This window comes from Arthrobacter sp. 2RAF6, from assembly GCF_052115205.1.
GTDB lineage: Bacteria > Actinomycetota > Actinomycetes > Actinomycetales > Micrococcaceae > Arthrobacter.
Genome location: NZ_JBFRGF010000011.1, coordinates 1 through 57,671 on the forward strand (window position 1 = coordinate 1; position 57,671 = coordinate 57,671).

Consider the following 57,671-nt stretch of genomic DNA (forward strand, 5'->3'; position numbering starts at 1 on the left):
CGGGGCGGACCCACCAGCACCGCCAACGGGACGTTGCTCTGCAGCCATCACCACCACCTGATCCACAAGGAAGACTGGCACATCCAGGTCCGCAACCAGATCCCCTGGTTCATCCCGCCACCCCACACCGACCCACACCGGAAACCCCGCAGAAACCACTACTTCCAGATATGACCCCGAAATGGGCCGTGTCCTGCACCCACTGATCCTCCACAGGCGCTCTGCGGCGGCCCTGTCCACATAGCGCCGTTCCGGGCTGCTGCCGCAGGCTCGGACGTTCTAGGCTCGTGGATATGCCACGCAGGAACCGAGCCTCCCCCGCGGACGATGCTGCGAGTGCTGCTCGGCTCCGATTCGCTGTTCGTCTTGCACCACAGACGGACCACGAGGCTGTCGCGCAGCCGAGCCACGACAACAAATCGGAACCTTTGCTTCCATTGCAGACCTTGATGATATCCGGCTCGGGTGTGGCCGATTCGGGGGAGCCGTCAGGCACCGAAGACTTGTCCGAAGAGGCAGGATCTCCATCGCGGCTACGGTGGCGCACACCATGGCGCGTAGCCCTGTTGTTGGCTTTGCCTTGTTTGTTGCTGGTGGTTTGGTTCTTCTGGCAGTCCTGGTCCGGGCAGCCGACGATTGAGCCGCTCGTCCGAAGTTCACATGCGGGAGGAACTCCAGAAGCGGGTACGAGAAGTAGAACAGGCGGTGTCAACGAGGCTCCGGAACCTCACGATGGAGCCCAGCTACTTACAATCCACGTTGCCGGTGCGGTGAAGAATCCCGGGATTGTCAGAGTGCCCTCCGGTGCGCGGGTATTTGATGCGATCTCCGCTGCTGGTGGTGCGGATGCAGGAGCCCAGCTGGACAGCCTCAACCTTGCCGCCTTGGTGGAGGACTCGGCGAAGATCCACGTTCCGCGGATGGGGGAGGCGGCTCCGTCACAGCTTGTGGGGCCAGTTGGCAGTACTCCGACAGCCGGTAGCACAGGAGCCGGGACTTCTGCCGGCGGCAAAGTCAATCTCAACACCGCAACCGTTGAAGAACTCGATACCTTGCCGAAGGTCGGCCCCATCCTGGCCAAGCGCATCGTCGAATGGCGGCAGCAACACGGCCCGTTCGCTTCCGTGGAGGACCTCGATGCAGTGGATGGTGTTGGCCCCAAGATGATGGAGTCCCTTCTGCCATTGGTGACGGTTTAAGGTGCGTGGAGTCAAGGTGGGCCCGGGCCGCGTAGACCTTCGATTGGTCCCGTCTGCTATCCTCACGTGGGCTGTTTCCGTTGCGGCCGCCTATCTACCTGCGCTGTGGACGGGAGTTGTGTGCGTGGCTTTGGTCGTCGCCGCGTGTCTTCTTTTCACAGTTCGGGCCGTGGCCCCTCGAAGCCTGAGGACGTTTCCCGCTACCTTGGCAGTCGCTTGCTTGTTCGGAGCGTCCGTGGCCGCCCACGCCGCAGCGGAAGCCGTTCCGCGCCAGGACGGTCCGGTTGCCGACGCTGCCGCGGCGCGCGACTCGGTTGTCATCCACGTGTTGATCGTGGGTGATCCTCGCGAACTAGGCACGGACTCACGTGGATCGGGACGGTGGGCCGTACCCGCCGAAGTAATCGATATTGCGTCCGACGGCATGCTCACCCGTTCCCGCACGCGAATTCTGCTGACCGGAGGCGAAGGCTGGGACCAGGTAGTCACGGGACAGGAGGTAAGAACCGCCGGAAAGCTAAAGCAGGCAAAACCGGGACAAATCGAGGCCGGTGTTCTTGCGGCCGCGACCCCTCCCATGCGGCCGGACTCACGGCACAAGCCGGACACACAGAACAAGCCGGAGGCACACGGCAACATTTCCCAAGGTCCAGCGCAGCTGAAAATACAATTCGCCTCGGCCGCCGAGTGGTTGAGGGGCGACGCCGCCGGACTCCTGCCTGGAATGGTCACGGGCGACACCACCGGCGTGGACGAAAGCCTGGAAGAGGCGATGAAGACCACCAGCACCACCCACCTCACTGCGGTCAGCGGCGCAAATTGCAGCCTTATTCTTGGGGGTCTGGTGCTCCTCGCCAGGAGCTTCAGGCTTGCCAGGGGAGTCGCGGCAATCATGGCCCTTGGTGGCTTGGCGGCCTTTGTCATGATGGTGGGGCCGGACGCGAGCGTCCTGAGGGCGGCGGTCATGGGTGCTATCGGCCTCACCGCGCTGAGTGGCGGCCGGCGGGGGCGGAGCCTGGGTTTTCTCTGCCTGGCCGTGACTGGCCTGCTCATCCTGGATCCTTCACTTGGTATAAGCATCGGATTTCTCTTGTCGGTCCTCGCCACCCTGGGAATTGTCCTGTTGGCGCGGCCCATCGCTTCCTGGGCGCCAGCGTGGGTCCCGTCGTCGCTGGCTTCCGCCGTTGCCGTCCCCTTGGCCGCGCAGCTTCTGTGCAGCCCGGTGATCGTGGCCTTGCAGCCGCAGTTCTCCAGCTACGCACTGCTGACTAATATCGCAGTTGCTCCGTTTGTCGCACCCGTGACGATCCTGGGAACCATTGCAGTTCCCCTCGTTCCGCTGCTTCCTTGGCTTTCGCTTGTTCCCATCGCCGCTGCCGGGGCCAGCGCGGAAACGGTGGCGGGAATCGCCAGGTTCTTCGCAGGACTTCCGGGAGCGGCAATGCCGTGGCCGGAAGGTCCCACGGGAATCGCGACCATGGTCCTATGGTCCGTTGTCACCATCCTGATGGTGTGGCTGATCCTGCATCCAACGTGGGCGGGCTCGGCCGTACTGTCGTTGCACCGCCGGCTGGTGCTCCTCATGGCCGCCGGAGAGTCGGCCATCCGCCGCCGCTGGACCGCGGGCCGTCCGGGGGCCCGGTAGTCGGGAAAGTACCGATTGACCGATTCTGTTTATGGGCGGCGATTCCAGGCGCGAAGGGGTGCACGGCTGAAGCCTGCTCGTTCCGGGATCTGCGTGACGATTTCGCGGTTCTCGGCTGGGAGGTCATCGGTTGTTCTGTGCAGAACACGGCCTACCAATCCGAGGCAGCATCTCGCCTACATCTGCCCTACCCCATAGTGAGCGATCAGGACTTCGCGCTCCGAGGGACTCTCGGTTTGAGCACCTTCGAATTCGAGGGAGACGAGCTCTACCGTCGGATCACGTTGTTGGTTGATGGCGGGATCGTAGTTGCCGTCATCGAGCCGGGCCAAGACCCGGGCAGCCACGTCGAGGACGTCCTCAAAGTGGTTCGACAGATTGGGAGCGGTGCGTGACGCGAATTCTCGTTGTCGGAGGGACCCCGGCCTCGGCAGCAAGGGTCATAGAACGGGGATTCGAGCTGTTCGTGGTCGCACGAGCACAAGGACGCCGGTCCGCTGAAGACTTCGATCTCCCTGGAGATGACGAATCCACCGTCCTCGAACGCGTACGCAATGCTCATGAGCAGTCCGCGTGGCCCACGTCGGGGAGGCCTCGATGCCGCTCATCGCACTGGCGCGGGTGGAGATCTTCTCGGCGAAGATCTTTTCGCGCGGGATGCCGTGCGCGGCGAGGGCATCGAGCTGGGACTGGAGTTCCTGGGTCAGGTGGGAGCAGAGGGCGTTAGCTTTGCGGTTTGGCCGTGTCTCGCAGGGGCGTTTGTTTGCCTTTTGTACCGCCTTTATTCGTTGCTCCGGCTTGTGCCTCATGTCAGGTTTGTCCCGTGTTCCTGCATTCCTTCAGTTCCGTTGGATGGGAAGGCTGGGGGCTTTCCAACAGACCGCTGATCCGGGATGCCATGCCCGTCCTCATCGACGATGATTTCTGCATCGAAGATGCTGATGGCCCGCGGCCGACGGGGGCGATGCACCGCTGGCTTCGAGAGTTCCCGGTCAGCGGGCGCCGCCGCCGAAGTCATGGCTTACCTGCGCACAGGCCCTCAAGGCCTGGACGGAGTTCCTTGATGACCGCGGTGTTCCGGGACTGGGCGTTCAGCTCGTGGCGTGCGGACTAGAAAGTGAAATATACGCGACTATAGCTTGGCAACGAGTGTCCAAGGCCCATTTTACCGGCCCGGAATGTCTTGGTCGTCTGGGAACGAAACGACAGGAAGGTAGCGGTTCCGGCCCACTCGTCTAATCAACCCGGGCCGAACGAACTCTTCAAGGAGGTCCAAGAGTTCTGCGCGGCTGAGATTCGCGGATACATTTTCGGTATAGGCATTCCAGAGTTTGATTGATCCAGGCATGTCTCTGAGATCCGCGGCGGTCTCCGGGGCGAGTTTGTCGTGCAAGGACAACAGGTGTGCCACGTCGTGTCGGTTGAGACCAGGAGTGCGCCCGGTGTTATTCCGGTGGTTGAGTTTGATGAAGACGTCCTCAAGAGTCGGTTCTGTCCGATTTTCCGGGTACCGACAGCCGGCGCATACCCAGGGGTTCCGGGCCGAGCGCCGGTCAGCCGGCAGTTTGAAGAGCCGATCGCCTGGAACCGTTTGTGAACCGCAGATCGGGCAGACTCCGGAGTATTTCGCGACGATACCGACCCGCTCGATGAAAGGGCTGCGTTCCTTTGAGCCTTGCGCGGCCGGGGGAAGTGTTCCCGCCGACCGGAGGGCGGCGATCTTTTCTTGTGTCTGCTGGTAGCGATCCTCGTTACCAGGGTGTGGGACGGGCAACCACGCAATGCCCTTCTGGTAGGCGAGGCGTGAGGCAATGTCTTCGGCGGACTTGATGAAGTAGCGCTTCCTTTGTTTCCCGGGTTCTGTGATGTGGAACAAGGCTTTGTGATTCTCTTGGTCATACTCCCAGGTCCATTCCAGGGACCCTTGCGCTGCCAGTTCATCGAGGAAATCTCCCAAGTGCATTTGGCGGTGGATGTGATAGGGCTTCTTTAAGGCCATAGGAGTGCTTTCTGTTCAGAGGACCGGGCACAGATCCGGGAGTGCTCGGCAGGAAGTCGGCGTTGGTCAAGATGAAATCTACGGCCACCGTTGGGTCTTCCGTCGTAGCCGGCCTGCGGTGAGCTCAACGAGAGACGAACCCGAGGGAAGTGCCGGGAGACCTCGCCGAACCCTGGGCGTCAGCGTAGTTTGAATACCCGGATCGTGCCGACCGCGAGTGCCAAGATCACGGCGGCTATGCCGAGGCTGGTCGCCACTATGGGGATGGTGTCGGCGATGGTGAGTCCTCCGGACTCCGCGATTGCAGTGGAGCCGAGGTTGAGCGCGCGTGTGTTGATTGCCTGCGGGAGCATGTAGCCGAGTGGGCGAAGTGCGGTGGAGGTGACGGCGGCGACTCCGATGACGCAGCCCAGCAGACACAGTGCGATCGGGGCAGCGAAAGACTTCACGAGCATGGACAGCAGGGACTGAGCCGCGATGAGGGGAAGCGCTGCGACGATTGCGATAACACCGACCAGCGCGAACTGCCATGGGAAAGCGCCGTCGAGGTGAAGCACGAACAGCCCTGAGACTGCTGTGCCGCTGACGAGAACAACCTGCATCACGGCGACAGGCACGAGGATCACGGTGAGTTTGGCCAGCACGAGTCGGAGGGGCCGAGCGGTGGTAGTGAGCAGGAGGTTCCAATTCGTACCGCGGTGTTCGATGCGCCAGACTGTGGCTGCAAGCAAGCTGACTCCCATCGAATAGAACAGCAGTCCGTAGAACAGGACGACCTGGGAGGTGAACGAAGCCCAGCCGGCATCTAGGGCCTCCGTGTTGTTGGCGAGATTGATGGTTCCGGTGACAACGGCGAGCAGGGGCAGGACGAGGGCGATGATCCAGGTGCTGGATCGCCTGAGCTTGATCAGTTCTGCGTGGAACACGTGTATTACCTTTCGGCGCAGTCGAGGCGTCGTGTGGCCAGAATAAAGGCGGCCCCGACGAGGACGAGGAACCCGAGGATCCAGCCGTAGGGTGCGGTCACGTAGCTCACCCCACCGTCCGACTGGCCGGCATGGGAAATAACGGCGTAGTAGCCCCAGGGGATCAACCTGCTGGCGGCCGAGGGGATGAGAAGTGAGAATACAGCCAGGAACGCACCGAGCATGCCGACGCCGACACTGATCAGTTGGTTCTCCACACTCGCGGCGAGCCAGATGTGTAGCGCACAGAAGGCAGCGTCGACCAGGAACAGCAGCGTGGTGTAGGCCATCCAGGGGCCTGGGTCGAGCGGGACGGTGATGCCTGCGAGCATGCCGGCGCCCAGGACTAGCAGCGTCTGCAGCCCGATCGCAGGCATCAGCAGCAGGGCCAGTGCTGCGAGTTTCGCCCTGCAGAGCGCGCCTGGCGAGTGTCCGGCGGCGGCGGCGAGAGTCCAGCCTGCACCTGAGTGCTCGATGTCGGTCTGTCTGCTGGCGAGTACCGAGGCGAGGATCGGAGAGGTCATTGCCGCCATCATGGTGTAGCTGAGCAGCAGCGCCGCCCAAGGACGTCCTGCTGCATCACTAAGCGTCTCGCGCGTGCCATCTGAGAACAGGGAAGCCGAGCTGAGGGAGGCCACGGCCGCGACGAGCACGAGCAGGAGCGGGATCGTACGGAGCCTGCGCATCTTCCGGAATTCCAGAAGCACGAAGCAGGTCACAACAGGCCCCCGCGGCCGGTGAGGTCCATGAACACGTCTTCCAGGCTCTGCTGGACGCGGCGGACCCCGTGGATGGGCACATCCGCTCTCGCCAGGCGTTTGACCAGATGGGCTGTCTGCTCCTTTTCGATCCCGCCGAGCCGGATGCCCTCGGGCACTGGTATTGCGCCGTCGACGAGGCCGATCGCGGCGACGGGATCGGTGGTTTCGATGATCAGGTCGGGGATGGACTCGTTGAACAGCTGCTCGCGAGTGCCCTGGAAGATCATCCTGCCGTTGGCGAGGATGCCCAGTACCGTGGCCATCTTGTCGATTTCGTCGAGCAGGTGGCTGGAGACCATCACGGTAATGCCCTGGCCCGCAAGGTCGATGAGCAGAGTGCGGATCTCCTCGATGCCGGCCGGGTCCAGTCCGTTTGTCGGCTCGTCGAGCACGAGCAGCGCGGGGTCGCGGGCGAGTGCCATCGCAATGCCGAGGCGCTGTTTCATCCCAAGGGAGTAGTTCCTCACGAGCTTGTCCTTGTGCTCGGTCAGACGCACAGTGGACAGGGCTCGGTCGGTCTGTGCGTCGACCAGATCCAGCATGTCCCGGACGATCCGCATGTTCTCAGCACCCGTGAGATGCCCATAGCCCGGCGGAGCCTCGATCATGGAGCCAATGGAGGGTAGCATCTCCCTTCGCGAGGCAGGCGTGAGCGGCTGTCCGAACAGATCGATCTCGCCCTTTGTCGGCTGAGTGAGGCCGAGGAGCATCTTCATGGTCGTGGACTTCCCCGATCCGTTGGGGCCAAGGAATCCGTAGACGGCACCTTGCGGCACGACCAGGTCAAGCCCATCAACAGCCGTGTGTTGCTTGAAGCGTTTGGTCAGGTCCCTTGTCGCGATGACACTATTCATCGAAGTCTCGTTTCAGGCAGCAGAAACATGATTCTCATCATCCCCTTGCGACTCAGAATGCGGATCGTCCCGTGGAGTGAACTTCTGCTCCTACCTTCGCAGGAGGAAGCGGGAGTGCTCGGTCAGGCGCCGGGGACTCTGCCATTGGCCTCGCCGCGGGAGCGCCGGTCCGCCAGCCCTTGCCTGTGGGCCCAGATCACCAGTTGGACGCGGCCACGGACGTCGAGCTTGGCCAGGATATTTCCGACGTGGGTCTTGACGGTGACCTCGGCGATGCAGAGCTCCCGGGCGATCTCGGGATTGGAAGCGCCGGAGACGACGTGTTCGAACACGACCATTTCTCGGTTGGTAAGACCGCTCAGGGCAAAGGAATTGGGCGGCGGTGCAGCCGGGCCGTCGGTGAGCCTGTCGATCAGGCGACGGGTGGTGCTGACCGAGGCGGTGAACGTGCCGCTGTGTGCGGAACGGATGGCGTCGACGAGTTGGTCGGCGGTGCTGTCCTTCAGGATGAATCCGATCGCTCCGGCCTTGAGGATGCGGATGGCGTAGGTGTCGGCGTCGTAGGTGGTCAGCCCGAGAATACGAGTGCCCGGGCTGACTGCGTCTGAGATGATGGTCCGTGTTGCCTCGATTCCGTCGAGCACAGGCATTCGGATGTCCATGAGCACCACGTCGGGATGCAGCTCGCGGGCCCGGGTGATCGCCTCTTTGCCTTCCGCAGCGACTCCGACCGTTGTCATGTCCGGCTGTGAGTTCACAATCCGGGTGAACCCGTCGCGGAGGAGCGACTGGTCGTCGACGATGAGAACGGTGATCGAGCGAGGGGAGCCGTTCACGGTTGGCTGTTCCTGGACGTCAGTGGCCAAGCTGTAGCCACCGTGAAGTCATGGCCGGCGGCAATCTGTGCCCGTCCTCCGTGGAGCTCGCAGCGCCGACGGATGCCTCCGAGGCCGCGATGTTCTTCCAAGGGCTCGTGCCGTGCGGACTCGTCCAGAGGATTAACGATGGAGACCGTCAGCTCCTCCGCCGTCCAGGCCAGATTCAGCCGTGCGGTGCTCGCGGCTCCGTGACGAAGTGCGTTCGTCAGCGATTCCTGGATGACCCGGTAGACGGCAAGGCTCATTCCAGGGGTGAGGGAGGATACGTTCCCCGTTTGCGTCAGATCGACTTTCAGACCAACCGGCGCGAAACTCGCGATGAGGTCCTCGAGTTCCTCGATGCCGGGGGTCTGATGCGTGTCTGGCCCCGCATCCGGGGAGAGCAGGCCGCGGACTTCCTGGAGAGCTGCGCGGCTGGTGGATGAGATATTGGCGAACAGCGCCGCCATTTCCCGGTTCGGGGCTATGACTCGGCCACTTTCCGCCTGCACGACCACGCCGGTGAGCGTGTGCGCAAGGACGTCATGCATGTCATCACTGATGCGCTCTCGCTCTTCGAACACGGCGAGCCGCGAACGAACCTCGGCGTCGCGCTCAACGAGGATGCGACGCTGCTCCAGGTCGCGAAGCGCACCCACCTTGCGCCGTTCGAGAAGGCCGACAGCCCACGCGGCGATGACGCTGACCGAGACCAGAGCTGCCGGCAGCACGATTGAAAGAAGATCGCGTGCGTCCTGAGCGCTAGACACAAGCACGGCAACGAAGACTGCGCCAAGGAGCAGCCCTGCGCTGCGCAGTCTCTCCGACGCGTGCACTGCAACTGAGTAAACGGCTACCAAAAGAATGAGATCACCGGGCAGCAGCAGCCCTGTGTCAACCACGAAGTGAGCGACGGAGATCGCCGTCGCAAGGACTGCGAACACCACTGGCGCGGACCTTCGCAGAACGAGGAATACAGCCATCGCAGATGACCAGAGCCAGTCCGGCTGGCCTATAAACCCCATCCCCGCACACACGAAAACGCCGCAGCCGGCGACGAGTGCATCGGTGCGCCGCCATGTCCCCCCAAGTTGTGACATGGGTTCATTCTAATGGCGCGCGATCGCGCTGCGGGCAGATGCCGCCCCTGGCTGCGAGACCTCCTTCCAAGGTTCCAATACCAGCAGTGGAGCCACCTGCACTCATGGTGGGAGGGCCACGGCAAAGATCCCCAGGAAGCATGATGTGGGCCCCAACTCGCGTTCCTAGGCTGAGAGCATCTCGAGGATCTCGGATCGAAGGACGAAGGAATCAAACAGAAGCCTTCATTCGACGAGAGGAATCCTTCCCCTGACCCCCGCACAACGTGCGACCGCCCACGATTCGCAGAAAGGAGGAAAGAACATGACCAACACCCTTGAACAGCAGGAACTCGGAGCAATCGTCAGCCCGCAGTGGGACGTCGATGCCCGCGCGACTGACGGCAGTACTCCGTCGCTGCAGGCGCAGATCGACTCTGAGTTCGAACGGATCGTGAGCCCCTACATGGCCAGCAGCGGCTGGATCTGTACGCTCACCATCGAATGCGGCACGTTCATCTGCGCGTGCCGATAGCGCCTCTTCGACGGACGGTTCAGGTTTCGATGCCTGAGCCGTCCGTTGTTGTCTACAAGAAAGGCTGGTTCCCCGATGCTCTCCCGGAACGATATGGTTTCGCTGGCCCAGGCAAGTTCCCTCCACGAACGCATTCCCCATGGCCATCGACGTTCAGATCACGGTCCCGTAGCAGTCAACGACTGGCGAAGCCGGGCCCTGATCGAGCCAGAGGCGTTCGGGTGCTACCTGGATGAACACTCGCTGGACGCGGAAGACCTGGGGGATCTCCTCTCAGGTGTGCCTTGGACTCCACAGCGCGGAGCGTTGGGTTGGCTCGCCGACGTCCATGGATGGCTCCTGCCTCCGGGGTCGGCCGCCCGAACCTACGTGCCCGGAGACGGAGGGCTCGTCGTCGAAGGGACCTCCTGGGAGGACTTCCCGTTCCGGGGCTGCTGTTCGATGTCGTCGGCGCGCAGGGCGAGCATCTTGACCGCTAGCCTTGGCTTGGCGATATCGCGCGGACAAGCCTTCTCGACGGGCTGGCCGGGCAGCTCGCGACACTATCGCTGCGCTGCCTGCTCTCCGAGCTCGCCCGAGATTCCTCCGCAGGTGCCTATGACCGGCTGAATACGACGCTCTCAGAGCCAAGCTCACGCATGGGCTTTTACGCGAAGTACCCTGTCTTGGCGCGCGATCTCACCGTCTGCATCGCGAACTGGCGGACGCAGGTCGAGCGGGTTCTCGGACGGCTCATCGACGACGAGGAAGCACTGTCCGCCAGTGGACTGCTACAGCACGGCGCCGGCTCTCTGCAGGGAGCGGACCTCGGCTCGGGCGACAGCCACGATGGAGGCCAGTCCGTGGCAGTCCTCCGATTCGCGCACGGTCAAAGGCTGGTCTACAAGTCCCGCGACTGCGGCGTCTTCGCCGTCTACCGCGGGGTTGTCGATGTCCTCAACGAAGCGCTCCCCGTGGGTGCGCGCCTTTTTGCTCCGTCGGCACTGGTCCGGGACAGGTACGGCTGGGTCGAGTTCATCGATCATGATCCCTCGGGTGCACTGGACCGGAGGACATATCTGCGTCGGCTCGGCTCATTACTGGCCGTCGCCCACATCCTCGGCGCATCCGACCTGCACTTTGAGAACGTCATCGCCTCGGCCCGTGGACCGGTGCCGATAGACCTCGAAACACTCGTCCAGAACCGGAGCCACACGGCCGCCAGCGCGGTCGCAGCGCAGAAGGCGATCCAGCGTTTAAATGCGTCGGTGCTGGGAGCCGGAATCCTCCCGGTCCAGCTCACAGCCGGAGAAGGCACCAGCATCGACGTCAGCGTCGCAACAGGCGGGCTCCAGCAAACAACCAAGTACGCGACCGCCCACCAGGTCCTCGACCCCTTCACTGTTGCTGACCGAGATGAGGCAGCCCGGCCGGCTCCACAGCGGCATCGATCGCGACCACCTCCTGCGCAGCCTCTGGACGCGAATCAACGATCATCCCGGCGATGCGACCCTCATCGGCGCCGAGGAAGAATCGCTCTGGCAGCTCGACATCCCCCTCTTCACTGCCCGCATGAATCAGCGCGGCCTGTTCGCTGGTGGGAGCGAACTGGTCCCGGACTACTTCGAGAAAACCACGATCCAAGATGTCGCCGAGCGGCTGAACGCTCTGAACCCCGAGCTCATGCGCGAGTCTCTCCGCCTGATTGACGAGTCGATCCTCGCCGCCGCACCGCAAACCACCACACCTGACACGCCACGGGAACAGAGCGCAGCCCACTTTGCACAAGACGAGACCGGGATCCCCGCCCTTGCCCGCGAGCAGGCCGGAGTTCTGGTCGATTCAGCGATACTGGGCGACCGCGACGCAACATGGATCAGCGTCTGCAGCAGCAGTGACAGCAGCGGGCTCGAGTATCGACCTATCGGCCCGACGCTCTACGACGGGCTCGCTGGAATCTGCTTCGCCACAACGTATGCCCACAGTCTCGTCCCCGATCTCGGCCTCGACGACCTCGCGCACCGAACGGCACACGCCGTCGCATCGATCCTCGACGACTGGGCCGACGGAAAGGTGACGCTGCCCATCGGCGCATACAGCGGCGCCGCGGGCCTTCTTTACGCGATCTCCCATTACGACGCGATCCTGGGCGGGAACCGCTACGAGGATCTCCGAACCAGCGCGATCATGCAGATGGAGACGGTAGTCGGCGATGACAGCTACTTCGACATCATGGCCGGGGCCGCCGGCGCATGCGCGGTGATCTCGGCGATGCCCGAAGCCGGCACCCCACAAGGCCGCAAGACCCTGCAAACCATCGCATCCCATCTGATCGACCACAGCGTCGTCATCGACGACGGCCAGCTGGCGTGGGAGACCGGGACAGCCAAAGCAAAGCTTGGCGGCTTCTCCCACGGAGCAACCGGGATCGGCTGGGCCCTGGCCCGAACGGCCGCGGCACTTGGCGACGACCGCATCGCCGGCGTCGCCACGAAAGCACTGCACTTCGACGACACAATGTTCGGTCCAGCCAAGCAGCGATGGCTTGACGCCCGGCCCGAGTCGCTCGCCTTGGGCGAGATGTACCCGACACATTGGTGCCACGGCACTTCGGGCATCGCGATGGCGCGTGCCTCCGCGGCCGCGCTCCTCGGCACACCAGAACTTTTGGACCTCGCAATCATCGGCGCCCGGGAGACGACCCGAGATGAGCTTCCACTGGACGACTCACTGTGCCACGGCAGCCTCGGCAACCTGCTCGCTGCACAATCGATCGCAGCACACACAGGAGCCGACATCGGCCTCGACGATTTCCGGAACCGGGCGATCACCCGCATCCACGGCTCGCAGCCGCGCAGCGGGCTCCCGCGCGGAATCACCACAGTCAGAGGACTCATGCTCGGAACGGCCGGCTCACTATATGCCTTATGCCACGCCCTGAACCCTGGCATCCCGAACGTCCTCCTTCTCGATGGGCTTACCAAGACGCCGGACAGTGCTTCCGGTGGGAGGCTCCTCGCCAGCAGCACACCGACATGAGGCTTTGGATTGCGGTAAGCTCCGGCCCCGGCAACGCTACGCGATCTGATCCGTGTCTGCACCGTATGGGTTTCGGCAGTTGCGTCAGTGCGAGACACGCATTGGCATTTCCCCATAACCTGAAAGCCCCTGCCTGGATGTATGAGCGAATTCATAGCGCCAGAAGGAAAACGCACGCTAGTGAAGGTAATTGGAAGGGCTTGCCAGGGGCGTCGCGGCAATCATGGCCCTTGGTGGCTTGGCGGCCTTTGTCATGATGGTGGGGCCGGACGCGAGCGTCCTGAGGGCGGCGGTCATGGGTGCTATCGGCCTCAGCGCGCTGAGTGGCGGCCGGCGGGGCCGGAGCCTGGGTTTTCTCTGCCTGGCCGTGACTGGCCTGCTCATCCTGGATCCTTCACTTGGTATAAGCATCGGTGGCGGCAATCGCCAGGTTCTTCGCAGGACTTCCGGGAGCGGCAATGCCGTGGCCGGAAGGTCCCACGGGAATCGCGACCATGGTCCTGTGGTCCGTTGTCACCATCCTGATGGTGTGGCTGATCCTGCATCCAACGTGGGCGGGCTCGGCCGTACTGTCGTTGCACCGCCGGCTGGTGCTCCTCATGGCCGCCGGGGAGTCGGCCATCCGCCGCTGCTGGACCGCGGGCCGTCCGGGGGCCCGCCGCGGCCCGGTAGGCGGGCCGCGGGTTTGAGGATCCCTGCCCTGGACACTGCACGTGGGAGACTGGGACTGAAGCAAAACCCTTCTGGAAGGAAGCAACATTGGCTGCTGCCCAGGTCTCCAAGGCTAAAACCTCCGCGGCGAACACCGCCAGCTGGCGGGACGTTACCCCGTCCGCCGTAGTGCTTATCACCGGCCCAGAGGAGTACCTCGGAATCCGTGCCATGGATCGGATCCGCTCGCAGGTGCGGGCGGCGGCACCGGAAGTGGAAATCAGCAGGCTCAATGCCGGAAGCTACGAGACCGGTTCCCTCGCAATGGCGGTCACGCCGTCGCTGTTCGACGAGGCCAAACTCATCGAGATCGAGGGACTCGAATCGATGACCGATGCCTTCCTTGCCGATGCCTTGAAATACGTAGCCCAACCGGAAAACGACGTCGTGTTGGTCCTTCGGCACGGTGGCGGGGTGCGCGGAAAGAAGCTCCTGGACACCATCAAGTCCTCCGGATGGCCGGTGGTGGACTGCCAGCCCTTGAAGAAGGACGCCGAGAAAACAGCATTCGTCGTCTCGGAATTCAAGGTGGGCGGCCGCCGCATCGAATCGGAAGCTGTCCAGGCCCTCGTCAATGCAGTCGGCGCCAGCCTCTCCGAACTCGCTGCGGCATGCAACCAGCTCATCGCGGACGCCACTACCGCGGTAGACGCAGCCACAGTGGAGCGCTACTACGGCGGCCGCGTGGAAGCCACGGCATTCAAAGTTGCGGACGCCGCCATGGCCGGCAACGGGCCCCAGGCCCTGTCCAGCCTCCGGCATGCCCTCGCCACCGGAGTTGACCCGGTGCCGCTGGTTGCCGCCCTTGCCGCGAAGCTCCGCACCCTGGCCAAGGTTGCCGGCGCCCAGGGATCGTCGGCACAGATCGCCAAGCAGCTTGGCATGCAGCCATGGCTCGTAGAACAGGCCCAGCGGGACGTTCGCCGTTGGACTCCCGAAGGCCTGATCCGTTCCATCCAGGTCACGGCTGAAGCGGACGCCCAGGTAAAGGGCCTCTCGCGGGATCCGGTGTATGCGGTAGAGCACGCCGTCACCGTCATCGCCAACGCGGCCCGGGGCCGCTAGAGGACTGGTGCCCGGAGGCTAGCCAACTCGGTCCGGCGCCGCGTGTTCCTCGCCAGGCAGATCCCGCCAGTCCACAGGAAAGTCATCGGACTGCCGCGGGCGTTCTTCGTGCCGCCCGCGGCACGAAGAACGCTCGGGCTAGCACTCAATTTCGGGGCAATCTCTACTCAATTTCGTGGCAATCACCACTCAAATTCAGGCTAACGGCCACCTAGCCGGTCCTTTTGACCTTAGATTTCTCCGTGGGGGAGTCCTTCCTCCGGATGCCGCGCCCGATGTGTCAGCCCTATGAGATGCCGGACGTGTGACTTTGCTTTGGGGACAAGGCCGAGTCGGTGGGCGAGCAAGCCATCTTGGTCGCCCATGCCATCAATCACTTTCCATGTGTGACTACGAAACTCACCGTATGAAAGGAACATTCATGTCAACTCCCGTTGAGAGTCGGAACCGCACCAACGGCTCATTCCCAGGCAAGATGGCGAAAATTGGAGGCGTCAGCTTTGCACTGGCATCTCTTCTGCCCTGGCGACGAACCTTTACTTTGCGCTCAATGCTCTTTCTTGGGCAGCGGCCGCTGCAGCAGTCGTGGCGTCTTTCGGTATTGGAGCGGCAGTGGCTGGGCTAGTTTTTGGTCTGGCCAAGAAGTGGGCGCTGAAGCAGTTCGTTGCATGGTAAAACGCTGACACTTACGTACTAGCCCATGAGAGGGCCACAATGAACTCACCTAACGTCACCCAAAGGCGTCCTCCTGTATACGCTGTGGTCCTCTCCGGGTGCAAAGCAACCTTCACTAACGATTTTCGGCGAAGGTCCCATCGGCTCCAGAACCTTCTGATGAGTTTAGGTTTTTCATCGCACGCCTCCGCAATTGACAATGCACTGATCCTTGGGCATTTGTTGACATTGCTAATCATCAGTGTCGGAATAGTGTGGACGCCTCAGCCGGCTGGGTTAGCTTCGTTGGGAATTCCGCTCAGCACTCCTGACGTAGTGAGCATCGTGACGGTGCTGTTAGCAATGGCACTTTTACAAACCAGGCGTCGCTACAGGAAATCCCACCGTAGCTGGAACATAGTGTCGGCACCCCTGGAGGTGGGGATGCGCGCAGGTTTGGTCCTTATGGATCTTGGTCTTGCCGGCATGTTCATTACTCAGAACCTGCGGTGGCACGAGGGCAATAATCTATTTGCTGTCGGGGCCCTCATTATCTCATCATTTCTTGTTGTGGCGCCCCTGAAGAGAACGGCGATCCGGGTGCTCGTTGTTTTGAGTGTTGCCTTATCGGCGTGCAGCCTAATTGTTCTATTTACGAATGCATCGTCGTTCGATATCGATGAGAGATTCGGCTCTGGGTTGGCTTACAAGTTGTTGTTGATCCTGGCCGGCACAGTTCTTACAGCCGCTTCCACCCCTGCTCTATACAGGGTCACCGCTCATCCCCGCGCCCTGCGTGGCCGAGGGTTGCTGACTGATTTATCAATTAAGGCAGCATGCATTTTTCTCTTGTCAGGCTTGTCCTTGTCCGTCATGGAAATGACAGCGTGGCCGTGGACGGCGCCGTTTATTGCTCTTGCTGTCTTCTTCTCGGGTTTAGTTCTGTATCGGTCATCCTTCGCGCGGCTATTTTCACCCGAAACCTTGGGCTATGCCCTATTCCTAGTAAGACTGAGACCCTCCTGGGTAAAGCCACTCATTATCCGCAGCCTGGTAACTGCGATCGTAGTGACTGCGCCAATGACCTTTGTGTTATGTGTATTCTTCCTCTTAGGAAAGTACACCCAAGAGGCGGTCTTGCTTGTTGCTCTCGTTGGTCTTGAGATAAGCATCGACGCATTGATCGTCCAGCGTCGGACGGCCGTCATGCCGGCCTCGCATATCTCGAAATTGGCGCAGAAATCCAAGGCAGGCTTAGGCGCAGCGCTTTGCGCTGGCCTCGCCGTAGTGTTCTCAGGCATTCTCGGCACCGCTGCACCGCAAGCAACACAAGGTCCCTGGCTTGGCATCGCGTCTGGCGCACTGACTCTCGTGGCTGGTCTCTTGACGGTCCTGGTTCTCAACGACGCACCTGCGTGGCTGCGTGAACTATCAGCCACCGAAGTGGAGGACACCTGAAATCTCTAGCTCGCGTGGATCATGCCTTTGGATCCCACGTCATCTTTGACCATGCCTGTGTAGATCTTCCGGACCGAGGCGTTGTTGCGCTTCGAGGGCCGAATGGATGTGGCAAAACGACCCTGCTCAAGCTCCTCGGTGGCATGCTCTCGACGTCGTGCACTGAAATCGCGCGGTGGAGAAAGGACTTCAGGGCGGTCTATCTAGACACGGACTTTCTTACCCTCGACTACCTCACGGTCGAAGAACATTTGGATATGGTCAGGCCGCTGATTGGCCCGTCGGAGATGCCGGAAGATGACGGGCATCATCTTCTGACGGAACAGATGATGCCGACCAAGGTTGCAGAGCTATCCCTCGGACAGCGCCAGCGACTTGTCCTGACAGTAGCTTTGGCACTCAGGAACGTCGATATCCTACTTCTCGACGAGCCTCTTAACGGATTGGACCAGCAAGGCTCTTTAGTTGCACGCCAGTCAATGCTCGCCGTAGGAAAAAGCCAACTGGTCCTCGTGGCTACCCACGAGGATGACCACTGGACCGACTACGACCTCGCGGTCCGCCAAAAGGATACGGTCGAACTGCGCCCAACGGGAGCGCGAAAATGAGCAATCGTCTCACCAATACCGTTCGCACTCCTATCAAAGCCTTTGGGGGTATCTTGCGTTCCCGCTTCCCATATCTGGGCACCGATTTCTTGAAAATTCTGATCGCCATAGCCTGCGGGATCGGTCTTGCTTCTCTCTTCACGTGGGGCAGTAGCAGTGACGTGACCTCGACTAGCGCGCCAGGAATACTTCTGCACAACGCTTCCTTGGCCGTTCTCGCACTTTTTCTGAGCCACTACGGTGCGATGGTCATGATGATCCTCAACGGCATTTGGCTAGGGATGGGCATGGTCGCAAGTACCGCGGCGATTGGCCTCCACCAGACCGTTGCGCTTACCGCAGTCCACATTCCGCTCGAGATCGTAGCGTGGGCACTCACAATCCAAGGGGCACGCCTGTTCTGGCCAACACTTCTCGGAATGATCAGAGGAGAACGCACTTGGCGTCACATGGCTCAAAAGATGCGTGAAGTCCTCATCACCTCAGCCACCTTCTACCTCCTGGCGGCCCTTGCCGAGTGGGCCGAACACGCACTACTGGAAAGGTAAGTCATGACCTCCGCGAGCCCAAAAACGTCAGGTCATCCCGCATCGCAGAGCCCGAAGAAAATCAACCCAGTCTGGATCATCTGCCTCCTGCTCGCATACACTGCTGCTGCCCAATTCGCGGTGGGACCGAGCGTTGAACGGCTGGTCACGGAAAATGCCGAACACAACCAGTTTTCGAGCCAAGAGGTGCTCGTCACCTTCCTTCGCGTTGGCGTCATCATCTGGAGTACTCTGGCATCGTTTCTGCAAGCCCTCGTACTGAGGCTCATATACAAGGGCATCGTCAAAGGACATGGCCCCACCCTTGGAGCCAGCTGGTTTTGGGTTCTTCTAGGCCAAATCCCGTTCATGGCCACCGTCCTCGTCATGGGACTGTTTTTGCAGCCCGAAGCGCTCGGTCTCCTCGGTCAAGCCTGGGTGCGTATTCTGTTCGGCACTATCGCAGGGGCCATCTACATTGCGGCTGCCAAGATGGTGCTTGTCGCCCCGAACGGGCGCCTTGCGATTCTCTTCGCCATCGTCGCCATCGTAAACTCCGTCCTGCTCGTCTCAGGCAGCTCCGCCTTAAATACCTGAGGCCGGCACCCAGGGGTGCCGGCCTCACGTTCAGCTCAGTCGAACTGGATAAACCTTAGAGTGCGTTGACCTTTTTGGAGATCGCCGACTTGCGGTTTGCAGCGTTGTTCTTGTGAATAACGCCCTTGCTGACAGCCTTATCCAGCTTACGGCCGGCAGCAACAAGAGCCTTTGCAGCGGCATCCTTGTCCGTGGACTCAACGGCGGTGGCAACGGCGCGGATGGCCGTCTTCAGCTCAGACTTGACAGCGTTGTTACGCAGGCGAGCCTTCTCGTTGGTGAGGATGCGCTTCTTCTGGGACTTGATATTAGCCACGTGTGTGAACTCTCTTTTTAATGCGGAAATGGTCTAGAGGGTTTTCAGGTTGGCCATCGACTGAGCGGCGTGGGGATGCCTATGGCAGCCAACCATGAGTGGCCGTCGACCTGCACGGACACACAGCCATAAATATTATCAGACTCGGCGCTTTTCCGGGGATTTGGCGTCTACGCCGAGTCGTGTTGTCCACTGAGCCGATTCGCCACCAGTTGGAAAGTGCGCTTGTCGAGGACGGCACCCTCGCGCCGGACGTCCGCCGGATTGACGCGGACCACCCGGTCTACCTTGACCTCACTGGGCCGGCCCTGGGGGTCCCAGGCGCCAGTGCCGATGTCGACGTAATCGTCTGCACGGTGGCCATTGTCGTGGTCTTTGCTGGTCAGCATCAGCCCCAGCAGCCACCCGCCGTCGTGCCCTATCAAAAGAACCGGCCGATCCTTGCCCTGGGAATAGTCCTCTTCGTAAGGGATCCAGGACCACACGATCTCTCCGGGGTCCGGCTTGCCGTCGGGATCGGGGGAATACCGCGGAGACACCGTGCCCCGGAAGTCGCCCGGATATGGGCGGGAAAGCTGCCCGACGCCGGTGCTTGCGCTCCGGGTCCGGCTCGCCTTCGCCGCTGCCCCGCCTTTCTGGGCCTGGCCAGGGCGTGCGGTAGCCGGGGCTCCGATGATCCGTCGAAGGTAGCCCAGGGAGCCTTTGAGGAGTCTGCCAAGCAAATGTGTGTCCGATGCCATGGAACCACCGTACTTTCCCTTGCCGTACCGCGTCGCCCACACTCGTCGCCCACATTGCAACAGCGCCGATCACAGTGCACAACCGGCGTCAGGTTCATGGGAGACTATTAGTTCAGATATGCGGCATCGGCCGGAATGGTCCAGACCAGTCCGGAGTCCGGCCGTGTGAGTATCGACAGTAAGGACCCTGCGTGTCTCCCATGGCCCGCACCGCACCGGTGCCCGCCGCGACAGATCCGGCCATCATCCGGAACTTCTGCATCATCGCCCACATCGACCACGGTAAGTCCACCTTGGCCGACCGCATGTTGCAGTACACCGGCGTCGTTAAGTCCCGCGACATGAAGGCCCAGTATCTGGACCGCATGGATATCGAACGCGAACGTGGCATCACTATCAAGTCCCAGGCTGTCCGCATGCCCTGGGAACTTGACGGCACCAGCTACGCCCTGAACATGATCGATACCCCCGGCCACGTTGACTTCACCTATGAGGTTTCCCGTTCCCTCGCGGCCTGTGAAGGTGCAGTCCTCTTGGTGGACGCCGCGCAAGGCATCGAGGCCCAGACCCTGGCCAACCTCTACCTGGCGATGGAAAACAACCTGACCATCATTCCGGTGCTCAACAAGATCGACCTCCCGGCCGCCCAGCCCGAAAAGTACGCGGCCGAGCTCGCCAACCTGATCGGCGGCGACCCCGAGGACGTGCTGCGGGTGTCCGGCAAGACCGGTGTCGGTGTGGAGGCCCTGTTGGACAAGATCGTCCGCGATCTTCCAGCCCCTGTCGGCGACCCCGACGCACCGGCCCGCGCCATGATCTTCGACTCCGTGTATGACACATATCGCGGCGTGGTCACCTATGTCCGCGTCGTGGACGGCATGCTGCACCCGCGCGAGCGGATCCAGATGATGTCCACCCGTGCAACCCACGAGCTCCTGGAAATCGGCGTCAGCTCTCCGGAACCTACTCCCTCCAAAGGGCTGGGCGTCGGCGAAGTAGGCTACTTGATCACCGGCGTGAAGGACGTCCGCCAGTCGAAGGTCGGCGACACCGTGACCAACCTGGCCAAGCCCGCTTCGCATTCCCTCGCCGGTTATGCCGACGCCAAGCCCATGGTCTTCTCCGGCTTGTATCCCTTGGACGGCACGGACTATCCCGTGCTCCGGGATGCCCTCGAGAAGCTGATGCTCAACGACGCAGCGCTCGTCTACGAACCCGAGACGTCTGCCGCCCTGGGGTTCGGTTTCCGCGTGGGCTTCCTTGGCTTGCTGCACCTGGAAATCACCCGTGAGCGCCTTGAGCGCGAGTACAACCTCGACCTCATCTCCACCGCTCCCAACGTTGAGTACGAGGTCACGCTCGAGGACAAGCGGGTCCTGCACGTCACCAACCCGAGCGAATACCCCACCGGCAAGATCGCTGAGGTCCGCGAACCGATGGTGTCCGCCACCATCCTGGCGCCCAATGAGTTTGTGGGCGCCATCATGGAGCTGTGCCAGAGCCGCCGCGGCGTCATGGGCGGCATGGACTACCTCTCCGAGGATCGCGTGGAAATCCGGTATCGACTGCCGCTGGCCGAGATCGTCTTCGACTTCTTCGACATCCTCAAGTCCAAGACCCGCGGCTACGGTTCGCTGGACTGGAAGGCCGACGGCGAGCAGGTTGCCGACCTGGTCAAGGTGGACATCATGCTCCAGGGTGAGCAGGTTGACGCCTTCAGCGCCATCACCCACCGCGACAAGGCCTACGCCTATGGCGTCATGATGACTGGCAAGCTGCGCGAGCTCATTCCGCGCCAGCAATTCGAAGTGCCCATCCAGGCTGCCATCGGCTCGCGGATCATTGCCCGTGAGAGCATCCGCGCCATCCGCAAGGACGTCCTTGCCAAGTGCTACGGCGGTGACATCACCCGTAAGCGCAAACTTCTGGAAAAGCAGAAGGAAGGCAAGAAGCGCATGAAGATGGTGGGCCGTGTGGAAGTTCCACAGGAAGCGTTCATCGCAGCCCTGACCACCGACGAATCCAAGGACAAGGCCAAGAAGTAATGGCGCTGTTCGCCCGGAACACATCGGGACAGGCGCGCGCTGTAGCGGCGCGCACAGGACGGGCACAAGGGGAAATCCGTGCCTAGCGTTCTTCCCCTCGGGGATCCGGCACCTGCGGACGGCCTCTTGCCGCCGCAGGTGCTCGACGGCGTCGGTTCACGCAAGTTTGGACTGTACGTCCACATACCTTTCTGTGCCGTGCGTTGCGGATACTGCGATTTCAACACCTACACCGCCACCGAGCTTGGCGGCGGCGCCTCCCAGGACGCCTATGCGTCTACTGCCATTTCGGAAGTGGAGTTCGCCGTCCAGGCCATGGAAGCCTCCGGGCTGCCGCAGCGGCCCCTGAGCACGGTGTTCTTCGGCGGTGGCACACCGACCCTGCTGCCTGCTGAAGATCTCGCGCGCATCCTGACGGCCGCCGTCGGGCACTGGGGCCTGGAAGCAGGAGCCGAAGTCACGACTGAAGCGAACCCGGACTCTGTGACGCCGGAGTCCCTCCAGCTGCTCGCGGACGCCGGCTTTACGCGGATTTCCTTTGGCATGCAGTCGGCGGTCCCTCACGTACTCAAGGTCCTGGACCGTACGCACACTCCCAGCAGGGTCCCCTTGGTGGTCCAGTGGGCGCGCGATGCCGGCCTAGCCGTGAGCCTCGACCTCATCTACGGCACTCCCGGAGAGTCGATGGCCGATTGGCAGACCTCCCTGGAGACTGCCTTGTCCTACGGGCCGGATCACATCAGCGCCTATGCGCTGATCGTGGAAGAAGGCACCAAGCTGGCGGCACAGATCCGGCGCGGCGAAGTTCCCGGAATCGACGACGACGACCACGCCGCCAAATACGAACTCGCCGATCAGCTGATCAGCGCCGCCGGGCTGGACTGGTATGAGGTCAGCAATTGGTCCCGCACACCCGAACAGGCGTGCAAACACAACCTTGCCTACTGGCGTGGAGACGATTGGTGGGGCATCGGACCCGGTGCGCATTCCCACATGGGCGGCGTCCGCTGGTGGAACGTCAAACACCCCACAGCCTATGCCAACAGGCTCGGTAGCGGCGTGTCGCCGGCCGCTGGGCGCGAAACGCTCGACGCCGGAACCCGGGAAGTGGAACGGATCATGCTCGAGGCGCGCCTTGGCACCGGGCTTCAGGTCGATGCCCTCGACAAGGTGGGCCGCCACGCCGTCGCGGGCCTCATCGCCGACGGCCTGGTTGAGCCTGGAGCGGCCTTCCAAGGACGGCTGGTCCTGACACTCAAGGGCCGGCTACTCGCGGATGCCGTGGTCCGCCGGATCCTTCCGGACTAGGGCCGACGCTAGCGGCAGGCGCTAACGTCCGGCGCGGGAACCGGCATAGGCACCCGCGAAGAGCGGCTATTTGATCCAGCGCAGGTTGAAGCGGTAGCGGTGCGGCTGTCCGTGGTTGACGCGGATTCCGGCTGACACCGAGAAGCAGGTCACTGCGACCCAGATCGCGGTGGCCAGAACCGCGAACAGGTTTCCCACCACCGGAAGCAGGACGAGGATGTTGGCGAGCACTGCGGCAATCGTCGGAGGCAAAGTGAAGTTCAGCGCTTCCTTGGATTCCTGTGCCGTGAACGGGCCACGTTCGCGGAAGATCAGGTAGATCAGAAGCGAAGGCACGCAGCCAAGGATCCCGCCGAAGTGCGCCAGGGTTGCCCACTGCCGGTCTTCCGAGGCAGTCAAGGGCAGCGCGTTGGCAGGAACGCCGTGGTACTGGGACTGGCCCGAGGTGCCATCCCGATCGTCAGGAGCGTTGTCCGCCACAGTATCTTCCTTAGAGTATCTATCGGTGCAGTGTTGCTGTCCCAGAATACTTGCTCGGCACGCGATCAGCCGACCAACTCCGGGGCCCCGGGCAGGTAATCATCACTGCTCGGTCAGGAAATCGATCACTTCCTCCACGCGCCCCAGCAAAGAGGCCTCCAAATCGGCATAGCTGTGGACGGCGCCCAGAAGCTTCTGCCAGCCAAGTCCCACGTCTTCGGCCGTCTCATGCGGCCAGCCGAACGACCTCAGGATTCCGGTCTTCCAATCCGTGCCGCGCGCGATGGTTGGCCATTGCCCGATCCCCAACACCTTGGGCCGGATTGCCTGCCAGACGTCCACATAGGGGTGTCCTACGATCAGGACGTTTCCCGCGGCGCCCGGCAGCGTCATGGCGTCGGCGGCAATCCGCGACTCCTTCGAATCCGGCACCAAGTGGTCCACCAGGATCCCGAGCCGGCGGCCCGGGCCGGGGGAGAACCCGGCTATGGCCGCCTTGAGATCGTCCACGCCGTGCAAGGGCTCGACGACGATGCCCTCCACCCGGAGATCATCTCCCCACACCTTTTCCACAAGTTCTGCGTCGTGCTTGCCTTCCACCCAGATCCGGCTAGCCTTGGCGACTTGGGCCCGCTGGCCGGCCACCCGGACGGATCCCGATGCCGTCCTGCCTGCTTGCGCCGCGCCCTTGACGGCCGCCGCGCGTGGCGCCGGCGGCAGGAGCTTCACTGCTTGTCCCTCCAGCAGGAATCCGAATCCGAGCCGGAATGACTTGGCCTTTCCCCGCCGATCCTCAAGCACCACAATGTGCATGCCTCCGGACTTCTCCACCCTGGTCACGGCCCCTACCCAACCGGACTGCACGTCCTCGAGAACCATCCCTCGTTCGACGGGCACCTCTGGCAGTTGCCGTTTGGCCGGCGAGGAGAGGTCTTGCGGGCCCCAATTGTCGTAAGACACGGTCTTCACACCACTTTGCGCTAGGGGATCGGTCACGGTCCGTGGCATTCCCCAGGACCGCGCGGGAATCATGTTCGCCGCGAGCGGTACCAATGCTAACAACGAGGTGGCTCATACTAGACTTGTTAGCACTTGGGCATGTTGAGTGCTAACTGTTGAACTACCGGATTGTTGAGAACTCGATCGTTTGAGTACTTGATCGTCCAGTACTGGCTGTTGAATGGAGGTGGGCAGTGAGCGAACCACGCAAGCTTGAAGTGTTACGCGCCATCGTGGAGGACTACGTTCACTCCCGCGAGCCAGTCGGCTCCAAAGCTTTGGTCGAACGGCACCATCTGGGAGTGTCGAGCGCGACCATCCGCAATGACATGGCCCTCTTGGAAGAAGAGGGCCTCATTGCAGCACCACACACGAGTGCGGGCCGCATTCCCACCGACAAGGGCTACCGCTTGTTCGTCGACCGTATTTCCGAGGTCAAGCCGCTTTCGGCCGCCGAGCGCCGGGCCATCCACTCGTTGCTTGAGGGGCCCGACGACGTCGAGGACATCCTTGAGCGAACCGTCCGGCTCCTCTCCCAACTGACCAACCAGGTCGCCGTCGTACAGTATCCGCACCTGAGCCGCGCGCGCGTCCGGCACATTGAGTTTGTCCTTTTGGCACCGCGCCAGGTCTTGGTGGTGTTGATCGCCGATTCGGGCAAAGTGGAACAAGGCGTTGTGCAGGCAGCGACAGACGCCACTGACGAAGAGCTCATGGCCTTGCGCGCGCGATTCCTTGGAAGCATTGCCGGCTCCCAGCTCGACCTCATGCCACAAGTCCTGCCCTCGGTGGTTGCCTTGTGCCCGCCGGCGCTTCGGAACCTTGCCGGCGCCCTTGCCCACGGCCTGGAAAGGCTTGCCGAGCGGAGCCGCGACGAACGCATGGTCATGGCAGGCACGGCAAACCTGGCCCGCTCCAACGTGGACTTCCCGCTGAGCATCGGTCCGGTCCTCGAGGCACTCGAGGAGCAGGTGGTCATGTTGCGGCTGTTGTCGGACATGGCTGAGGACCCCCGGGGCGTCACGGTGAGCATCGGACGTGAAAACCCCTATGACGGCCTCTCCGAGGCTTCGGTGGTTGCCACGGGCTACGGTCCGGGCAGCAGTGCCAAGATCGGCATTCTTGGACCCACCCGCATGGATTATCCCAACACCATGGCGGCCGTCCGTGCCGTCGCACGCTACCTTTCCCGCATTCTGGGCGGCTGACGGCCTCGGCCGGAAACCGCCTCGCAAGAAAAGCAGTGGAACCGTAAAAAAGGAAGAGATACCGACTTTGAGCAGTCACTATGACGTTCTGGGCGTCTCGCCGGAAGCAGCCGGCGAGGAGATCAAGAAGGCCTACCGCAAGCTCGCACGCAAGCTGCACCCCGATGTGAACCCCGGGGCCGGCGCTGCCGAGGAATTCAAGGCGGTGACCCACGCTTACGAGGTCCTCTCCGACCCCCAGAAGCGCCGCGTCTACGATGCCACCGGCAACGAGAACGGGACCGACAACGGTTTCGGCGGAGGCTACGCGGGCCAGGGATTCGCATTCCAGGACATCTTCGACACCTTCTTCGGCGGAGGCGGCGGCGGGATGCAGGGCCCCGCATCCCGAATGCGCCGCGGCCAGGACGCCCTGATCAGTGTCCGCATCGACTTGCGCGAGGCGGTGTTCGGTGTCAACAAAAAGCTTGAGGTGGACACCGCTGTCATCTGTCCCACGTGCGAAGGCTCATGCTGCCGTCCGGGCACCCACCCGGAACGCTGCGACATCTGTGGCGGCTCGGGCCAGGTCCAGCGGGCCGTCCGCTCGATTCTCGGCCAGGTCATGACCGCCGCACCATGTGGATCGTGCGAAGGTTTCGGCTCGATCATCAAGGATCCCTGCAATGAGTGCAACGGCCAGGGCCGCATCCGCAGCCGCCGTTCGCTGACCGTCAAGGTGCCTGGCGGCGTCGCTACCGGGACCCGCATCCAGCTTTCGTCGCAAGGCGAGGCAGGTCCCGCGGGCGGTCCTCCCGGTGACCTCTATGTGGAGATCCGGGTCAACAACGATTCCACCTACATCCGCGAAGGCGACGACCTTCACGCCACGCTGAGCGTTCCCATGACTGCCGCGGCACTGGGTACCGAGCTGCAGCTTGAGACTTTCGACGGTCCCCAGGAGATCGACGTCAAGTCAGGTACGCAGTCCGGCGAAGTCATCACCCTGCGTGGACTCGGCGTCACCCATCTCCGCGGCTACGGCAGGGGAGACCTCAAGGTGCACCTGCACGTTGAGACCCCCGGCAAGCTCGACGCCGTGCAGGAAGACCTGCTTCGCCAACTGGCAAAATTGCGCGGAGAGCAGTTCACCGAAGGCAAGCTTGTGGCCAGTGGCGGTATGTTCGCGAAGCTGCGGGACAAGCTCGGTAACCTGTAGCGGTGAGCAACCCCGTATTCTTCACAGCAGCCGGAACGCTTGACGGGCTCGGCCCTGGTGACTCTTTCGTGCTCGACGGCGCCGAAGCCAGGCATGCTGTCACCGTCAAGCGCCTGGAAATCGGCGAAGCCGTCGATATCGCCGACGGTGCCGGTAGACGGCTCACGGGCACCGTGACGGAGTCCGGGCAGGGAACCTTGACAGTCCTTGCCTCCGCTGTCGATGAGGAGCACCAGCCAACCGTGCGGCTCGTGTTGGTCCAGGCCCTCGCGAAGGGCGACCGTGACGAGCTTGCAGTTGAGACGGCAACGGAACTCGGGATCGACGCCGTCGTACCCTGGCAGGCGGAACGTTCGATCGTCCGTTGGAAGGGTGACCGGGCTGCCAAAGCCCACGCGAAGTGGCAATCCGTGGCCACCGCAGCCGCCAAGCAAGCGCGGCGCGCGTGGATTCCCGAGGTGCGTACCGCCGTCGACGGCTCCGGCCTGGCTGCGGCGGTTGCCGCGGCCGACCTGGCGATCATCCTGCACGAGGACGCGAAACGCCCGCTGCGGGATGTCCTGGAGAACTGGCAGGGCGGTGTTTCTACGGCGGATCCCGGAGTTGAACGGGAAGTCCTGCTCATCGTCGGCCCGGAGGGTGGAATTTCACCGCGCGAAGTGACCAAGCTCAGCGACGTCGGCGCCGTCACCGCGCTCTTGGGCCACCACGTGCTCCGCTCGTCCACGGCAGGTCCTGCCGCCGTCGTGCTGGCCAGCGACATCCTGGGGCGCTGGTAGCCCGCAGCGCACGTCCTTGATTAGCGACGTCCTCAGCGAACGGTGAAACTACGGGTATCCGTCGCGACGTCGGCGTCGTTGGCTCCCAGCAAGGAAACCCGCAATTCATAGCGGCCCGCTCCGAGTCCCACTGTGAGGCTGAAGGTTCCGCCTTGTCCGGGAACCGTCGAAGCGGTGGTCTGTCCGGCGAGGTAGGAGGACTTGTCGCCGTTTGAGTTCTCGCGAAGGATTTGCCAATGCAGTTTCTTCGAGGGATCCGTGCTTCGGCCGTTGAACTTGACCGGACCGGCCGGCAAAGTCAGATCCTCCTGCGGGTCAATGATCCACACCGGTGCCACCATGGATGCGTCGCGGACCATCGGATCGCCTAGTTTGACCTGTCCGAATGCCATGTAGTCCGTGTGCCCGTCCACCAGGATGGTCACCTTGATCTGCTGTCCGGAATCGATCAGGCCCGAGCTCGCGGCCGCAGCGGTAGCGGTGTAGACGAGTTCCTGGACCGCCCGCTGTGCCATCCCGGCATCGAGATTTGAATTGAACGCATCGCGGGAAACATCGACCGTGACCACGTTCTTACCGGAAATCGAGGTCGCCAGACTGCCTGGGTTCTGCCACGGAGTGAAGAAATCGTGATCAAACGGCTTCTGGGACATCATGATCCGCAGGGCCGTGGTGATGGGGTTCTCATTGCCTGGGTTGTCACGGAATTCGCGGTACAGGAAGGTGTCCGTATCGCTGCGCCCGATCCAATACACGGGGATCTTGTTTGAGGCCTGGGTTGTTTCGAGCGGAGCATTGCTGTCCGGGGCCGTCTGCAAGGCAACTGTCGGGCTGGGGACCGGCGTCGTGGATCCCTGTCCCGTGCGATCGGCAATGCAACCCGACAGGAACAAGGCAGCCGTCAGGGCGGTCACAAGCATGGCGGAACGTGTCCGGATGCGTGTGCCGTGCGAAATCCCGGCTGGCCTGGTGATGGTGGATTCCTGCTCGTGTTCGGCCGCTGTGGTGTGCGGGGGAGTCATGCGCCCGGCGGCCGGGCACAGGGGCATTTTTTGCCCATGAATCAGCTTGTCATAGTCCCAACGGCCCCGGCTGGCGTTTCGATACCCCGGTGGGCAACTGCAATGCGATTGATACGAGGTCGATGCCGAGTTGATACCAAAGCCGCACCGATCGCCCGTCCGCAGCACCGCCGGGCACGGTCTGGAACCACCCCTGAGACTGGCTGGCGTAGGATTGAAAGCAATCCGAGGCCCGCTATCCTGCGCCCATCCAGCAGACGGACATCGGAGAAAATCGATGGACATCACCAAGCCGGAGGAGCACAGGCCGCTAGGCCAGCACTATGACAGAATCATTGAACGGGCGGCCCAAGGCCGGCAGCGTTGACACAGGTCCGGCCGAGTTCCCACACTCTGTCCCGGGCGCCCGGACGGAAGTTGTCATCTTCGACAACTCGGATCAGATGGTTCAGACCCTTGGCAGCCATGACGAGGCGTTGCGCTACATCGAAGCCCAGTTCCCCGGCGTCGACTTTCATGTGCGCGGCAACGAGCTCTCCTTCAGCGGACCGTCACGCGATGTTCCCCGGATCATGCGGCTTCTGGAAGAAGTCCGCGGCCTGGTCGGCAAGGGGACGGTCATCACCCCGGACGTGCTGCAACAGCTTGTGTCCTTGTTGCGCAGCCAGTCGCTGCAAAACCCCGTGGAAGTCCTGACCCACAACATTCTTTCGAGCCGCGGGCGCACCATCCGCCCCAAGACGCTGAACCAGAAGAACTATGTCGACGCCATCGACGACAACACGGTCATCTTCGGGATCGGCCCTGCAGGCACCGGCAAGACGTACCTCGCGATGGCCAAAGCCGTTCAGGCACTGCAGCTCAAGGAAGTCAGCCGCATCATCCTCACACGGCCTGCCGTCGAGGCGGGAGAGCGCCTCGGCTTCCTGCCGGGAACGTTGAGCGACAAGATCGACCCGTATCTGCGTCCTTTGTACGACGCCTTGCATGACATGATGGACCCGGAATCCATCCCGCGCCTCATGGCTGCGGGGACCATTGAGGTAGCGCCGCTTGCGTACATGCGCGGCCGCACGCTCAATGATGCGTTCATCATCCTCGATGAGGCCCAGAACACCACCGCGGAACAGATGAAGATGTTCCTGACCCGCCTGGGCTTCGGCTCCAAGATGGTTGTCACTGGGGATATCACCCAGGTGGATCTGCCCTTCGGCGCCACCTCCGGTCTGCGCATTGTCCAGGAAATCCTCAGCGGGATCGACGGCGTGAACTTCACGATGTTGGACGCTTCCGACGTCGTCAGGCACCGGCTCGTCGCCGACATTGTGTCCGCGTACAGCACATGGGATGAAAAGCACCGGGTGCGTGCCCAGCACACGCCGATCCACGACAAACGGGGAGAACACAGATGAGCATCGAGGTCAACAACGAGTCCGGCGTCCAGGTGGACGAGGCACAATTGGTGACGCTTTCACGCTTCATCTTCGAGCGGCTCTACATTCACCCCCAGGCCGAACTTTCCATCCTCCTGGTGGATGAACCTGCCATGGAAAAGCTCCACATAGAGCTCATGGACGAACCCGGCGCTACCGATGTCCTGTCTGTCCCGATGGATGAATTGACGCCGGGGACACCGGGTAAGCCGACTCCGCAGGGCATGCTGGGCGACATCGCCATCTGCCCGCAGGTGGCCGAAGTACAAGCGCGCAACGCAGGTCATTCAACGCAGGATGAAATGCTCCTGCTCTGCACGCACGGAATCCTCCACCTGCTCGGTTTCGACCACGCCGAACCGGAGGAAAAGGAAGAGATGTTCGGCCTGCAGCGTGAGCTGCTGTCCGCGTTCCTTGGCAAGGACGCCCCCATGGAGACCATGCTGTGACCTCGCTCATCCTGGTCGGGATGGCGTTGGTGTTCCTCAGTTTCGTCGCGCTGCTGACCGCGGCTGAGGCTGCCTTCACCTTCCTGCCGCGACACGACGCGGAGCAAGCCGTCGTCAGAAGCCGGGGGAATTCGCTTCGCGATATCCTCGCCCAGCCTGTTGCGCACATTCGCGCGCTGCGATTCTGGCGGGTCTGGTTCGAGATGGCGGCAGCTGTGGCCGTCGCCGTCGTCATGCATAGCCTCCTCGAGAATGTCTGGCTTGCCGGTTTGGCGGCGACGGGCATCATGGCCGTCATTGGTTTCGTTTTGGTGGGCGTCTCCCCCCGTCAACTCGGACGCGCCCACTCAGGCGGCGTTGTTCGCTACTCGGCCCCGCTCATCAGGTTCCTGTGCTGGATCCTGGGTCCCATTCCCGGATGGCTCGTGAGGATCGGCAGCGTAGTGGCACCCGGTGCGCCCAGCGGCGATGAAGCATTCTTCAGCGAGGAAGAATTCCGTGAACTCGTCGACAGGGCCACGGAATCGGACATGATCGAGGACAGCGAGGCCGAACTCATCCAGTCGGTCTTCGATTTCGGCGACACCCTGGTGCGCTCGGTGATGGTCCCTCGAACGGACATTGTAAGCATCGAGTCCGGATCCAGCCTGGAACAGGCCATGGCCCTGTTCCTGCGCTCCGGGTACTCAAGGATCCCCGTTATCGGCGAGAACGCGGATCAAATCCGCGGCATTCTCTATTTGAAGGACGTTGCCGCCGCATTGCACCGCCCGGAACAGCCATCAGTGCGCCAGGATATTGATGCCATAGCCCGCGAGGCACGTTTCGTTCCCGAATCAAAGCCTGTCAGCGACCTCCTGAGCGAGCTACAGCAAGAGTCCACGCACGTGGCTGTAGTCATTGACGAATACGGCGGCACCGCCGGACTGGTGACGCTGGAGGACCTCATTGAGGAAATCGTGGGGGAGATCGTCGATGAGTACGACTCCAACGATGCGGAAGTCACCGACCTGGGTGGTGGCACGTATCGCGTCAGTTCACGGATGAGCATCGATGACCTCGGCGAACTTTTCGACATTGACCTCGACGACGACGAAGTGGACACGGTGGGTGGCCTCCTGGCCAAAACCCTGGGCAAGGTGCCGATCGTGGGCAGTGCGGTGGAGGTGGATGGGATCTCCTTGAAAGCCGATAGGCTGGAAGGCCGGCGAAACCGGGTCAGCCATATCATTGCGGCAGCCATTCCAAAAGAAGACACTGACCTTGAAGACCTTCTCGACGAGGCCGACACAACGCAACAGGGAGTTCCACGTGAGCAAGCACAATAAGAAGTTCGACGCCGATCAGGACTTCGGCGGCTTCCACGCAGGTTTCTCGGTTCTTGTAGGCCGTCCGAATGCCGGCAAGTCCACCCTCACCAACGCTTTGGTTGGCCAGAAGGTGGCCATCACTTCGGCAAAGCCGCAGACCACGCGGCACACGATCCGCGGCATTGTCCATCGGGAGGACGCCCAACTCATCCTCGTGGACACTCCGGGCCTTCACCGCCCGCGCACCCTTCTTGGCAGGAGGCTCAACGATCTCGTCGCGGACACCCTCTCCGAAGTCGACGCCATTGGTTTTTGCCTGCCCGCCAACGAGAAGATCGGACCGGGCGACAAGTACATTGCGGCCCAACTCGCCGCCGTCGGACGCAAGCCGATCATCGCACTTGTCACCAAGACCGACCTGGTGGACCGCCAGGCCCTGACCGAGCAACTCCTGGCCGTAGCCGCGTTGGGCCGCGAGGTCCTCGGCGAACAGGGCTGGGCAGATATCGTTCCGGTTTCCGCGACCGACGGCTTCCAGGTCAGTACGGTCGCCGACGTCCTCATCGGCCACATGCCCCCTTCGCCGCCTCTCTACCCGGACGGTGAACTCACCGATGAACCGGAGGCCGTCATGGTCGCCGAACTTATCCGGGAAGCAGCTTTGGAAGGCGTCCGCGACGAGCTGCCCCACTCCCTGGCGGTGGTGGTGGAGGAAATCCTGCCCCGCGAAGGGCGCTCCGAAGACAACCCGCTCCTCGACGTGCGGGTCAACCTGTACGTCGAGCGCCCCTCCCAGAAGGCCATCATCATCGGCAAGGCCGGAAGCCGGCTGCGCGAGGTCGGAACGAACGCCCGCAAGGGTATCGAGGCCCTCCTGGGAACCAAGATCTACCTCGACCTGCACGTGAAAGTGGCCAAGGACTGGCAGCGCGATCCGAAGCAACTCGTGAAACTGGGATTTTAGCCGCTGGGGAATTTCCCAGATTGGGCCCGTAAAATGGTCCGAATCCCATTTTCCGAGGAAAGGTTGAGCGCGCAGTGCGACGTCGCGATGCACGCGTACAGAAGCCCGGCACCGTTGGTGCCCCCGGCACTGCACGCCACGGGGAAGCCCCCGGCACCCCCCGCCACATGAATGCTCCCAAGGGGCTCCCGCTCTGGCTCAAGGTCACTGCCGTGACGGTGTCGGTACTGTTGCTCGGCGGTATCGCCTTCGCCGCTTACTGGGTTATCCGCTTGCAGGCGAACATCAGCAAAGCACCGTTGTCGGCGGGCGCCACGAGAACCGAAGCCGCGGCCAACGATGCCACGGACCGCCTGCAGATCCTCATCCTCGGGTCCGACACCCGGGACGGGAAGAACTCGCAATACGGTTCAACCCAGGACTCCGCCGGCTATGGCCAGTCGGATGTCATGATGCTGCTGGACATTTCGGCGGACAACAAGAGGGTGAGCCTCACCAGCTTTCCCCGCGATCTCCTGGTGGACGTCCCGGCATGCACTGATCCCAAGACCAATACCGTGTATCAACCCCACTCAAACGTCATGATCAACTCGGCGATGGCAGAAGCCGGGATCGGTTGCGCCGTGGACACAGTAAATAAGCTCAGTGGGCTGCAAATCGACCACTTCATGATGGCCGACTTCAACGCCGTCAAGGAGCTGTCCAACGCCGTAGGCGGGGTTAACGTGTGCGTGAGCGACGCCGTCCACGACCCCGATTCCGGACTCCGGCTCCCCAAGGGAACATCGAGTGTCCAGGGGGAACAGGCCCTGGCCTTCCTCCGGACCCGCCACGGTTTTGGCGACGGAAGTGACCTCGGCCGCATCCAGGCGCAGCAGGGTTTCCTCTCCTCGCTGACCCGGAAGATCAAGTCTGACGGCACGCTGGGCAATCCGCAGGCTCTGCTGTCCATCGCGGATGCCGTGACAAAGAACCTGACCGTGGATGACGGCCTGGCGTCCGTACAGTCGCTCCTGACCATCGGGAGCCGCCTCAAGGACGTTGACTTGTCCAAGGTCGCATTCGTCTCGGTTCCCACTCAGCCCGCCGCCGTTGATCCCAACAGGCTCGAATTGGTTCAACCCCAGGCCTCCCAACTGTTCGCCGCCATGCGCGCCAACCTGGACCTGACCACCCCGGGGGCTACGGCCGCTCCCTCACCCGCCGCGTCTGGCGCCCCGTCCAGCAGTGCTGCGCCGGCGCCCAGCGCTCCTGCTGTCCCCGCCTATGACAAGGCCCTACAGCCAGTGACCGTTGCAGACGGAACAGGCATCGCCTCCCGCGGCCAGGAGATCGCCGCCGCCCTGGTTGGCGGCGGATTCACGAAAGCCGCACACTTCCTTGCCGCCGCCGTGCCCAAGACCGTTGTCTATTACGGGCCCGGCTACGCCGACGTCGCGCCGGATGTCGCGAATCTCCTGGGGATCCCGGCCTCGCAAGTCGAACCATCCAACGGCATTGTGGGAGTCCAGGTCTATATCGGCCGTGACTTCGATTCCGGGACCAAGTATGGCGTCGCTTCCGTCCCGTCCGACGTCGTCAAGCAGACCGCAGGCGACGTGAAATGCCAAGCTGTCAACCCCGTACTCATCGCGAAGTAGCAGCACAGGAAACACCCTCGCTGCCTACCAGATACTGACGCGGTCCTCGGGCGACAGCCACATTCCATCCCCGGCTTCCACCGCGAACGCCTCATGGAACGAATCCAGGTTCTTGGCAATGGCGTTGGTCCGGAACTCGTTGGGGGAGTGCGGGTCCGTTGCGACGCGCCGGATGGCTTCCTCGGGACGGATGACCTGGCGCCAGCCGGCAGCCCAGGACATGAAGAAGCGCTGCTGGCCGGTCAGGCCTTCGAGGACGGGCGGCTCAGCTCCGTCAAGGCTCAGGAGGTAAGCCTTGTAGGCGATTGTCAGGCCGCCCAGATCGCCGATGTTTTCGCCGAGCGTGAGCTTCCCGTTGACCTTGTGCTCAGGAGCGGCATACGGGGCAAGGGCGTCGAACTGGGCCACGAGCTTCGCCGCCAGTCCTTCGAAGGCCTTGCGGTCTTCCTCGCTCCACCAATTCCGCAGCGCTCCACTTCCGTCGAACTGGGACCCTTGGTCGTCGAAGCCGTGGCCGATTTCGTGGCCGATGATGGCGCCGATGCCCCCGTAGTTGACCGCGTCATCAGCCTCTGCCGTGAAGAAGGGCGGCTGCAGGATCGCAGCGGGGAAGACAATCTCGTTCAGCATCGGGTGGTAGTACGCGTTGACGGTCTGCGGGGTCATGAGCCACTTGTCGAGATCGACCGGCTTGCCGACCTCATCGAGGTGACGGTCGACGTCGGCGTTGTGCGCCCGCTCGACGTTCCCCAGAAGATCAGTCGGGTCAATGTCGACGGCGGAATAGTCGATCCATTTGTCCGGGAAACCAATCTTGGGCCGGAAGGCCTCAAGCTTTTTCAGCGCTTCAGCCTTGGTGTCCTCGCCCATCCAGTCGAGCGCCGTAATGCTCTTGCGGTAAGCCTCGATCAGTTTGGCAACCAGTGTCTGCATCCTGGCCTTGTGACCTTCGGGGAAGTGGCGCTCCACGTAGATCTGGCCTACAGCCTCCCCAAGGGCGGCTTCGACGACGGCGACTCCGCGCTTCCAGCGGTCCTTGTTCTGCGGAGTGCCACTCAGGGTGGTCCCGTAGAAATCGAAGTTTGCGTCCACGAATGCCGACGAAAGATAGGGGGCTGCGGCATTGAGCACGCGCAAGGCCAGCCACGCCTGCCAGGCGTCAAGGGACTCGGACTCCACGAGGGCAGACGCACCGGTGAAGAAATCAGGAGTACTTACCACCAGCTCGGTGAACTTGTCTGCTTCAATCCGGGCCGAATCGAACCACGCGTCAAGGTGCGGGAACAATTCACGGCCCTCCTCGGCGGTCTTGAGGTTGTAGGTCTTCTGCGGATCGCGAAGGGTGACATTGTCCCAGTGATGCGAGGCAAGGGCTTTTTCAAGGGCGACAACGCGCGCGGCGGCATCGTCGGCGTCGGAAATGCCCGCCAGGCCGAAGAGTTTGGCGACGTATTTCGCATATGCGCTGACAATGCCTTCGAACTTCTCATCCCGGTAGTAGGACTCGTCGGGAAGGCCCAGACCACCCTGACCGATATACAACAGGATCCGGTCCGGATTCCCGGCGTCGGGAGCGGGATAGATCGAGAAGAGGCCGGAAACATCCGAGCGGAACAGCCGCCCGGTCAGGGCGACCACTTCGGCCGGCGAAGCCGTGGCAAAGACTTCCCCGAGCCGGGCGCGGATAGGCTCCATGCCCTTGGCCTCGGTGGCTTCCTCGTCCATGAAGCTGTTGTAGAGATCGCCTACTTTGCGTTCGATGCCACTGGCGTCCTCGCCCTTTGCGGCAGCTTCCTCGATGATCGCTTTGACCGCCAGTTCAGCGCCGTCCCGCAGCGCGGTGAACGTTCCCTCAAGCGGGCGGTCGTCAGGGATGACCGTCGACTTCAGCCACGCCCCGTTGACGTGCTCGTAAAGGTCGTCCTGCGGCCTGACGCTTTCATCGATGTTGGACAGTGTGATCCCCGACTGTGGCACAAGAACTCCTTCGGACGACGAGCGGAACCGGCTCACCACCGTTCCCGCGTCTGCATAGTGGACGTTGCTTCTGGTATTGCATTGTCATCATACGCACCCGTGTTACTGTGAAATGGTGCGTGCAGGAATGCTTCTCCTTAGCTGCCGCGGCGGGGCCTCGAAGGCGATCATTCGCTAGGCCAACCCTCGCTGCGGAGTTAGCTATGCCCGGCCAATCTTCCATCAAAGATTAAGAGAAAAGGCCCCAAGTCATGCGCAACGCACAAAAGCCCTCCGGAATGCCCATTCATCGGTACCTGCCTTTCCAGGACCAGATCAGTGTCGAGCTGCCGGACCGCACTTGGCCGGACAAGGTCATCACCAAGGCTCCGCGCTGGTGCGCAGTGGACCTCCGTGACGGCAACCAAGCCCTGATCGACCCCATGAGTCCGGCCCGCAAGCTGAAAATGTTCCAGCTGCTGGTCAAGATGGGCTACAAGGAAATCGAAGTCGGCTTCCCGTCCGCGTCGCAGACCGACTTCGACTTCGTACGGCAGCTCATCGAAGGCGGCCACATTCCGGACGACGTCTCCATCCAGGTCCTGACCCAAGCGCGTGAACACCTGATCGAGCGCACTTACGAATCCCTCGTCGGCGCAAAGCAGGCCATCGTCCACCTGTACAACTCCACATCGGTCCTGCAGCGCCGCGTCGTGTTCAACCAGGACGAAGACGGCATCCTGGACATCGCCCTCCAGGGTGCCCGCTTGTGCAAGAAGTACGAGGAAACCCTCGCGGACACCCACATCACGTACGAGTACTCGCCGGAGTCCTTCACCGGAACCGAGCTCGAGTACGCAGCGCGTGTTTGCAACGCAATCGCCGACGTTTTCGAAGCATCCGCGGACAAGCAGGTCATCATCAACCTGCCCGCCACTGTGGAAATGGCCACACCGAATGTCTACGCCGACTCCATCGAATGGATGCACCGGAACCTGCATCCCCGTGACGGCATCATCATCTCCCTCCACCCGCACAACGATCGCGGGACGGGCGTTGCCGCCGCGGAGTTGGGCTACCTGGCCGGTGCCGACCGCATCGAAGGCTGCTTGTTCGGCAACGGCGAGCGTACCGGCAACGTGGACCTCGTCACCCTGGGCCTGAACATGTTCGTCCAAGGCGTCGACCCGATGATCGACTTCTCGGACATCGACGAAGTCCGCAGGACCGTGGAGTACTGCAACCAGTTGCCTGTTCCGGAGCGTTCCCCGTACGGCGGAGATCTGGTGTTCACGGCGTTCTCCGGTTCACACCAGGACGCCATCAAGAAGGGTTTCGAAGCCCTCGAGAGGGACGCTGCCGCGGCCGGCAAGGCCGTGGACGACTTCACGTGGCAGGTTCCGTACCTGCCGATCGATCCCAAGGACCTTGGCCGCAGCTATGAGGCCGTCATCCGCGTCAACTCGCAGTCGGGCAAGGGCGGTGTGGCGTACCTGCTCAAGAACGAGCACAGCCTGGACCTGCCGCGCCGGGCACAAATCGAATTCTCCGGCGTCATCCAGCACCGCACCGACACCGTGGGCGGCGAGGTCAGCGGCGCCCAGCTGTGGGCCATGTTCCAGGACGAGTACCTGCCGGCCAGCACGGCAGATGGCCAGTGGGGACGCTATTCACTGGGTTCCATCCGCACCGAAACCGATGAGTCCGGCGAGCTTACCCTGCATGCGGCCCTGCGTGTTGACGGCACTGTAGTCCAGCGAACTGGCACGGGCAACGGACCGATCGCGGCGATGCTGGACATCTTGCGCCAAGACGGCGTGGACGTCCGCGTCCTGGACTACACGGAACATGCCCTGTCCGAAGGCGGCAGCGCCACCGCCGCGGCTTATGTGGAATGCGCCGTTGGCGAGCGGGTTCTCTGGGGTGTCGGAATCGATCCCAACACGAGCACCGCGGCGCTCAAGGCAGTCATCTCTGCCGTCAACCGCGCCATCAGGGCTGTCCGGGCATAACCATTTGCCGTGCGGCGTCGTCAACACGGCGCCGCGCGGCTTCGCCGGACCCGAGAGGGCCCGGCGTGGTGCGAAGATTAACTGTGGCCAATCCTTCGTCGTTTGCAGCGCGGTCCTATCGGGACGATGCCGTGGTGTTGCGCACCCACAAGCTGGGCGAAGCGGACCGCATCATCACTTTGCTGACAAAGCACCACGGACAAGTAAGGGCCGTTGCCAAGGGCGTACGGCGTACCAGTAGCCGGTTCGGCGCCCGGCTGGAGCCGTTCATGGTAGCTGACCTCCAACTCGTTTCAGGCCGCACCCTGGACATCGTCACCCAGGCTGTCGCCAAGGGAGCCTATGGGAGTTCGATCGCTGCCGATTACTCCCGGTACACCGTCGCTGCCGCCATGACGGAAACGGCAGAAAAGCTGACGGACGCCGACGCCGATTCCGGAACCGCCCAATACAACCTGCTTGTCGGGGCTCTTGCCGCGTTGAGCCGTTCCGACCACCCGCCGGAACTCATTCTTGACTCCTACCTGCTCCGCGCTTTGGCAACCGGCGGTTGGGCGCCCAGTTTCACGGATTGCGCCCGCTGCGGGGCGCGCGGTCCGCACACAGCTTTCTCCGCTCCCTTGGGCGGAATGATCTGCAACGACTGCCGCCCGCCCGGTTCGCCGGCGCCGGCACCCGAGACCGTCGTCTTGCTGGGCGCGCTGCTGACGGGGGACTGGGCTACTGCGGACACGTCCGACTCCTTGCATCGCCGCGAGGCCGCCGGATTGGTGGCGAGCTACCTGCAATGGCACCTTGAACGAGCATTGAAGTCCCTCAAACATGTGGAGCGAAGCTGAAAGTGGCACTGGGAAAAAAGAAGACGGCAACGGCGCGGACCACCCCGGTGAGGGCCCCCTACCAGCATCCCTCGGGCGCCAGGCCGCCGGCCATCCCTGCGGAACTGATACCGCGGCACGTGGCCATCGTCATGGACGGCAACGGCCGCTGGGCGAACCAACGGGGACTCCCGCGCATCGAGGGTCACAAGGCTGGAGAGCCGGCCCTGCTGGATGTGATGGCGGGTGCGATCGAACTGGGCATCAAGTACGTCAGTGTCTACGCTTTCTCCACCGAAAACTGGCGCCGCTCTCCTGAAGAAGTGCGCTTCCTCATGGGATTTAACAAGGACGTGCTACGTCGGCAACGCAACCAGCTCGATGAATGGGGAGTGCGGATCCGCTGGGCAGGACGGCGCCCCAAGCTCTGGGGTTCTGTCATCAAGGAGTTGGAGGAAGCCGAAGAGTACACACGCGGCAACGACACGTGCACTTTGACCATGTGTGTTAACTACGGCGGCCGCGCTGAAATCGCCGATGCCGTGGCCGCGATCGCCCAGGATGTCGCTGATGGCCGCCTGAAGCCCGGCTCCGTCAACGAGAAGACCATCCAGAAGTACCTCGATGAACCGGATCTTCCGGATGTGGACCTGTTCCTGCGAAGCTCCGGTGAGCAGCGCCTTTCGAACTTCCTCTTGTGGCAATCCGCCTACGCGGAATTCGTCTTCATGGATACCCTGTGGCCCGACGTCGACCGCCGGACTTTGTGGGACGCCGTCGAGATCTACGCCAAGAGGGACCGCCGCTACGGAGGCGCGGTAGACGCTGCAGCACCCCGCTGACCGCGGCAGCAAATTAGCACAAGCGTGCTGTGAAACCGCTCAGTCCGGATAGGAAGCCAACCAGATGGCTACGTCCCGGTAGGCCTGCTGCCGGACGGTACGCCGTGACAGGAACACATCGTGGAGTGCGCCTGGATAGCGGAATACCGCCGTCCGGCGCCCGAGGCCCAGGGCCCGGCGGGCAGTCTGCTCGACGTCGATCACGGCGTCGACGCGCATGAGCTCCGCGGTCCACTCGGCCTGGATCCGGGTCCGGCCGGAAAGCAGCACGAGCACCGGGGCATCGATATTGAGTTTGCGTTCGACGGCGGCGTGGCCCGCGAGGACTGCCTTGGTCCACCCTGCGCGGATCGGGAAGGAAGCCCGCGGCCTCCATTCCGCATCAAGGGTCCATTCGCCGTGGGCCAGGTTGCTCACGCTTTCCCAGTAGGCCGGCATCTCCGGGAAGCGGAAAGGACGCTTGGGGTCGGTGCGCGCAAACGGCTCCACCACGTGCATCGCGATGCTGCGGATCAGGCTGCTGCCCTGGAGCTCCAACCACGGCGAATTCAACGTCAGCGTGGCAATGCGGCCCGGATTCCGGTCAGCCCACAGCGCCGCGATCAGGCCGCCCAGCGAATGGGCCAGGAGGTGGACGGTAGGTGCGTCCGCGCTACCCGTCATCTCGGCAACATCCTGCTGGATGGCCTGCAGGGCGGCGTCGAGGTCTTCGTCATAGACCGTCAGGTCTGTGGTGTAGCCGGGTGTCTGGCCCGGCCGCAGGCTCCGCCCGAACTTGCGCAGGTCAAGCGCATAGAAATGGAAGCCCGAGGCGCCCAGGAACTCGGCCAGTTCCGTCTGCATGAAGTAGTCTGCCCAGCCGTGGAGATACAGCACAACCCTCGGTGGCCCCTGGGTGACGGGAACGTCGCGCCGGCGCCGGCGTCGAGTGAATGCCGTCAGCGCATCCAGGAGCCCGTGCGGCACTGACGGTGCGGCCACCGGCCGGACGTGTCGGACGAGGGTGGCGCAGACCGGTCCCTCCTCGTCCGGTGGAAGTTCGAGCTCCAAGGCCTCGAAACCACCGCCCAGAAAGTCCCGTTGCCAGACCGGCAACCCCAGTTCCGTGGTCATGGCGTTCCCCCCGCTTGTCCAAGCTCGTGGCCTGCCGGAGGTACAGTCCCTGGCCCATTGGTGATGTACCCGTGAATCCAACGCGCCAGCCTGTCGTAGGCATCGGCGCGCACCGGACCGGCCGACAGGAACACATCGTGGAGGCCGCCGTCGACCCGTTCCAGGGTGACGGTCCGGCCAAGGGTCATGGCGCGGACGGCCATGGTGTTGACGTCCAGCACAGCGTCCGAACGCCTCATCGACTCCTGCCAGACCATGCCGTTGGCGCTAGCTCCAGAGATCAGCACCAGGATCGGGATGTCTATTCTCAGCCCGTGGGCCACCCTCGTGTGGCCGCTGAGAACCGCACTGAGCCAGCCAGCCCGCATAGGGAAGGCCAAGGGTGGGCGCAATTTTGGATCGAGGAGCCATTCGCCCTCGGCCGAGCTGCTGATGCTGCGGAAATAGAAGCCGCGTTCGGGCAGGCGCAGGATTGTCGTGGGCCGGAACCGTGCGAGCGGCTTCACCATGGTCTGGGCTGCGCGGCGGACCACGGAGCTTCCGTGCATTTCAAGCCAGGGGCTATTGAGGACGAGGTATTGGACGGAGCCGGGATGGCTGCTGACCCACAAAGCCGCAACAAGGCCCCCGGTGGAATGCCCCATGAGGGTCAAAGAGCCGGGCTCCTGACCACGCTGGTCCGCGGAACGGATCATCTCGATGGCCTTGCCGATTTCGGCGTCGTAGTCGTTCAGGTGCTCAACGTAACCGCCGGGCCTGTCCGATTGCAGGCTGCGGCCATGGTTGTGCATGTCCAACGCGTAGAAATGGAAGCCTTGTTCGGTCCAAAACTCTGCCAGGGCGACGTTGAAAAAGTAGTCGCTCCAGCCGTGGAGGAAGAGCACCGAACGGTTGGCCGGCGGGGGTGAATCACCCGGGCCGCCGGCGCCCTGCCGCGGGACATGACGGACGAGCGTCGCACGCCGGACAACTCCGTCAGGTCCAGCCGCCTCGAATGCGCAACTTTCGAAGTCCGCACCGAGGATATCGGTCTGCCAGTCCATGGGAACAGCTTAGACACTCGCCGCGGCATCGTGCCCGGCTACGCGTCCGGAGAACAGGCACCCGCCAAGGAACGTCCCTTCCAATGCCCGGTAGCCATGGATTCCTCCTCCGCCGAAGCCGGCAGCCTCGCCCGCCGCATACAGGCCCGGCACGGGAACTCCGGAACCGTCAAGGACTCGTGAACGAAGGTCTGTTTGAAGTCCGCCGAGGCTCTTGCGCGTCAAGACCGAGAGCCGGACAGCAAGGAGTGGGCCGTGCTTCGGGTCGGTGAACCGGCGCGGAGGGGCCACACGCATGATCTTGTCGGTGGCGAAACGCCGGGCCGCCCGGATTGCGGCGAGCTGCGGGTCCTTGCCCAGCCCGCTCGCCACTTGCAGGTCCCGATCGCGGATGAGTGCATCGAGCTGGGCGGAATCGATCAGCGCTGAACCCGTCAGCGCGTTCATTTTCGCGGCGAGCTCCACGGCCGTTGCGGCTTCCAGGAAATCCACGCCGCGGTCCAGGAAGATCCGCAACGGGGATTCGCTGCCGGGATTGAGCCTGGAAACAAGGAGCCGTATGTCCTTGCCTGTGAGATCCGGGTTCTGCTCTGAACCTGACAAGGCGAATTCTTTCAGCGCGATGGTCCGGTTGCACACGAACCACGAATGACCGTATCCGCTCGCGAGGATATGCCGGAGGGCGCCCAGCGAGTCGAAGCCCGGAAAGAGCGGAGCGGGCAGTTGCCGTCCATTCGCGTCAATCCACAGTGACGATGGACCGGGCAGGATGCGGATGCCGTGCAAGGGCCACACAGGGGAGTGGTTGTGGATGCCTTCGGGGTAGTGCCACATGCGGTCACCGTTGATGAGCCTTCCGCCGGCGGCCGCGGCGGCAGCAAGGAACTCGCCATCGACGGATGCGGGTACGCCGCTCAGCATGTGTTCCGGCGCACTACCGTCGGGCCATTGCTTCCGCACCATTGCATGATTTCCACCAATTCCGCCGGTGGTGATGATGACCGCTCCCGCGGTCGCCTCAAAGTCCCCGACGACGGTCCGCGACGACGCTTCGCCGCGTCCGGCTCCGGACGCCTCAAGGATCTCGCCGCCGACCCCGGTGACGCTGCCCGCCGTCGTCGTTATCGCGGTAGCGCGATGCCGGAAGTGGAGGGATATCCTTCCGCGGGCCACGCCTTCGTTGACTTTTGCCAGGAACGGTTGCACGACGCCGGGTCCCGTGCCCCACGTGACGTGGAACCGCGGGACCGTGTTGCCGTGGCCTTGGGGACCATAGCCGCCCCTTTCTGCCCACTGAACCAAGGGAAAGAGCCGCACGCCAAGGGAGCTCAGCCAGCGGCGTTTCTCGCCGGCGGCAAAATCTACGTACGCTTCGGCCCAACGGCGGGCCCAGAAGTCTTCCGGCCGGTCAAAGGCCGCGGACGCCAGCCAGTCACTCAAGGCGAGCTCGGGGCTGTCCTTGACGCCCAGCCTCCGCTGCTCGGGAGAATTGACCAAAAACAAGCCACCGAAGGACCAATGTGCCTGGCCGCCCACGGAGGCGGGCGGTTCCTGGTCCAGGACAACAACCCGTTTGCCTTCGGCGTAGGCTTGGGCGGCGGCGACCAGTCCCGACAGTCCCGCCCCAATGACGACCACATCGACTTCAATGATTGCCTTGGAGTGAACTCCCTCACGCGGATTGCTCGGCATTCGTACATGCTACCGTCCGGTAACCGCGCTGGTTTGGTGCGCGACCCGTAAACCGGAAAACTAGGACCATGCGCGTTTACCCCACATTCTTCAAGTTGGCCTTCTCCTGGATGGATGCCGAAAAAGCCCACAAGATCGGCTTCCAGGCGATCCGCTTCGCACACCGCTCAGGCGCAGGACACGTTCTGGCCAAAATCACCGCTCCGCACCCCTCCCTGCGCACGGAGGCTTTCGGGCTGACGTTCCCGTCGCCCTTTGGCCTTGCGGCGGGCTTCGACAAAGAGGGCCACGGAATCGAGGCCCTCGCTGAGCTGGGCTTCGGCCATGTGGAAGTGGGTACGATCACCGGCCAGGCTCAGCCCGGCAATGAGAAGCCACGGCTTTTCCGCCTGATCGAGGACAAGGCCGTGATCAACCGCATGGGCTTCAACAACGACGGCGCAACGGCCGTGGCCCCGCGGCTCAAGGCTGCGCGGGCGGCACTGCAGCGGACGCATTCAGGCGTTCGTCCCGTGATCGGAGTCAACATCGGCAAGACCAAGGTTGTTGAGCTCGACGACGCAGTTGAGGACTATTTGGTCAGCGCCCGCAACCTGGCACCCGCCGCCGACTACCTGGTAGTCAATGTCAGCTCGCCCAACACTCCGGGACTGCGCCTGCTCCAGAACGTCGAAACGCTTCGCCCCCTCCTGCGCGCCGTCGGAGATGCCGCAGACGAATCCGCCGGCCGCCATGTGCCGCTGCTCGTCAAGATCGCACCGGATCTGGGCGACGAAGACATCGACGACGTCGCCCGCCTCGCCTTGGACCTCAAGCTCGACGGGATCATTGCGACCAACACCACCATCGGCCGGGAAGGCCTGGTTTCCGACCCGGCCAAAGTGGACGCGTGCGGCGCCGGCGGACTCTCCGGCGCACCGCTCAAGGAGCGTTCGCTCGAGGTACTGCGCCGGCTGAAGGCTGCGGTGGGGGAGGGCCTGGTGCTCATCGCGGTCGGCGGTGTGCAGTCCGCGGCCGACGTCCAGGAGCGGCTCGACGCCGGCGCAACCCTCGTGCAGGGCTACACGGCATTCCTCTACGAAGGTCCGTTCTGGGCTGCGGGCATCAACAAGGCCTTGGCCAAACGTCGCAGTTAAGCGTCGCCGCTAAGCAGGGAGACGAGCACCTGGACCACCAAGTGCGGTCAAGCAAAAAGACCCTGGAACAGCGGTTCCAGGGTCTTTTTGATTCGTCGGGCTCTTGTCCTCGCGGGTAGGGGGCCTTAAGCGGGGTACTGGCCTCGCTGCACTTGCGGCTTCGGCAGGCGCAGGCGACGGAATTGCAGGGAACGCATGCTGCCGTACCAGACGGTGCCTCGCTCGACATCGCCGAACTTCCGCGTCAAGCCCTTGCGCAACTTGCGGGAGAGCACGAACACATCCGCGAAGACCGCGAGGAACATGACCCAGAAGCCGATCAGGATGTAGCTCAGGGCGTCGCTTCCTGAGGGAATGATGAAGGAGATGACCACGAAAAGCAGGGCACCGAACATCAAGTACTCACCCAGGCTGAAACGGGCATCGACATAGTCGCGCGCAAAACGCTTCTGGGGTCCCTTGTCCCGCAGCGGGAGGTACTTTTCGTCCCCGGTGTCCAGGGCCTGGCGCATTTTCTGGCGCTGATCCTGCACGGCAACGCGTTCGGCTTCCTTCGAGGCCTTGCGGTCCGTCGGCACGAGGGGTCGCTTGCGGGCCGCTTCCTGTTCCTTGCGCTTGGGCGTGGGAGCGCCCTTGCCAGCGCCTTTCACGGCGGCATCGGCGGCAAGCTGGTCTACTTGGTCTTGAGCGCTCGGCTCATCCTTTTTACGTCCAAACACCACTACAGAATACCCCGCAGGAACCGCGCCAAAGTCGACGTGACGTGCCGCCTTGCGAATGAGCCCGCCACGCCGCCAGGTCCGGTTCCCCAGCGCCACTCCCGGCGGTAGTGTTTTCGCCATGACTTCAATGAATGCGGAGATCCCGCAGACCTTTTCCGGCGGCTCCGGCACGATCAATGTTGATGCGCTCAAGTCCTCGATCGATGCTTCTTTCGACGAGACCATGGCCCGTTTGAAAGCCCTGGTCGCCATCCCGGGGATCGCCTGGCCCAGCTTTGACCCCGCGGAACTGGAGCGCAGCGCCGAGGCTGTCGCGGCGCTGATCCGCGGGTCGGGCTTCCGCGACGTACAGATCCTGCGCTGCGACAAGGCCGACGGGACCCTCGGAGGCCCTGCCATCGTTGCTCGCCGCGTTGCCGCGCCGGGCAAAGCAACGATCCTGCTCTACGCGCACCACGATGTGCAACCGCCGGGCGACGTGACCTTGTGGGACACCGAGCCCTTTGTGGCCGAGGAACGCGATGGCCGCCTTTACGGCCGTGGCGCAGCCGACGACAAAGCGGGAATCATGGCCCATCTGGCTTCCTATGCCGCCGTAACCCAGGTATTGGGAGACGATTTCGGACTTGGTGTCACCTTGTTCTTCGAGGGCGAAGAAGAAGCCGGTTCGCCGACGTTCCGCACTTTCCTCGAAACCCACCGCGAGCTCCTCGAAGCGAACGTCATCGTTGTTGCGGATTCAAGCAACTGGAAAGTCGGCGTTCCCGCTCTGACAACCAGTCTCCGCGGCTTGGTGGACGGCACCTTCGAAGTGCGGGTCCTGGATCACGCCGTGCACTCCGGCATGTTCGGTGGTCCCGTGCTGGATGCGCCGACCCTTCTGTCCCGCCTCATCGCCACCCTGCACGACGACGACGGCAACGTGGCCATCGAGGGCTTGGTCGCCAGGGACGACGTAGTAGAGGACGTTGACGAGGAACAGTACCGCGCCGATGCCTCCGTGCTCGACGGCGTACGGCTCGCAGGCAGCGGCAGCATCGCCTCGAGGCTCTGGACCAAGCCCGCGCTCTCCATCATCGGCATCGACGCACCCGCAGTCGACGTCGCATCCAACACGCTGCTCCCCGCCGCGCGGGCAAAGTTCAGCCTGCGATTGGCTCCCGGGCAGGATCCCGATGCCGCCATGGACGCAGTGGGAAGGCATCTGGAGGCGAACGCACCCTTCGGAGCAAAGGTGACGTTTGTGCCGGGGGAACGGGGCAACGCCTTCTCCACCGATACGTCATCGGCTGCGGCCCGGATCGCCATGTGGGCGCTGGGTGAGGCCTGGGGTGTGCCCGCCGTCGAAATGGGGATCGGTGGATCAATACCGTTCATCGCGGATCTGACAGATACCTATCCCGATGTCCAGATCCTGGTGACCGGCGTCGAGGACCCGGACTCACGAGCCCACAGCGCCAACGAATCCCTTCACATCGGTGATTTCCGCAATGCTGTGCTGGCTGAGGCACTGATGCTCGCCCGTTTGAACACGGAAGGCCTCTGAGCAATCTGCATCGACCGGGAACAAGGCAGGGGTCCGGCCGGTTACGTTAGGAGTTATAGCTATGCGCCGGCTCGACGTAGCATGTAGCTATAGCCCGCACGTATTTGGGTAAGGGCAGGCAGCGCGAAGGCGCAGCCGCCAAGAGCTTCATAAGAAGGTAGGCCAATGAGCACTGCAACCAACGAAAACAGCACCGGAGCGCAGCTCGCAGGCGGCGAGCTTCCTGAGCACGAGGTCAAGTTGACCGATGTCGCCGCAGGCAAAGTCCGGAGCCTTCTCGAACAAGAAGGCCGCACGGACTTGCGGCTCCGCGTCGCTGTTCAGCCGGGCGGCTGCTCGGGCCTGATCTACCAGCTCTACTTCGACGAGCGTCTGCTCGACGGCGATGCCGTCCGCGACTACGACGGCGTCGAAGTGGTTGTCGACAAGATGAGCGTGCCTTACCTGAGCGGTGCCAGCATCGACTTCGAGGACACGATCTCGAAGCAGGGCTTCACCATCGACAACCCCAACGCCGGCGGGTCTTGCGCCTGCGGCGATTCGTTCCACTAGCCCGGGCATTCGCAGACTGTTGGCCCAGTTCAGGCACGGGTTAAACCCGGGCCGACGCACTGGGCCAGCATGTCGGCGAAAACCGCTCGGTAGCGGTAAGCTCTACATCGGGTAGTAAAACTTTAGTGTGCCCGGTGGGCTTCCGGCCGGCCGGGCTGCAGCAACAAGAGGAAGGGCCGTCTGTGAGTTCGCAGAACCGAACCGGCAGCCGACGCATAAAGATCACCTCGATCACTGGCTTGGCACTAGCCGGCGCGTTGGTTTTGACCGGATGTTCACCAGAGGTAGAAAAAGGCTGGTTGCCCACGGAACGTGGCACCACCAGCAACACCGATCGGATCATGGACCTCTGGGTCAACTCATGGATCGCCGCACTCGCCGTCGGCATTATTACTTGGGGCCTGCTGGTCTGGTGCATCATCGCCTACCGCCGCCGCAAGGGCACCACGGGTTTCCCGAAGCAGCTTAGCTATAACCTCCCTCTGGAGGTCTTTTATTTGACCATTCCGCTGTTCATGGTGCTGGTGTTCTTCTACTTCACCGATCAGGACCAGCAGGCGATTGATGATCGCTCAAAGCCGGCCGACGTCACCATCGACGTTCGCGGCAAGCAATGGGCTTGGGACTTTAACTACGTCAAGGGCTCGGTCATCACCGATGACCTTCACGAAGCGGGAGTCCAGGCCCACCTCACGGGCGACGCGATCGACTTGAATCAGCTGCCGACGCTGTACCTTCCCGTGAACAAGTCGGTTGACCTCGAGCTCAACTCCCGCGACGTCATCCACTCTTTCTGGGTTCCGGCCTTCCTGCAGAAGCGCGACGTGATTCCTGGCAAGACCAACTACATCAGGTTGACCCCCACCAAGGAGGGCACCTATGACGGCAAGTGCGCCGAACTTTGCGGTGAATACCACTCTGAGATGTTGTTCCGCGTGAAGGTCGTTTCCGAAGCCGAGTTCCAGGCACACATGGATCAGCTTCGCCAGAGCGGCAACACCGGTCTTCTCGATTCGAAGTACGACCGCAACCCGAACCTGAACGCAAAGAATTAAGGGACGCGACGTGGCTACTTACACTCAATCAGCCGGGGTCCTCGAGGCTCCCGTAGTACCGAAATCCAAGGGACGCATCGTCGTCAACTGGATCACCTCCACGGACCACAAGACCATCGGGTACATGTACCTGATCGCGTCCTTTGTGTTCTTCTGCCTGGGCGGCGTCATGGCGCTGCTGATGCGTGCGGAGCTGTTCGAGCCTGGCATGCAGATCCTGCAGACCAAGGAACAGTACAACCAGCTCTTCACGATGCACGGCACCGTGATGCTGCTGATGTTCGCAACGCCGCTCTTCGCGGGCTTCGCGAATGTCGTCATGCCGCTGCAGATCGGTGCCCCGGACGTTGCCTTCCCGCGGCTGAACGCACTTGCCTTCTGGTTCTTTCTTTTCGGCTCGACCATCGCCGTGTCCGGCTTCATCACCCCGCAGGGTGCCGCCTCCTTTGGCTGGTTCGCCTACGCGCCGTTGTCGGACACGACGTTCACCCCGGGCGTCGGTGGTGACCTTTGGGTCTTCGGCCTGGCGCTGTCCGGTTTCGGAACAATCCTGGGTGCGGTCAACTTCATCACCACGATCATCTGCATGCGAGCTCCGGGCATGACGATGTGGCGCATGCCGATCTTCACCTGGAACACCCTTGTGACAGCCATCCTGGTTCTCATGGCGTTCCCGCCGCTCGCGGCCGCGCTCTTCGCCCTCGGCGCGGACCGCCGCTTCGGTGCCCACATCTTCGACCCGGAGAACGGCGGAGCTGTCTTGTGGCAGCACTTGTTCTGGTTCTTCGGCCACCCTGAGGTTTACATCATTGCCTTGCCGTTCTTTGGCATCGTCTCTGAGATTTTCCCGGTCTTCAGCCGCAAGCCGATCTTCGGCTACAAGGGCCTCGTCTACGCAACCATCGCCATTGCCGCACTGTCGGTGACCGTCTGGGCGCACCACATGTATGTCACCGGATCGGTGCTGCTGCCGTTCTTCTCCTTCATGACGATGCTGATCGCGGTACCCACCGGCGTGAAGTTCTTCAACTGGATCGGAACCCTGTGGCAGGGCTCGATTACTTTCGAGACGCCCATGCTCTGGAGCATCGGCTTCCTGGTCACCTTCCTTTTCGGCGGGCTGACCGGCATCATCCTGGCTTCCCCGCCGCTGGACTTCCACGTCTCGGACTCGTACTTCGTCGTGGCGCACTTCCACTACGTGGTCTTCGGCACGGTGGTATTCGCGATGTTCGCAGGCTTCTACTTCTGGTGGCCAAAGTGGACCGGCAAGATGCTCAACGAACGGCTCGGCAAGATCCACTTCTGGCTTCTGTTCCTGGGTTTCCACGGCACGTTCCTGATCCAGCACTGGCTCGGCGTAGAGGGCATGCCCCGGCGTTACGCTGACTACCTGCCGCAGGACGGCTTCACCTGGATGAACCAGTTCTCCACGATTTCATCCTTCGTGCTCGGCGCCTCGCTCCTGCCGTTCTTCTGGAACGTCTACATCACGTGGCGCAGCAACAAAAAGGTGGAAGTGGACGATCCCTGGGGCTTCGGTGCTTCGCTGGAGTGGGCTACATCCTGCCCGCCGCCGCGGCACAACTTCACCTCCCTTCCCCGCATTCGTTCCGAACGTCCTGCTTTGGACCTCCACCATCCGGAACTCGCTCAGCACCACACTGCGCAGAGCCCTGAGCCGGTAGCAACAGTGCTCGGCAACGCCGATCAGAAGGACGCGAAATGAAAATCGAATCTTGGATTTTTGGCGCCGGGAGCTTTTTCTTCGTACCGGTGGCGCTGGTCTATGGTTTTCTGAACCACTGGAATGAGTGGGTGGGCACCCTCGGTATCCTCCTGGTCGGTGGCCTGGCAGGCATGATCGGCGCTTACCTCGGTTTCACGGGCAAGCGAGTCGGCATGCGTCCGGAAGACCGTCCGGACGCCGAGATCCACGAAGGCGCCGGCGAGCAGGGACACTTCAGCCCCTGGAGCTGGTGGCCGCTGGTCCTCGGCTTGGCCTGTGCCGGTGGCTTCCTTGGTCTGGCTGTAGGTTTCTGGATCACGTTTGTCGCCGCTGGCCTGGCTCTGGTTGCCTTGGTCGGCTGGGTCTTCGAATACAGCCGTGGAGACCACGCCCACTAGAAGTACTTGAAAAACGACGGCGGGCCCCACCTATTGGTGGGGCCCGCCGTCGTTGTATCCGGGTCGTATTTGGATAACGCACCAAGCGCGTCAACAGGGCGCTTGCCCGTTCACTGGCCTTCTACGGCCTCCAGGACGGCCGATAGCGCGGCCAAGGCATCGTTTACCTCATCAAGAGTGCGACCGGCTTGTAGCGCTTCTCCGGAGACGGACAGCACCACTTCGCACCCATGGCCGAAATCTTCGGCCATGACCTCGAGCAAAGACCGGGCATCCACCGCTTGCTGGCCGGGCTTGCGGATCGTCACCGGAAACCCCGTGGCGGTCACAGCCCGCACGAACACGGCAGCAGCCCGTGCATGGAGGCCGATCTCTGCGGCGACGATGGCTTTGTGCTCGGGCAAACCGGCTCCTTTGACTCGGACGGCCAGATGCCGACTGCGATTTTGATCCCTACAAGCGTAGCGCTGCCTAACGGCGGCACCGTTCGCAGTGCTCAGCCGGTCTAGACCTGCCGGTGGATTGGCCTACGCTTATTTCATGAATGATTTCGTGGCCGGAGACCGTCGTGCCGACTGACGCAGCACGTATTGCGGGGGAGATCGACCGCAAGAGCGGTACCCCTATCTACGTTCAACTGCGCGAGATCCTGCGCAGTTATATCTCCCAATCCTGTAAGCCCGGGGCCGCGTTGCCTTCGGAGCGGGACCTCTCCGAACGATTCGGACTTGCCAGGATGACGGTGCGGCAGGCCATTGACGCCCTCGTCGGCGAGGAAGTCATTGAACGCGTGGTTGGATTGGGAACTTTCGTTCGCAAACCGAAGCTGGACCTTCAGGTGAAGCTCACGTCGTACAGCGAGGAAATGCAACGCCGCGGCATGGTCCCGGCAGCCAAGGTCCTGAGCTTTGAACAAATCGCCGCGAGTGCCTTCCTGGCGAGGGAACTCCAACTGGAGGAAGGGACGCCTCTGGTCCGCTTCAGACGGCTCCTTCTCGCCGACAACGAACCCATGAGCGTGGACGAGAACTTCATTCCTGCCCATCGCGTGCCAGGCCTTTTGGACGAGGCACCTCCCACTTCCCTGTACAACGTGCTGAGCGAAAAGTACGGACTGGTGATGGAGTGGGGAGAGGACATGATCGAAGCAACGGCAGCTTCGCCGTCAACGGCGCGGTTATTGAACGTAGATGTCGGTACTCCGTTGCTCAAGATTCAGCGCCATGCCTTTGTTGCCCGCGCCATGGTGGACTACTCCGTGTCCTACTACCGTGCCGACAGGTACAAGTTGTGGGTCCCGTTGCAGCGTCCGGGCGTCCGGTCCACGCGAAGCCAATCCACGGGGTACCGCACCCACTAGCTCAAAGCATCCAGAAGCGCCCGCCTGAAAGCCCGGAGAACGAGAGAAGGCCCCGTCCGCATGGACGGGGCCTTCTCTGTGCTATCTGCGGGAGCTAGTGGCTAAGGCTCTTGTGCTCTTCGCCGGACTCGATGGCCTCATGGTGGCCGTGTCCGTGAGCGGCTTCAAGCTCGGCCGGCGTTGCCGGAGCAACACGGTCTTCGAAGAACCACTTGGACAATGCCGCGCGGCGCTTCTCCTTCGGCGTGACCACACCGTGCTCGTTCGGCTCGGCCGGCAACGGGGAAGGCGATTCGAAGCCCACAAGCTTGTAGTGCTTATAGTCGTCCAGCGGTGCGTGTACCTCGATGAACTCGCCATGCGGCAGGCGAACGATGCGACCCGTTTCGCGGCCGTGCAGGGCAATCTCACGGTCCTTGCGCTGCAGCGCAAGGGCCACGCGCTTCGTCACCATGAATGCAATGATCGGGCCGATGAAGAACAGAGTGCGCAGCCAGTATGTGACGTCGTTCAGGGCAACGTGGAAGTGCGTTGCGATGAGGTCCGATCCGGCAGCGGCCCACATGACGCAGTACCAGGTAAAGCCTGCGACGCCAATGGCAGTACGGGTAGGAGCGTTACGCGGACGGTCGAGCACGTGGTGCTCACGGTTGTCCTTGGTGACCCAGCGTTCGATCCACGGGTACATGAACAGCACCGTGAAAATGATGCCTGCCGGAACCAACGCGGGCAGCAGCACATTCAGCGTCAGCACGTGGCCGAAGATGATGTATTCGAAGTGGAAGTCGTTGACAACGCCAGGCATGAGTCGCAGGGCACCATCGACGAAGCCGATGTACCAGTCAGGCTGGGTACCTGCCGACACGGGGGAGGGGTCGTACGGCCCGTAGTTCCAGATCGGGTTGATAGTGAACATCGCAGCCATGAGCGCGACGACACCGAACACGATGAAGAAGAAGCCGCCGGCCTTTGCAGCGTAAACCGGTCCCAGAGGGTAACCGACGACGTTGCCGTCGTTGCGACCCGGGCCGGGGTACTGCGTGTGCTTGTGCACAACCACCATGAAGAGGTGGATGACGATCATCAGCAGAATCATGGCCGGGACGAGCAGGATGTGCAGCACGTACAGACGGCCGATGATGGCTGTGCCCGGGAACTCGCCTCCGAAGAGGAAGAACGAGATGTACGTTCCGATCACGGGGATGGACTTGATGACGCCGTCGATGATTCGCAGGCCGTTACCGGAGAGCAGGTCATCGGGAAGCGAATATCCCGTGAAGCCTTCGGCCATGGCCAGGATGAGCAGGACGCCGCCCACCACCCAGTTCATTTCACGCGGCTTGCGGAAAGCGCCCGTGAAGAAGACGCGGAGCATGTGCACACCAAGCGATGCCACGAACAGCAAAGCCGCCCAGTGGTGGACCTGTCGGAAGAACAAGCCGCCGCGGATGTCGAAGGAAATGTTCAGCGACGAGCTGTACGCGACGGACATTTCGACATTGGTCAGCGGGGTGTATGAACCCGCATAGTGGGTCTCAGCCATGGACGGGTCAAAGAAGAACGTCAGGAAGGTACCCGACATGAGGAGAATGACGAAGGAATACAGCGCCACCTCACCGAACATGAAGGACCAGTGGTCGGGGAAGACCTTCCGGCCGAATTCACGCAGGATTCCGGATCCGCCGACGCGCTCGTCAACGAAGTCCGTGATCCGGCCAACCTTGGTTTTGGGTACGAAGGGGACTTCAGCTGTTGATGAGGCGCTCATGCTCGTCACGCTCCCAGTAACTCGGTCCTACAGGTTCTTTGAAATCGCTCGTCGCTACGAGGTAGCCCTCAGCGTCTACCGCGATGGGCAGCTGGGGGAGCGGGCGGCTGGCGGGGCCGAAGATAACCTTGCATTCCTTGGTGAGGTCGAAGGTTGACTGGTGGCACGGGCACAGCAGGTGGTGCGTTTGCTGCTCATAAAGAGCAACGGGGCAACCGACGTGGGTGCAGATCTTGGAGTAGGCAACGATTCCGTTGTAGCTCCAGGTTTCGCGGCCCTTGGAAATCGTCAAGTCATCCGGGTTCAGGCGCATGAGCAAAACGACGGCCTTGGCCTTCGCGTTGAGCTTGCCCTCCTGGAGTTCGTTGAGGCCTTCCGGGATCACGTGGAATGCAGAACCGATGGTGACGTCCGATGCCTTGATCGGAGTTCCGTCGGGGTCACGGGTGAGGCGCTTGAGCTTGCCGTCCTGGGGAGCCCACATAGTGTGTGCGAGCGTGTTGTCCGGGCGGGGACCAAGGTCACCGAATACTGCCAAAGCCGGGAGGGGTGCCAGTGCCACAGCACCCAAAAGGGTGTTGCGGATCAGCGGGCGACGCTTGATGCCGGTTTCCTCGACGATGTCGTCGACGATTCGCACGGCTGCCTGCCGGTCTTCCTCGGTGCGGATGGCGTGGCGCTCTTCCGATACCTCGTGATCCGGCATGAGGGCCTTGGCCCAGTGCACGATGCCGGTGCCGATGCCGAGCATCGCGAATGCGGTGCCAAGGCCAAGCAACAGGTTTTGGGTGCGGATCGTTGCGATCGTGGAGTCTTGCCCAAGATCGATGGCAAAGTACGACACCAGGAAGATCACCGTGCCGATGACGGAGATGCCAAACAGTATGGCCACCTGCCGCTCGGCTCGCTTAGCGGCTCTCGGGTCCGTGTCAGCCAGGCGCAAACGGTGCGGAGGAAGCCCAGGATCTTGGAACTTCTCCACAACATTCTGACCAGCCGTAGCTACGGTGCCCGAGTGGTTCGGACTGCCGTCACTATGGTTGCCCATAATTCGCCTCATCCTTCTCTCGTTGTCCCGGCCGTAACCGGGTTGATGTTCAATTCAAAACTGCTGTGGGGACAGCAGAAGTTTTTGTTGTGCGCTGGCTTAGGACGTACGCGACGTCAGCCAGATGGTGAAGGCGATGATGACGCCGAGGCCTGCAACCCAGACGAAGAGACCTTCGGATACCGGACCCAGGCCTCCGAGGTCGTTTCCACCAGGCGAGCCGTTGGCTTCGATCGTCTTCAGGAAGGTGATGATGTCGCGCTTGCCCTCAGGGGAGATGTTGGCGTCATTGAAGACGGGCATGTTCTGCGGACCGGTGGCCATGGCCTCGTAGATGTGCTGGCCCGAGACGCCAGCCAGTGCCGGAGCGAACTTTCCACGCGTCAAGGCACCGCCTGCGGCTGCAGCGTTGTGGCACATCGCGCAGTTCACGCGGAAGAGTTCGCCGCCCTTGGCGGCATCTCCCTTTTCGTCGAGCAGCGATGCATCGGGAATGGCCGGACCGGCGCCGAGCGAAGCGACGTAAGCCGCCAGTTGCTGGGTCTGCTGGTCGTTGAACTGCCGTGGCTTTTCCTGGGCCTGGGGTCCGTTCATCTGCATGGGCATACGGCCGGTGCCAACCTGGAAGTCAACTGCAGCAGCACCCACGCCGACAAGCGACGGAGCGTCCTTGGTTCCGCTCGCGCCCATGCCGTGGCAGGTGGCGCAGTTTGCGGCGAAGAGCTTGCCGCCCTCTTGGGCGTCGCTGGCGCTGAAGGTAGTGGTGTCTGCCTTCGCCTGGTTGACCGTTGTGGCAACGGCGTAAAGCCCACCAGTGACGAGGAGTCCCAACAGCAGCAGCGCAATGGCTGCCAGTGGATGACGTCGCTTCTGCGAGAGTGCCTTCACGTGGTGGTTCCTTTATTCGATCCTGCGTCGGCTCCGTGAGCCGCTTCTTTAAAATTCATCCTCTTGTGGAACAAGAGTCGGTGCCGGGCTACTTCAGTACGTAGATGACCAGGAAGAGGCCGATCCACACAACATCCACGAAGTGCCAATAGTACGAGGTGACGATTGCCGAGGTCGCTTCAAAGTGTCCGAACTTCTTGGCGGCGTATGCACGGCCAATGATGAACAGGAAGGCGATGAGGCCGCCGATGACGTGAAGACCGTGGAAGCCGGTTGTCATGTAGAACGAGGAACCGTAGGCATTGGCCGAGAGCGTAACGTGCTCGGACACAAGCATTGCGTATTCGGTGGTCTGGCCGGCAACGAAGAAGGCGCCCATGATGAACGTCAGGATGAACCATTCGTTCATGCCCCAGCGGGTGAACTGCAGCACACCACCTCGGCGGCGCGGCTCAAGTCGCTCGGCAGCGAAGACGCCCATCTGGCAAGTGAAGGAACTTGACACAAGGACGATCGTGTTTACAAGCGCAAACGGGAAGTTGAGCTTGCCGGTTTCTTCCGCCCACAACGCACCTGACGTGGAGCGCAGCGTGAAGTACATGGCGAAGAGACCGGCGAAGAACATCAACTCACTGGAAAGCCACACAACGGTTCCAACGGAAACCAAATTGGGGCGATTCAGCGTCGGGTGCGCCGGGGTACTGGGGGCATGGGTCGCAGATGTCACAAGGACATTATGTCTGTAAAAGTCCGGACTTCCCAATGCGAACCGCCATTTGGGGAGACTTTTTCTACAAACACGCGAATTCGCGCGGAAAAGTTCCCGGCGTCCTTAGCATTGGTCACGGAGCTGGGTGGATCGCTAGCATCAAGTGGTGACTTCACAGGCATCTGCAGAGCAGGCAAGCAACTCGTGGCCCGGACTCATCTCCGCATTGATCAACGGGCATGACCTCTCCATCGAGAACACGGCATGGGCGATGAACACGATCATGTCCGGGGAAGCCGCGCCTTCCCAGATTGCCGGTTTCCTGGTTGCCCTGCGCGCCAAAGGGGAAACGGTGGATGAAGTCACCGGACTGGTCGAGGCGATGCTCTCCAACGCCAAAGCTGTGAGCATTCCGGGTGAAAAGCTTGACATCGTGGGCACTGGCGGCGATCGACTCAACACGGTCAACATCTCGACGATGGCTGCCCTTGTGGCAGCCGGTGCGGGCGCGCGCGTCGTCAAGCACGGAAACCGGGCGGCATCGTCGTCGTCGGGCTCCGCCGACGTCTTGGAAGCCTTAGGCGTGAGGCTCGACTTGCCGATCGAGCGCGTGGCCCGCAACGCCGAAGAGGCAGGGATCACCTTCTGTTTCGCCCAGGTATTCCACCCGTCATTCCGGCACACCGGTGTCGTGCGGGCGGAACTTGGCATTCCCACGGCCTTCAACTTCCTGGGACCGATGACCAACCCTGCCCACGTCCAGGCTTCAGCCGTGGGGGTTGCCAACGCCACCATGGCTCCGCTGATCGCCGGGGTCCTGGCGCGCCGGGGGAGCCGCGGATTGGTGTTCCGCGGGGAAGA

Annotated in this window: 54 protein-coding genes and 2 pseudogenes (1 of these 56 running past the window's edge); 35 read left to right on the forward strand and 21 right to left on the reverse strand. The window is 62.4% G+C overall.

Annotated elements, in window-relative coordinates; all coding sequences use genetic code 11:
• The 4 genes from AB4Z38_RS09995 to AB4Z38_RS10010 all read left to right on the forward strand — a co-directional run.
• On the forward strand, window positions 1-174 hold a 174-nt coding region (locus tag AB4Z38_RS09995; RefSeq protein ID WP_441429665.1), incomplete at its 5' end, for an HNH endonuclease.
• 275 nt (window positions 175-449) lie between these two features.
• The gene (locus AB4Z38_RS10000; protein ID WP_441429567.1) at window positions 450-1,199 is read left to right on the forward strand and encodes a helix-hairpin-helix domain-containing protein; all 750 of its coding nucleotides are present in this window, start codon (window positions 450-452) and stop codon (window positions 1,197-1,199) included.
• 235 nt (window positions 1,200-1,434) lie between these two features.
• On the forward strand, window positions 1,435-2,844 hold the full coding sequence (locus AB4Z38_RS10005) for a ComEC/Rec2 family competence protein (protein ID WP_441429568.1): 1,410 nt from the start codon (window positions 1,435-1,437) through the stop codon (window positions 2,842-2,844).
• Window positions 2,733-3,239, forward strand: coding sequence for a peroxiredoxin (locus AB4Z38_RS10010; protein ID WP_441429569.1), 507 nt, complete (start codon window positions 2,733-2,735; stop codon window positions 3,237-3,239). The genes AB4Z38_RS10005 and AB4Z38_RS10010 overlap by 112 nt, the downstream gene beginning before the upstream one ends.
• A 770-nt stretch (window positions 3,240-4,009) precedes the next feature.
• On the opposite strand, the gene AB4Z38_RS10015 is transcribed toward AB4Z38_RS10010, so the two are convergent.
• The 6 genes from AB4Z38_RS10015 to AB4Z38_RS10040 form a co-directional block, all read right to left on the reverse strand.
• Window positions 4,010-4,843, reverse strand: a complete 834-nt coding sequence (locus AB4Z38_RS10015) for a hypothetical protein (protein WP_441429570.1) — start codon at window positions 4,841-4,843, stop codon at window positions 4,010-4,012.
• Window positions 4,844-5,022: 179 nt separating this feature from the next.
• The gene (locus tag AB4Z38_RS10020) at window positions 5,023-5,769 is read right to left on the reverse strand and encodes an ABC transporter permease (protein WP_441429571.1); all 747 of its coding nucleotides are present in this window, start codon (window positions 5,767-5,769) and stop codon (window positions 5,023-5,025) included.
• Window positions 5,770-5,774: 5 nt separating this feature from the next.
• Window positions 5,775-6,527 carry an ABC transporter permease gene (locus AB4Z38_RS10025; RefSeq protein ID WP_441429572.1) on the reverse strand — a complete coding sequence of 251 codons (753 nt, stop codon included), beginning with the start codon at window positions 6,525-6,527 and terminating at the stop codon, window positions 5,775-5,777.
• On the reverse strand, window positions 6,524-7,423 hold the full coding sequence (locus tag AB4Z38_RS10030; RefSeq protein WP_441429573.1) for an ABC transporter ATP-binding protein: 900 nt from the start codon (window positions 7,421-7,423) through the stop codon (window positions 6,524-6,526). The genes AB4Z38_RS10025 and AB4Z38_RS10030 overlap by 4 nt, the downstream gene beginning before the upstream one ends.
• Window positions 7,424-7,545: 122 nt before the next feature.
• A complete protein-coding gene (locus AB4Z38_RS10035) occupies window positions 7,546-8,259 on the reverse strand; it encodes a response regulator (RefSeq protein WP_441429574.1) in 714 nt (237 codons plus the stop codon).
• Window positions 8,256-9,380, reverse strand: coding sequence for a sensor histidine kinase (locus AB4Z38_RS10040; protein WP_441429575.1), 1,125 nt, complete (start codon window positions 9,378-9,380; stop codon window positions 8,256-8,258). The genes AB4Z38_RS10035 and AB4Z38_RS10040 overlap by 4 nt, the downstream gene beginning before the upstream one ends.
• 304 nt (window positions 9,381-9,684) lie before the next feature.
• Here AB4Z38_RS10040 and AB4Z38_RS10045 point away from each other — a divergent pair, with 304 nt between their 5' ends.
• The 10 genes and pseudogenes from AB4Z38_RS10045 to AB4Z38_RS10090 all read left to right on the forward strand — a co-directional run bounded on the left by AB4Z38_RS10045 (window position 9,685) and on the right by AB4Z38_RS10090 (window position 18,532).
• On the forward strand, window positions 9,685-9,894 hold the full coding sequence (locus AB4Z38_RS10045; RefSeq protein WP_441415656.1) for a hypothetical protein: 210 nt from the start codon (window positions 9,685-9,687) through the stop codon (window positions 9,892-9,894).
• A gap of 638 nt (window positions 9,895-10,532) precedes the next feature.
• Window positions 10,533-11,186, forward strand: a pseudogene (locus AB4Z38_RS10050) (DUF4135 domain-containing protein); the annotation flags it as partial.
• The gene (gene lanM, locus AB4Z38_RS10055) at window positions 11,134-12,912 is read left to right on the forward strand and encodes a type 2 lanthipeptide synthetase LanM (RefSeq protein WP_441429576.1); all 1,779 of its coding nucleotides are present in this window, start codon (window positions 11,134-11,136) and stop codon (window positions 12,910-12,912) included. The pseudogene AB4Z38_RS10050 and the gene lanM, both read left to right, overlap by 53 nt.
• 256 nt (window positions 12,913-13,168) lie before the next feature.
• A pseudogene (locus AB4Z38_RS10060) lies at window positions 13,169-13,267 on the forward strand (hypothetical protein); the annotation flags it as partial.
• A 58-nt stretch (window positions 13,268-13,325) separates the two neighbouring features.
• Window positions 13,326-13,601, forward strand: coding sequence for a hypothetical protein (locus tag AB4Z38_RS10065; RefSeq protein ID WP_441429672.1), 276 nt, complete (start codon window positions 13,326-13,328; stop codon window positions 13,599-13,601).
• Between the two features lie 70 nt (window positions 13,602-13,671).
• The gene (holA, locus tag AB4Z38_RS10070; protein WP_441429577.1) at window positions 13,672-14,688 is read left to right on the forward strand and encodes a DNA polymerase III subunit delta; all 1,017 of its coding nucleotides are present in this window, start codon (window positions 13,672-13,674) and stop codon (window positions 14,686-14,688) included.
• An 834-nt stretch (window positions 14,689-15,522) separates the two neighbouring features.
• Window positions 15,523-16,800, forward strand: coding sequence for a hypothetical protein (locus tag AB4Z38_RS10075; protein ID WP_441429578.1), 1,278 nt, complete (start codon window positions 15,523-15,525; stop codon window positions 16,798-16,800).
• 14 nt (window positions 16,801-16,814) lie between these two features.
• Window positions 16,815-17,408 (forward strand): ABC transporter ATP-binding protein, encoded by a 594-nt coding sequence (locus tag AB4Z38_RS10080; protein ID WP_441429579.1) that lies wholly within the window; start codon window positions 16,815-16,817, stop codon window positions 17,406-17,408.
• A 161-nt stretch (window positions 17,409-17,569) separates the two neighbouring features.
• The gene (locus AB4Z38_RS10085; RefSeq protein ID WP_441429580.1) at window positions 17,570-17,956 is read left to right on the forward strand and encodes a hypothetical protein; all 387 of its coding nucleotides are present in this window, start codon (window positions 17,570-17,572) and stop codon (window positions 17,954-17,956) included.
• Window positions 17,957-17,959: 3 nt separating this feature from the next.
• Window positions 17,960-18,532: a hypothetical protein gene (locus AB4Z38_RS10090; protein WP_441429581.1), complete on the forward strand. Its 573-nt coding sequence runs from the start codon at window positions 17,960-17,962 to the stop codon at window positions 18,530-18,532.
• Window positions 18,533-18,587: 55 nt separating this feature from the next.
• Here AB4Z38_RS10090 and rpsT read toward each other — a convergent pair whose 3' ends face one another.
• The gene (rpsT, locus tag AB4Z38_RS10095) at window positions 18,588-18,848 is read right to left on the reverse strand and encodes a 30S ribosomal protein S20 (RefSeq protein ID WP_441429582.1); all 261 of its coding nucleotides are present in this window, start codon (window positions 18,846-18,848) and stop codon (window positions 18,588-18,590) included.
• Window positions 18,849-19,018: 170 nt separating this feature from the next.
• The gene (locus AB4Z38_RS10100; protein ID WP_441429583.1) at window positions 19,019-19,588 is read right to left on the reverse strand and encodes a type II toxin-antitoxin system PemK/MazF family toxin; all 570 of its coding nucleotides are present in this window, start codon (window positions 19,586-19,588) and stop codon (window positions 19,019-19,021) included.
• Between the two features lie 191 nt (window positions 19,589-19,779).
• Between AB4Z38_RS10100 and lepA the strand changes: the two genes are divergently transcribed.
• Both lepA and hemW read left to right on the forward strand, forming a co-directional pair.
• Window positions 19,780-21,633, forward strand: coding sequence for a translation elongation factor 4 (gene lepA / locus AB4Z38_RS10105; RefSeq protein WP_441429584.1), 1,854 nt, complete (start codon window positions 19,780-19,782; stop codon window positions 21,631-21,633).
• A gap of 78 nt (window positions 21,634-21,711) precedes the next feature.
• The gene (gene hemW, locus AB4Z38_RS10110) at window positions 21,712-22,941 is read left to right on the forward strand and encodes a radical SAM family heme chaperone HemW (protein ID WP_441429585.1); all 1,230 of its coding nucleotides are present in this window, start codon (window positions 21,712-21,714) and stop codon (window positions 22,939-22,941) included.
• A 66-nt stretch (window positions 22,942-23,007) separates the two neighbouring features.
• Here hemW and AB4Z38_RS10115 read toward each other — a convergent pair whose 3' ends face one another.
• On the reverse strand, window positions 23,008-23,421 hold the full coding sequence (locus AB4Z38_RS10115) for a DUF4870 domain-containing protein (RefSeq protein ID WP_059390016.1): 414 nt from the start codon (window positions 23,419-23,421) through the stop codon (window positions 23,008-23,010).
• 102 nt (window positions 23,422-23,523) lie between these two features.
• On the reverse strand, window positions 23,524-24,381 hold the full coding sequence (locus AB4Z38_RS10120) for a DUF3097 domain-containing protein (protein ID WP_441429586.1): 858 nt from the start codon (window positions 24,379-24,381) through the stop codon (window positions 23,524-23,526).
• Window positions 24,382-24,614: 233 nt separating this feature from the next.
• Here AB4Z38_RS10120 and hrcA point away from each other — a divergent pair, with 233 nt between their 5' ends.
• The 3 genes from hrcA to AB4Z38_RS10135 all read left to right on the forward strand — a co-directional run bounded on the left by hrcA (window position 24,615) and on the right by AB4Z38_RS10135 (window position 27,605).
• On the forward strand, window positions 24,615-25,628 hold the full coding sequence (hrcA, locus tag AB4Z38_RS10125; protein ID WP_441429587.1) for a heat-inducible transcriptional repressor HrcA: 1,014 nt from the start codon (window positions 24,615-24,617) through the stop codon (window positions 25,626-25,628).
• A gap of 67 nt (window positions 25,629-25,695) precedes the next feature.
• Complete coding sequence (gene dnaJ / locus AB4Z38_RS10130) at window positions 25,696-26,826, forward strand: molecular chaperone DnaJ (RefSeq protein WP_441429588.1); 1,131 nt, start codon at window positions 25,696-25,698, stop codon at window positions 26,824-26,826.
• A 2-nt stretch (window positions 26,827-26,828) separates the two neighbouring features.
• Window positions 26,829-27,605, forward strand: coding sequence for a 16S rRNA (uracil(1498)-N(3))-methyltransferase (locus AB4Z38_RS10135; RefSeq protein ID WP_441429589.1), 777 nt, complete (start codon window positions 26,829-26,831; stop codon window positions 27,603-27,605).
• A 32-nt stretch (window positions 27,606-27,637) separates the two neighbouring features.
• Here the strand turns inward: AB4Z38_RS10135 and AB4Z38_RS10140 are convergent, their stop codons facing one another.
• Window positions 27,638-28,525 (reverse strand): GerMN domain-containing protein, encoded by an 888-nt coding sequence (locus AB4Z38_RS10140; RefSeq protein ID WP_441429666.1) that lies wholly within the window; start codon window positions 28,523-28,525, stop codon window positions 27,638-27,640.
• Between the two features lie 425 nt (window positions 28,526-28,950).
• Between AB4Z38_RS10140 and AB4Z38_RS10145 the strand changes: the two genes are divergently transcribed.
• From AB4Z38_RS10145 to AB4Z38_RS10165, 5 genes are all read left to right on the forward strand, one after another.
• Window positions 28,951-30,039, forward strand: a complete 1,089-nt coding sequence (locus AB4Z38_RS10145) for a PhoH family protein (protein WP_441429590.1) — start codon at window positions 28,951-28,953, stop codon at window positions 30,037-30,039.
• A complete protein-coding gene (ybeY, locus tag AB4Z38_RS10150; protein ID WP_284982880.1) occupies window positions 30,036-30,509 on the forward strand; it encodes an rRNA maturation RNase YbeY in 474 nt (157 codons plus the stop codon). Before AB4Z38_RS10145 ends, ybeY begins: the two co-directional genes overlap by 4 nt.
• On the forward strand, window positions 30,506-31,837 hold the full coding sequence (locus AB4Z38_RS10155; protein WP_441429591.1) for a hemolysin family protein: 1,332 nt from the start codon (window positions 30,506-30,508) through the stop codon (window positions 31,835-31,837). The genes ybeY and AB4Z38_RS10155 overlap by 4 nt, the downstream gene beginning before the upstream one ends.
• Window positions 31,821-32,783: a GTPase Era gene (gene era, locus AB4Z38_RS10160; protein WP_441429592.1), complete on the forward strand. Its 963-nt coding sequence runs from the start codon at window positions 31,821-31,823 to the stop codon at window positions 32,781-32,783. The genes AB4Z38_RS10155 and era overlap by 17 nt, the downstream gene beginning before the upstream one ends.
• Window positions 32,784-32,857: 74 nt before the next feature.
• Entirely contained in the window at window positions 32,858-34,423 is a 1,566-nt protein-coding gene (locus AB4Z38_RS10165) for an LCP family protein (RefSeq protein WP_441429593.1), read from the forward strand.
• 24 nt (window positions 34,424-34,447) lie between these two features.
• Here the strand turns inward: AB4Z38_RS10165 and AB4Z38_RS10170 are convergent, their stop codons facing one another.
• Window positions 34,448-36,400: a M13 family metallopeptidase gene (locus AB4Z38_RS10170; protein WP_441429594.1), complete on the reverse strand. Its 1,953-nt coding sequence runs from the start codon at window positions 36,398-36,400 to the stop codon at window positions 34,448-34,450.
• Between the two features lie 251 nt (window positions 36,401-36,651).
• Between AB4Z38_RS10170 and leuA the strand changes: the two genes are divergently transcribed.
• The 3 genes from leuA to AB4Z38_RS10185 all read left to right on the forward strand — a co-directional run bounded on the left by leuA (window position 36,652) and on the right by AB4Z38_RS10185 (window position 40,051).
• Complete coding sequence (leuA, locus tag AB4Z38_RS10175; RefSeq protein ID WP_441429595.1) at window positions 36,652-38,391, forward strand: 2-isopropylmalate synthase; 1,740 nt, start codon at window positions 36,652-36,654, stop codon at window positions 38,389-38,391.
• Between the two features lie 83 nt (window positions 38,392-38,474).
• A complete protein-coding gene (gene recO / locus AB4Z38_RS10180; RefSeq protein ID WP_441429596.1) occupies window positions 38,475-39,230 on the forward strand; it encodes a DNA repair protein RecO in 756 nt (251 codons plus the stop codon).
• A 2-nt stretch (window positions 39,231-39,232) separates the two neighbouring features.
• Window positions 39,233-40,051: an isoprenyl transferase gene (locus AB4Z38_RS10185; RefSeq protein ID WP_441429597.1), complete on the forward strand. Its 819-nt coding sequence runs from the start codon at window positions 39,233-39,235 to the stop codon at window positions 40,049-40,051.
• Between the two features lie 39 nt (window positions 40,052-40,090).
• On the opposite strand, the gene AB4Z38_RS10190 is transcribed toward AB4Z38_RS10185, so the two are convergent.
• The 3 genes from AB4Z38_RS10190 to AB4Z38_RS10200 are packed head-to-tail and all read right to left on the reverse strand — an operon-like array spanning window position 40,091 to window position 43,899.
• A complete protein-coding gene (locus AB4Z38_RS10190; protein ID WP_441429598.1) occupies window positions 40,091-41,164 on the reverse strand; it encodes an alpha/beta hydrolase in 1,074 nt (357 codons plus the stop codon).
• The gene (locus AB4Z38_RS10195) at window positions 41,161-42,207 is read right to left on the reverse strand and encodes an alpha/beta hydrolase (RefSeq protein WP_441429599.1); all 1,047 of its coding nucleotides are present in this window, start codon (window positions 42,205-42,207) and stop codon (window positions 41,161-41,163) included. The genes AB4Z38_RS10190 and AB4Z38_RS10195 overlap by 4 nt, the downstream gene beginning before the upstream one ends.
• Window positions 42,208-42,216: 9 nt before the next feature.
• Window positions 42,217-43,899, reverse strand: a complete 1,683-nt coding sequence (locus tag AB4Z38_RS10200; RefSeq protein ID WP_441429600.1) for an FAD-binding dehydrogenase — start codon at window positions 43,897-43,899, stop codon at window positions 42,217-42,219.
• Between the two features lie 68 nt (window positions 43,900-43,967).
• Here AB4Z38_RS10200 and AB4Z38_RS10205 point away from each other — a divergent pair, with 68 nt between their 5' ends.
• A complete protein-coding gene (locus AB4Z38_RS10205; protein ID WP_441429601.1) occupies window positions 43,968-45,035 on the forward strand; it encodes a quinone-dependent dihydroorotate dehydrogenase in 1,068 nt (355 codons plus the stop codon).
• Between the two features lie 125 nt (window positions 45,036-45,160).
• Here the strand turns inward: AB4Z38_RS10205 and AB4Z38_RS10210 are convergent, their stop codons facing one another.
• The gene (locus tag AB4Z38_RS10210; RefSeq protein WP_441429667.1) at window positions 45,161-45,754 is read right to left on the reverse strand and encodes a DUF3043 domain-containing protein; all 594 of its coding nucleotides are present in this window, start codon (window positions 45,752-45,754) and stop codon (window positions 45,161-45,163) included.
• Window positions 45,755-45,875: 121 nt separating this feature from the next.
• On the opposite strand from AB4Z38_RS10210, the gene AB4Z38_RS10215 reads away from it, so the two are divergent.
• From AB4Z38_RS10215 to AB4Z38_RS10235, 5 genes are all read left to right on the forward strand, one after another.
• Complete coding sequence (locus AB4Z38_RS10215; RefSeq protein ID WP_441429602.1) at window positions 45,876-47,303, forward strand: dipeptidase; 1,428 nt, start codon at window positions 45,876-45,878, stop codon at window positions 47,301-47,303.
• A 165-nt stretch (window positions 47,304-47,468) separates the two neighbouring features.
• Window positions 47,469-47,855: a HesB/IscA family protein gene (locus AB4Z38_RS10220; RefSeq protein ID WP_059390004.1), complete on the forward strand. Its 387-nt coding sequence runs from the start codon at window positions 47,469-47,471 to the stop codon at window positions 47,853-47,855.
• A gap of 182 nt (window positions 47,856-48,037) precedes the next feature.
• Window positions 48,038-48,910 (forward strand): aa3-type cytochrome oxidase subunit II, encoded by an 873-nt coding sequence (gene ctaC / locus AB4Z38_RS10225; RefSeq protein ID WP_441429603.1) that lies wholly within the window; start codon window positions 48,038-48,040, stop codon window positions 48,908-48,910.
• Window positions 48,911-48,920: 10 nt separating this feature from the next.
• Complete coding sequence (gene ctaD, locus AB4Z38_RS10230) at window positions 48,921-50,639, forward strand: aa3-type cytochrome oxidase subunit I (protein ID WP_441429604.1); 1,719 nt, start codon at window positions 48,921-48,923, stop codon at window positions 50,637-50,639.
• Complete coding sequence (locus tag AB4Z38_RS10235; RefSeq protein ID WP_441429605.1) at window positions 50,636-51,037, forward strand: cytochrome c oxidase subunit 4; 402 nt, start codon at window positions 50,636-50,638, stop codon at window positions 51,035-51,037. Before ctaD ends, AB4Z38_RS10235 begins: the two co-directional genes overlap by 4 nt.
• Before the next feature lie 110 nt (window positions 51,038-51,147).
• On the opposite strand, the gene AB4Z38_RS10240 is transcribed toward AB4Z38_RS10235, so the two are convergent.
• Complete coding sequence (locus AB4Z38_RS10240; RefSeq protein WP_441429606.1) at window positions 51,148-51,441, reverse strand: HPr family phosphocarrier protein; 294 nt, start codon at window positions 51,439-51,441, stop codon at window positions 51,148-51,150.
• 140 nt (window positions 51,442-51,581) lie between these two features.
• On the opposite strand from AB4Z38_RS10240, the gene AB4Z38_RS10245 reads away from it, so the two are divergent.
• On the forward strand, window positions 51,582-52,397 hold the full coding sequence (locus AB4Z38_RS10245) for a GntR family transcriptional regulator (RefSeq protein WP_441429607.1): 816 nt from the start codon (window positions 51,582-51,584) through the stop codon (window positions 52,395-52,397).
• Window positions 52,398-52,491: 94 nt separating this feature from the next.
• On the opposite strand, the gene qcrB is transcribed toward AB4Z38_RS10245, so the two are convergent.
• The 4 genes from qcrB to ctaE all read right to left on the reverse strand — a co-directional run bounded on the left by qcrB (window position 52,492) and on the right by ctaE (window position 56,864).
• Window positions 52,492-54,165: a cytochrome bc1 complex cytochrome b subunit gene (gene qcrB, locus AB4Z38_RS10250; RefSeq protein WP_441429608.1), complete on the reverse strand. Its 1,674-nt coding sequence runs from the start codon at window positions 54,163-54,165 to the stop codon at window positions 52,492-52,494.
• The gene (gene qcrA, locus AB4Z38_RS10255; protein WP_441429609.1) at window positions 54,143-55,213 is read right to left on the reverse strand and encodes a cytochrome bc1 complex Rieske iron-sulfur subunit; all 1,071 of its coding nucleotides are present in this window, start codon (window positions 55,211-55,213) and stop codon (window positions 54,143-54,145) included. The genes qcrB and qcrA overlap by 23 nt, the downstream gene beginning before the upstream one ends.
• A gap of 99 nt (window positions 55,214-55,312) precedes the next feature.
• Window positions 55,313-56,101, reverse strand: a complete 789-nt coding sequence (gene qcrC / locus AB4Z38_RS10260; RefSeq protein WP_345447421.1) for a cytochrome bc1 complex diheme cytochrome c subunit — start codon at window positions 56,099-56,101, stop codon at window positions 55,313-55,315.
• A gap of 88 nt (window positions 56,102-56,189) precedes the next feature.
• Window positions 56,190-56,864 carry an aa3-type cytochrome oxidase subunit III gene (ctaE, locus tag AB4Z38_RS10265; protein WP_441429610.1) on the reverse strand — a complete coding sequence of 225 codons (675 nt, stop codon included), beginning with the start codon at window positions 56,862-56,864 and terminating at the stop codon, window positions 56,190-56,192.
• Between the two features lie 112 nt (window positions 56,865-56,976).
• Between ctaE and trpD the strand changes: the two genes are divergently transcribed.
• On the forward strand, window positions 56,977-57,671 hold the 5' portion of the coding sequence (trpD, locus tag AB4Z38_RS10270; protein ID WP_441429611.1) for an anthranilate phosphoribosyltransferase. It continues 364 nt past the right edge of the window; 695 of the gene's 1,059 nt are visible here — the first part of the coding sequence; it begins with the start codon at window positions 56,977-56,979; the stop codon falls past the right edge of the window.

Excerpts from the sequence above, each read along its gene's own strand:
- AB4Z38_RS10030 (WP_441429573.1), bottom strand. The coding sequence starts at position 7,423 with ATGAATAGTGTCATCGCGACAAGGGACCTGACCAAACGCTTCAAGCAA.
- AB4Z38_RS10245 (WP_441429607.1), top strand. The coding sequence starts at position 51,582 with ATGATTTCGTGGCCGGAGACCGTCGTGCCGACTGACGCAGCACGTATT.
- AB4Z38_RS10205 (WP_441429601.1), top strand. The coding sequence starts at position 43,968 with ATGCGCGTTTACCCCACATTCTTCAAGTTGGCCTTCTCCTGGATGGAT.
- AB4Z38_RS10040 (WP_441429575.1), bottom strand. The coding sequence starts at position 9,380 with ATGTCACAACTTGGGGGGACATGGCGGCGCACCGATGCACTCGTCGCC.
- AB4Z38_RS10220 (WP_059390004.1), top strand. The coding sequence starts at position 47,469 with ATGAGCACTGCAACCAACGAAAACAGCACCGGAGCGCAGCTCGCAGGC.
- AB4Z38_RS10090 (WP_441429581.1), top strand. The coding sequence starts at position 17,960 with ATGACCTCCGCGAGCCCAAAAACGTCAGGTCATCCCGCATCGCAGAGC.
- AB4Z38_RS10045 (WP_441415656.1), top strand. The coding sequence starts at position 9,685 with ATGACCAACACCCTTGAACAGCAGGAACTCGGAGCAATCGTCAGCCCG.
- lanM (WP_441429576.1), top strand. The coding sequence starts at position 11,134 with ATGCGTCGGTGCTGGGAGCCGGAATCCTCCCGGTCCAGCTCACAGCCG.
- AB4Z38_RS10195 (WP_441429599.1), bottom strand. The coding sequence starts at position 42,207 with ATGGACTGGCAGACCGATATCCTCGGTGCGGACTTCGAAAGTTGCGCA.
- AB4Z38_RS10075 (WP_441429578.1), top strand. The coding sequence starts at position 15,523 with ATGAGTTTAGGTTTTTCATCGCACGCCTCCGCAATTGACAATGCACTG.
- ybeY (WP_284982880.1), top strand. The coding sequence starts at position 30,036 with ATGAGCATCGAGGTCAACAACGAGTCCGGCGTCCAGGTGGACGAGGCA.
- leuA (WP_441429595.1), top strand. The coding sequence starts at position 36,652 with ATGCGCAACGCACAAAAGCCCTCCGGAATGCCCATTCATCGGTACCTG.
- AB4Z38_RS10200 (WP_441429600.1), bottom strand. The coding sequence starts at position 43,899 with ATGCCGAGCAATCCGCGTGAGGGAGTTCACTCCAAGGCAATCATTGAA.
- AB4Z38_RS10000 (WP_441429567.1), top strand. The coding sequence starts at position 450 with ATGATATCCGGCTCGGGTGTGGCCGATTCGGGGGAGCCGTCAGGCACC.
- qcrA (WP_441429609.1), bottom strand. The coding sequence starts at position 55,213 with ATGGGCAACCATAGTGACGGCAGTCCGAACCACTCGGGCACCGTAGCT.
- AB4Z38_RS10235 (WP_441429605.1), top strand. The coding sequence starts at position 50,636 with ATGAAAATCGAATCTTGGATTTTTGGCGCCGGGAGCTTTTTCTTCGTA.
- AB4Z38_RS10145 (WP_441429590.1), top strand. The coding sequence starts at position 28,951 with ATGACAGAATCATTGAACGGGCGGCCCAAGGCCGGCAGCGTTGACACA.
- AB4Z38_RS10190 (WP_441429598.1), bottom strand. The coding sequence starts at position 41,164 with ATGACCACGGAACTGGGGTTGCCGGTCTGGCAACGGGACTTTCTGGGC.
- AB4Z38_RS10015 (WP_441429570.1), bottom strand. The coding sequence starts at position 4,843 with ATGGCCTTAAAGAAGCCCTATCACATCCACCGCCAAATGCACTTGGGA.
- AB4Z38_RS10215 (WP_441429602.1), top strand. The coding sequence starts at position 45,876 with ATGACTTCAATGAATGCGGAGATCCCGCAGACCTTTTCCGGCGGCTCC.
- AB4Z38_RS10100 (WP_441429583.1), bottom strand. The coding sequence starts at position 19,588 with ATGGCATCGGACACACATTTGCTTGGCAGACTCCTCAAAGGCTCCCTG.
- AB4Z38_RS10140 (WP_441429666.1), bottom strand. The coding sequence starts at position 28,525 with ATGCTTGTGACCGCCCTGACGGCTGCCTTGTTCCTGTCGGGTTGCATT.
- qcrB (WP_441429608.1), bottom strand. The coding sequence starts at position 54,165 with ATGAGCGCCTCATCAACAGCTGAAGTCCCCTTCGTACCCAAAACCAAG.